Consider the following 57,351-nt stretch of genomic DNA (forward strand, 5'->3'; position numbering starts at 1 on the left):
AGAGGATTTGAATAACTTTCTCGACGAGCTGCTGAAGTTCGGAAATTACAGAGTTAATCTATCGATGGGAAAGTTAAAATAATGCTGTGTCGCATAAGAAGCTACTATCGGACCCAGTTGACCTTATAGGCAACATAATCGCATATTTGGCATACTAACGGACCCCATAACCGCTATTGGCATGAAAATCACCAAATATGTTCAGGCAGACAGCCTTCGTCCAAAAAAACGCAGAGCAGCGATTCTCCAATTACCGGAGAATCGCTGCTCTTTTAGTAGAAAATTAATTCAATAATCTGGCGGCTTTAAGTAATCTAGTTAGGATCACGGCTGCCTCTGCACGGCTAGTATCACTGCCAGGCGCAAAGCTATCTGCCGATTGGCCTTTCATGATTCCTTTTGCTGTTAAGAAATTCACAGCCTCTTTAGCCCAAGAAGAAATAGCAGATGAATCTGTAAATACATTTGTCGCAGGGTTAGCTCCCGATTCTCCTGCTCCAAGGTTTAACAGCTTCAGTGCCCTAGCTGCCATAACAGCCATTTGCTCCCGTGTAATAGGGGCGTTCGGACGGAAGGTTCCATCCTCATAGCCTTGAACCAGTCCTAAGGCTGCCGCAGCTTTGGTGTCTGCAGCATACCATGATAAATCAGACACATCACTGAAGGTCTTCGTTGTGTTCGCAGCGGCTAGGCCAAAAGAGCGAATTAGCATAGTCGCGAACTCAGCACGACTAACAGACTTCTGAGGTGCAAAGTTATCTGTGGATTGTCCGGTCAAGATCAGTCGACTGGCAAGCGTTTCGATCTCGTTCTTTGCCCAGTGTGAAGAAATATCTCCAAAAGTTACAGGGTGTTGTGCAACGACGAATATCCCGCTAGCACTGCTGCTCTTAACAGTAACCTTGGTCATCCCACCTACGAGCTCGAATAATGCAGGTACATAACGGAAAGAACCCGTCTGCTCATCGTAAATAAGGACTACTCCCGTCTTTGCAACCAGTGCTCCCTCCATCATAAATGTACGATCTACATACGTAGTGCCGAACCCATTAGCAGGTACAGTGTTTTTGCCATCTGTGACCTTTAAGGTGACACTTGCCGGAGTTCCTTGCACATTAAAACCTTGCTGCTTAGCCTTGGCAAGCAGTTGTTCCAATCCTTTTCCGCTTAGCGGATTTAGTTGGAACTCTAAAGTGCCTGCCGGCATTTGTGCAGCTTTCAGCACGCTCTCCACGAGTCCTAACGGGAAGCGATAGCTCATATCGCCACTGGCAATGAGAAGCACCGCATTCGGGCTAAGTGCTGCTGCATTGCGTAGAGCTTCTGCGCTAAAGCGAGCTATACCATCTCCGTTAGCTGAAATCTCGATAAGAGCTTGCCCAGCAGTCGCCTTAGCTTTTAGCTGCGCATCATGATTAGCAGCTGGTGTTGGCGTTGGTATAGCGACAGGTGCAACAGGATTTACTGACCCCGCCGGATCAGGAGTACTCGTTGGTTCAGTCGGATCCACAGGATCCGTCCCACCATTAGGTAACACCACCTCAACTGTATACACCCTCTTATCGTTGCCAACAGTTACCGTGAAGTCTGTGCTTCCCGCTTTAACTCCATGAATACTGTTGTTTGTAAAAGTAGCAATGTCACTGCTCATAAAATTAAGTGTAGCTTGTGTAGTAATATCCGCTCCTTCTTTGTCCAACACCTGAAGAACAGCTGACTTTCCTTGTTCTAGTACAACAGGTCCGCTCTGTCCATCTGCTAACTTGATGGAGAAAGGTTTAACAGCTGTGGCTATCCCTTGGTTCTGTTCAATGATGCTAAATTCAGGAGATGCATTGGACAGGAGGTTCATCCGTTCACCACGAATAATCAAGTTGTCGACGAGCAGGTTACCTTTCAAATTTTTCGTTACTTCTATACCGCTCGCACCTGCACCGTCTAATACATTATTCGTCAGAACAACTCCATCAATCGTCGTGAGGGCACTTCCCTCCAGATTACCGTGGGCAATCAGGCCAGAATAGGTGCTGTCGAGCGCCGTATTGTTACGGATGAGTACTTTTCCTTTTAGGTCGCTCTCACCAGCGTACAGCCATAACGCACCGAGGTTTACCCCGTAGCCCGAATCATAACTACCTGTGCGAAGCAATGTATTCCGCTCAACGATAGTCGTTCCTTGGAACGGCTCTGCGGAGAAGCGGGTAGATACAGCGATCCCGGCTCCGTTAGTTACAGTATCTTTTACCACGTTATCTTGAACTTTGTTATCTTTACCACCGAAGACCACAATGTTATCGGCCAACCATGGCAGTGAGACGTTATTAAAACGTGCCGTATTGTTATAGCTAAATGTCCGTTCCGCGCCATTCACTTCATTCAATTTGGCATCTGTGAACGACCACATCGCAATACCATCATCCCCTGGATAGCGGATGTCACTTTGTTCCATCATGCTGTTGCCAGTGCCTACAGCAAAGTTAATTCCATCCGCCATTAGATTGCGGATTCGAAGACCTGCCATATACAGACCATTCGTGCGAGCCTTCTCACCAATAGGTTGTGTTAACCACAAGCCTGCTTTGGTATGTTCAATCCATACGTTCTGAATGACCGAGCCTTGGCCAAAAGCACCATGGAAGGCGTTAGTGAACGCTTCATCGTCCCGTACATTAATGCCACCTTCAATCAATAGATCGTATACACCAACCTTACCACCGTGACCGTAAAATTTGGCGCCATTCAGAACCGTATACCACATGCCTGCTCCACGGATTTCGGCTGTATCCAGATCCAGCAGACCCTCTCCGACATTAAAGGTACCTACCGGGAACCAAACCCCTTTCCCTGTTGCCTTCGCTTCGGCAAGCGCTGCCTTAAAGGCTGCGGTATCATCTCCCTCATCATTGGCTACTGCTCCAAAATCCGTTACAGAAATAAAGCCGTCAGGGCGAGTCATCTCAGGGGCTACCTGCTCCATATCCACCAAGTCGATGACGTATGAAGTCGCTTGGTCTCCTGTTCCCTTCTCTAAACGAATGGTTACTCCGGCAGGAGCATCGCCAATCAGAGCATGAATTTCATCAAAGAAGCGATGTCCACTACCTTGACGAGGATCATTTGACCATGGGTAGCTACCATATTCCCAAGCATATTTTGAAGTCAAATTAAGCTGTTTCTTAACTCCATTTACATATAGAGTCAATGTTTCTTCAGCACCAGCACCATCCGAACTGTCCGGAATGGAATAGCGCAGAACAATAGAATTAGCTGCTTCTGCAAGCTTGAACTCTATATAGTCCCCAGTATTCTTCAAGGCGACGGCTTGTCGTCCAGAAGCCTCAGAAGCCATAGTGCGATATTTCCGCGAAGGACCGATTAGTGTTCCGTTAGTCACTGCATCCTCAGCTTCATAGCTAATATAAGGAACTGTTGCCCCACGGTAAACTTTGTTCACGCTATTTTTTACTGTCAGGCTATCAATACTTACTTTATTCCAATCGATATTGTCGTTGCTTAGAGAAACGCTGTTGATTCCTGCACGCAGCTGCAGCTTCACCTGTACAGTCTTCCAAGAGGAAGTCTTGACCACGTTAACTTTATCTGACTCCTTCAGGCCGTTCACCTCAAGCAACAGATCTGTTACATCACTGGAAGTATTCTTGTAACGAACAACGGCATCATATTCACCGGCTTGCTGGGCATTGACTGCAAACCGTATAACATGATCTCCTTGGAATGCTTCTTCTCCTGTATAAATAGCATCTGTAGGGATAGGCAGGAAGCTCCAAAGAGTGCTATCGGTTCCCACAGCAGAACCAAGTTGAACAGCTAATGCGTCGTGAGTAAGATATGCTGTTTTATCCCCACTTAGCAGGAGCTTGTAGCCTAATTTCTCTTCCAGCGTCCACTGGGAACGTTCTGTTTCCCCAGAAGCTAACAAGACGGCTTGGTCTGCTTCATTTAAAGAAAGATAATGTTTGGTCTGAACATTCATTATGCGTTTACGTCCATTTACATCTTGGACGATCCATTGGGAGTGAGCCGCCGTGTCGGAGGCTTCTGCATATACGAGTGTCCCTTCTTGTTCAGCCAATACTTTACCAGTCAGCCCTTTCGGCACGATCGTTATAATGTTGGTATCATTCTGAACTGGAGTTGTTGTATTGTTATTGCGCAGTTCTCCAGACGGAGTAGTAAACTCCTGCTGAGCCACTTCAAGTGTCCATTGAGCTAAGCCGTCACTCTCTAGTAGGAGCGCACGTTTAGCATATCCTGTCTTATTCGCAATGTTTATTAATTCATCGTCGTATTCTCCATAGAGACTACGAATGGTGTAGTGCGTATAATCGGAAGCCAAGCTTACTTCCCAAGAAGATGCTCCGTCTATAGCCGGTTCCGCGCTACTGCTCTCCAAGTATGAATAATCTCCATTCAATGTTAAATAATGGCCTGTTGCTCGATTGATAATCGTCTGTTTGCCGTCCTGTACAGATATATTCCAATGTGAGAATCCATTCTCTGCTGACGGCTGCCCGTACAGAACAACTCCGTGCTCATTCTCGTATAAATACTCCCCACTGCTTGCATTCTTAAATCTTACAGGGTAAGCAGGGATCGGTGGCGCAATCGCTTCAACGGCTTCAGCGGCAAAATGAGCACTGTTTCTATCCGCTGCATCGGGAGCCTTACTGATCTTTATAATCGGATTCCCATTCTCATCAGAAGCCCCATACATATAGTGGCCAGCCCATCCACTCTTGAAAGTAGTCAGACCTGAAGGCTGCATATCCACAATCCACTTAATGCTGCCCCATACATCATAGACGGTTTGCAGTGTCTGAACGGCAACATTAGGCTCAATCTCATCTACTGCACCACCTATATGCTCCAGGGAGAGGTAACGTCCAGTACCTTTATTTTTAATCTTCACAGATCCATTGCTGCCAGCTATTTCTTGCAGCTGCCAGACAAAGGTATCGTCATTCATATCAAGTGAACCATAAGTAGCCTGACCTACTGTTACATCCTCGTTCGCAGCAGCTAAAGCTACAGGATTTGGATCAGCGGTTGCAGATTCGGACTTATCCTGCGGCACCACTGCTTCAGTGTCCTGCGAATCATAGACAGCTTCGGTGACAGTCTTAGATTCTAGCAATTTCTCTAGTACATCTGGAGAAGTCAACAAAGGACCATCCTTAAGATATTGATCCTCACCATTTACAGCGTCTAGCTTGAAGCGGAACAAGTCCGGCTTTTTTTCAGTAACCGTAACAAATCGCCACTGTGGGCTGCCCCAGCCTGGATTGATCACACCATACTCGGCGTATTTAGTGAGATTTTGAAGTGAAATGAACTTCTCAGGGAATTTATTTGGTTCCTTGTCGAGAACACTGCTGATTACGTATGTGTTGTCGCCAATATTTTTACCTGTCCAGATAAATTCTCGCTCCACATTATTCCTGTCTGGAAGCTCAGTGACCTGGATATGGCCATCTGGCATATTCATTGTGTTAATATAGTGGCCTGTTTTCTTGTTCTTGAATAACTTACGGCCATTATATTTCTCAATCAGCCATTGATCGGAGCCATCCTTTTGCAGATTTCCATATTTCAAGAGACCATCAGCAGATTCATACCAATAAAAAGACTTCCAGCCATTTTGAATACGATAATATGGAATGGTGCCATCTGTTGGTGTGTTAGGGTCTAGAAGCTGCCACTGGGCGCTTAATGAAGTCGCATCCCCACTTGCTCCAGCACTGTCTCCACCCAAGGTAGATAGATAGATGCCTTTGCTCTCTACATTTTCTAGTGTCAGATAATCATCATAATCATCAGAATCTTTAAAATTCCATTGATCCGATGGTTGGCTTCCGCTGATCTGCTCAGCCTTGGCTGTGCCATCACTATACGAAAGGTAATGATTAGTTGCTGCATTACGGATACGTTTATTACCGTCATAATCCTCTATATACCATAGATAATCGGATGAATCAGCAGTATCTGGAGCAATTAATCCGTGCTTAAGTGCACCGTTTGCGGATTCATACAAGAAATCTGTAGCTACTTGTGCATCTGTATAAGTTGCCAAGCGTACCGGCTGCAACTCGGAAATAGGGACAACTGTCCACTGGGCATTATGACTGGTTGCTTCACCCGGCCAGCTGTTAGAGCGCACGTTGTTATCTTCCTCAAACTGAGGATTCAGCCATAAAGGCTTAATTCCGTCGGTTAATCCTTTATTACTTAAGGTAATAAAACCCGCTCCATCCGCGCCTGGTGCATCTTCTTTCACCCATTCACTTAGCATCACCTTGTCCGGATCGATTTCTTGCGAAAAGACTCCAGCCCAAGTCACTTCATTTTGCTTAATATAATGACCCGTCTCACGGTTTCGAATCATTAGTGTTCCGTCGTCCGTACCCGGCTCAAGAAACCACTGGGCAGCCTCATTCTTCAAAGGCTGTTTACCGTAAAGTACATTTCCTTTCTCCTCATACATCACCTGACCGGGACGCATCCGGCTTTCCAACCGTACAGGTACTGTTCCTGCGTTAGGATCGATAAAAGCCCACTGTGGACTCTCAAACGTAATATTGATATCCGAGCTTACTTGCGCATAACCAAGCTGATTCTCCTCGTGGATAACCAGCTTACTCTCAGGCACGCTCGCGCTTCGGATGATCATGTATCCGTTTCTATTGGAAGTATCGATCAACCATTGATCCGTAACACTTCCAGCTCCTTGGAGATCTGCCGCCTTAAGTGTATCCTCTTTGCCGTTATTACCAGCCATTGTAATGTAGTGGCCCGTCTTCATATTCTTAATTCGTGACAGACCATTTACCGTCTCCACTGTCCAATGCGATGATGTGTCCGCTGGATTGGTCATGCCATAACGCACGATACCATCAGACGTTTCATATAAGAAATTATTTTTCCACTTATTCTTGATGAGTACTGTCCCTGATGGAATTAGCCCTGCGCCTGTTCCTCCAACCCCTTCTGCTCCTACGGAACCGCTACCGATTCCCATCACAGGCAAGCTTGAGAAAATCAGCAGCATCGCGAGCAGACCCGCCATCGCGGACCTGAATCGTTTCATAAATGTGCCCCCTCTACCTAATATGGACTTCCCTTCCATCTTAAGTTGGTAACGCTTACAAAACGATGTGTGATTTTATCCAGAAAAAGGTGTATTTGTACGTATCTCCCGAAAGGTCTGAGCGCTACTGAAAATTGACAAATCTGCTGAACCCTAAGATAGTTAATTTAATTAGAAACGAGCATTCATTAAATGGAGGTACATATGAAATTCAAAATGGATTCACCAAAAATATCAGATCCAGACGCTCTACTCCCTGAGCAAATATACTCGCTGCAAACCAAAGATGAATTCAGTCGTTGCAGCATAAGCGATACAGTTATTGATAATCAAGAGGCGAATAAAGTCAGCTTTGATCAAGTGGTTTTTAAAAATGTTACGATTATCGAGTCGTCCTTAACTGGGATTGAACTGATGGATGTAATTTTTGAGCGATGCGATCTATCCAATGTGGATTTTACGAATGCAATTGTTCATCGAACCGAATTCAGGAACTGCAAACTCATCGGTACGGATTTCACAAGAGGCAGATTCCAGAATGTTCGCGTGGTAGATTGTATCGGGGATTTCGCAACCTTTCGAATGGCTAATCTGAAGCAGGTTGCTTTTGAGAATAGTTCATTGATGAGCTCTGATTACTACCAATCGAATTTCCAGAAAGTCAGCTTTAGCGAATGTAATATTGATCAAGCCACATTGTCAGGATCAAAGCTTAACGGGATCGATCTTAGTGACTGCGAGTTTAGTGGCTTGATCGTGGATATACAAGATTTGGAGGGATGTATCATTTCGCCTCAGCAAGCTATTTCCTTTGTTGGATTGATGGGTCTGGTTATAAAATAACGTGCTGTTCGACTTACTGGACTTCCAGCGCTAGCAGCTTCAGCTTACCCGAACATTTGCCGCAGCGGTAGCGCTTTGGGTCTACTTTTCGCTTACGCGGATACTCCATAGCACATGCTGTACAGATCAGCTTGTACCGGTAAGGTAGTGACTTCCGAGCTTTCGCACCCGGCAATGTCTGACAGTAGCGACTCCCGCCGACTTGTGCCAGCAGTCTTTTGAAATCAGTGTCACGATGCATATACCCTCGCTTCGCCAAATGCAGATGATAATGGCAGAGCTCGTGTTTTATAATCTTCTCCGTCTCTTCTCTGCCGAACATAGCAAGCTGATGGGGATTAATCTCTATATTATGGCTCTTGGTAAAATATCGACCGCCTGTTGAAGATAATCGGCTGTTAAAGCTTGCCTTGTGCCTAAAGGGTACGCCAAAGCTGTCCCGTGATACCTGCTCAATCCACAGCTGCAGCTCTTCGTTGCTCATCGTTTCCATAGCGTTCTATCACAAGTCCTTTCCACGGGAATTAAGATCTCTACTTGAATTGTAACTTGTGCATAGGCTAAACTGTCAAGAAGGAAGACAAGTACGGAGGGAGAATGACCAATGCCGAAAATGCGGTATGTAATTTTGCAGCAACATCAAGAATTGCAATTCGTGGAAATGCCCGAGGAATATGCGTACCAGCTAAGTGCGCTCAATTTACGTCTAAACAAAGAAATCGACAAGCTGACAGCCGATAATGTACCGGATCTGCCCTTAGCCATTGCTGAGTGTGATTCATTGGATCTGCTACGCGAAGATTACTCCCTGGAGTCCGGTCTGGATTATATCAATAGATTGGAACAGGCCTTTGCCTCTGTTCAGGAGCAAAAGAACTATCCACTCATCTCCCTGCTGACCGAGATTCGGGCGCTGCAGGCGCAATTAGAGCAGTGGTACGAAGAGGAAGCAGAAAGCATTCTGTAAATCGTCACCTTTAGGCTCATTTCTCCATATGCTAACTTACGTAAGCAGTTAGAGGAGTGATACCCTTGCCACAGTGGCTCTGCCATCAACTGATGAAAGCCTATTACAAAAAAGACCGCCGTCAGATCAAGCTGCTGAACGAGTGCTGGTTCTTTTATCGTAATTCTGCGGAATCACCGGATTCCATCCAGAGAAATTTATAGGATTCGTTCAATTCAAAAATCCATCCCGCTACTTACAGGGGATGGATTTTTGTATAGGATTCGTTGGAATCCGAATTAGAACATAGGGAATACATATCTGACCAAGAAGAAAAGTGCTCCGAAAAAAATAATAATATAAGCAGCATATTTAATAAAGGTAGATGCGACAACACTGGAATCCGATTTCCGTTGCACCTCTGTATGCTCCACTTCAACGCTTCTATCTTTATAGCCCGGTTCCATCATCAATCTCTCCTTTCGAATATAGGCTGGTAGATAGTCTCCATTAACCCGGGGCTTTCAGAGTTGAAACAAAATTCCAAATCGGACCAGTTATTTTCCGGCATCATGAAACTGCTTTATTTCTTTTATGATTCCAAGCACATCGCCTTGTGAATTCGAGCTCCCTGATGGTTAGGCTCCAAGTGCAACGCTTCTTCAAATCGTTCTTTCGCTTCTGCCATTTTCCCTAAGCCTAATAAACCTAAACCCATCATGAACAAGCAATGAATTTGATTGCGTCTATTCAGATCATCCTCAAATACGAGGAAATCAGGTAAGGATACGGCAAAATAATCAATCTTCACCTCATCAAAGAGATGTCTTTCTGCGAAATCGATCAGCTTATTAAAACGCCGGTTCGCTTCCTTCGGATGATTCAGCTGTACCCATGCTAAGCCCTGATAGAAGATCATTTCTGGCGGCTGATCGTTGTAGTACATCGCGCTGGCTGGTTCTTTCAAGCCTTGAGACGCAATCGCCCAGTGTCGTGCAGCTTCTTGCATATTGCCTAATCCCTTATAAGCCACACCAAGCTCGTAATACACATTATTCTCTTGCGCACCATCGAGCTTACCCTCACCTAAATTCTCTGGATAATGAAGCGCACGTGTTAATAATGAGATAGCCTCTTCATATTGGCCTACCTGATTCGCCTGCTTACTCAGTTCAACAAGCGCCAAAACATATTGCCCCGTAGCTTTCCCTTCGCCACCTTCCCATGGATGGAATTGGCGACGTAATAGAACTGACAAAGCCTCTTCATGCTTGCTAAGCAAATTCAGTAGGGTCACATATTCAAGGTATAGATCATCCCGCTTCTCCACCAGCTCCATATGCTGCTGCAGTCTTGCCATCCGCTCCTGAGCAGAAACACCCATCTTCTTATACAATTGGTCCAGCTCGTAAAATACTCTCGCATCATTCGTATTGCACTGGAAAGCATGTTCAAGTGACTGCAAGGAAGCCTCAGCATCATTACGCTTATTGTAATAAGCAAGCGCAAGGTTACGATGAACCGTCGGGAAACGATCATCAAGTGCGACGGATTGCTCCCAATGGCGAATGGCATCGTCGGTACGTTTTTTATCATAGAATAGATTTCCTAGATAATAATGAGCCTTACTATCTAGCGGATTGCAGGCAATCGCGCTTTCTAATACCTGCAGCTCAAACAAGCTGTTCGGGAAGCAATAATCAGAAGATGCTGCTTGAGCAAGCTGAAGCTGCGCTGTCGCATCTTCCTCACGGCCCATTTTCTCATGTACATAAGCCAATGTGTAATGCACCATCGGATAATTGGGTTCATTCGATGTCCTACGAATTTGCTCTAACACCTGTGCAGCTTCCGCGAACAATCCACTACCTGCATAATCGGAAGCTAGATTTAAATAGTTATGCACATCGTTTCGCATGAACCGTGCAAGCTTCATCTGAGCCTCAGCTGCTTCCTCTTGTCGCCCGAGCAATGTAAGCGCAAGCACTCTCTCATACGCTGCCCCGAAGTCCGCGATATCTAGTTTCAATGTCTCCTCTGCGAATGTAATCGCCTCAGAGTAACGTCCAAGCTTGCGTAATAGTGCTGTTTTTACATGTCTTGATTTATAGTTTCTTGTGTTACGTGCCAAAGCTCTAGTTGCGAGCTCCAACGCTTCTTCATACGCCCCACGTTCACAAGCAATTTGGCTCAATGCATAGTATCCACTGTCTTGAAATGCTGCAGACCATACCGCCTTGTAGAAGGCAGCAAATGCTTCTTCCTTGCGATCCTGCAGTCTGAGAACTACACCAAGCTGATAGTACGCTTCACTATCATATGGATTCGGATTGCGCCAAGTCAGCGATCGTATAGCCGTACGGAAATGATTTTCCGCTTGCTTGAACAATCCTCGACGAAGCAGCAGCGTCCCATAAGCCACATTAAGCCGAATATCGGATGCATCTCTTCTTAAGCCTTCTTCATAATAATGCTCTGGCTCGAACGTGGCATGACGGTATTGCTCCAAGTGAACTCCAGCCAAATACAACTGCTCTGTGCTTTTTAATTCTTCCGGTAGTGGAAGTGGCTTGGCTGCATCTGGAACCTGTTCAATGCTAGGCTTCGCTGGACGATAAGATATGAGGCTGTTTCCGTTCACATCAAACACCGTTAGGATTAAGTGATGCGGCTGATCCACTTTATCTAACGTAATGACAGATTTATAGGTTAATTCTGGAGAGAGCGTAACGGTATCCTTCACGTACGTTCTATGCTGACCTCTAAGTTCAATAACCGCTCCCTCGAATACCGAAGTTCCATAGGCCATCACAGTGGCAGTCTGTAAAGTCTCATCCACCTCAAGATTAACGGCGGCATCAATAGAAGCATTTTTCACAACACCGATGTTCTTATATGGCATGAAATATTGTGTGAATGACTTCTCTTCATACGGCTGGAGCCAAGTGAAATCCGGTTGATTATCCGTAAATACCCCTGTCATTAATTCAATATAGGGTCCGTCCTCATCGGTTAAATTACGGTCCCACGCTTGACCAAATTCGCCGTTCCCCCAAGTCCACTGCTTTTTACCCGGAGATACATGGTGATTCGCTACGTGAAGCAGACCCGCTTCAACCCCATGATCATAGCCACCCACGAAATTATAATCGGATTTGTACGCCATGTATGACGTAGGAACAGGAATATTTTTATAGCGCGAAATATCTACACCTTCGGAATAGTCCATCTTGTAATACGTTCCTGTTGCAATAGGGAATCTGGACACATCACGCTTACCATGGTCGAATACGGCTGTGACATCCGGTGGAAACACCGATTGCGTATGGTCATTGACTGCAACCGCAGGGTTTGCCCACCATAAGAAGGTTTGTGGCTCCGAAGTTCTGTTATATAGCTGTGCTGTAACTTCGAGATAGGCTTTTCCAGGATGCAGCGTGAAGCCCGTTGTGACCTTCGTTCCATACATCCGGTCAATTTCACTCACCCATACGGTTGCACTGCCATCTTCATTCTCCGTAATTACATGCTCCACAGGGCCAAACGTGTTCGGACGATGATGCTGCGGCCAGTTAAATTCAATTCCACCTGAAATCCATGGTCCTGTCAGACCAACAAGCGCAGGTTTAATCACGCGATTATAATAAACAAAATCATAATTGTTCGTCTTATCCAGAGCACGATAGATACGGCCGCCAATTTCAGGCATGATCTCGATGCGTACATATTCATTTTCGAGCATTACCATCTGATACGATTTCATTTCTTTCTCATCCATAATTTTATCAACCACAGGATGTGGATATACTCGCCCCGAGCTGCCTTGATAGACTCGCTTCTCGAGGAACATTGGATTTTTATCGGGTTCACCTGTTTCATAGGTAGGAATTTCAACCATTTCCTCCCATATGCGGACGCTGTTCGTTAAGATTGTAGAAGGCTCTTTCATACTCATTTCGTTCTCTCCTCCTTCGTGATATAGCTCTAATTTATCGTTGTATGCGCTTTTAAACAATTGACGATAATCTGTAACTGATGGACAATATTCTTATCCTAAAAATAATATTCTCCTTATGAATAGGTTGTTATTTCAAATAAATAAATTATGTTCTTAAAAAGGAGGGTTATCATGACAGATATCTCATTAAAGCCGGATGGCTTCGATGAGCAGAAACTTTTTGTGCTGCCCGATTTCATGATGAATGAATTACATGAGAATTCGTTAACAAATTCCTTCTATGTAAGTGACATTGGCTGCTTCCCAAGAGCGAAGTTTCATTATCGAGAGCGTCCACAAGGATGTGACTCCCATATCCTTATGTATTGCGTAGAGGGTGAAGGGTGGATGGAGCGTCATCACAATAAGCTGATCCAAATAAAAGAACGGCAATTAGCTGTCATTCCTGCCGGAACACCCCATCGATATGGTGCTTCAGATGTGAATCCCTGGACGATCTACTGGATGCATCTAAAAGGAACGCATGCCGCTGCGTTGATTCAAACTTATGCCATGGACGTAGAGCCGCTAACCTTTACACTGAACCTTCATACCCAATGGATCGAAGATTTCGAGCGATGTTATGCCCTGTTATCGGATAAGCCTTATGCCATGCGTAATCATATCTATGTGTCTCAGTGCATTCGTCATCTGATCAGCCACGTGGGATTGAGTACCATGAACTCTGAGCAAGATAAAAAGAACGAACGTTATCTTGAGCAAGCCATTCGCTACATGACGGATCGAATCAACAGTTCCATTTCACTCCCGGATGTAGCGAAGCATATGGGGTTATCGAAGCAGCATCTAATTTATCTATTTAATCAAGAAACCGGGGTTCCCCCGATTGAATTCTATCTGCGCCTCAAAATGCAGCGTGCCAGTCAACTGCTAGCATTAACCGATTTACATATTAAAGAAATCTCTAGTGCTATCGGGATGCAGGACCCCTACTACTTTTCTAGATTGTTCAAAAAAATAATGGGATGCTCGCCGACTCAATATCGAAGCACCCCAAAAGGTTAAAATAAAGAAAAGCCACACGACCGCTGCACCAGGTAAACCAGTATAGTGGAGTGTGGCTTATATTTTTATTGTAGAGGTTCTAATTAAAACTACGGTTGGAAACCCAGGAGCCTTGCAGTTTACGAAGCATAATAATTTGTCCGGTGTGGTATGAATCATGCAGGATAAGACTCATTACCTCTTCCCCTGGGGCATGACCCGAACCACCCCAATCATATGCGCCTTCTTCCAACGCCTCAATGATTTCTCTAAGAGCAGCGTGCACGTCCTTCAGGTCTGCAACGGCCTTCGCCCATGCTTCTTCCCCTTCCGTTGTTACAGTAAAGGTATCATCGTTGCTTTCAGCATCAGGTTGTTTGGGCAACCCTTTTAACTTTCGCAGCAAACGCACCTTATAATATGTTAGATGGTTAACCGTCTCCCAGATGGAATTGACTGTACTTCCCTCTGGCTTCCAAAGTGCCTGTTTACTGTCCACACCTTCCAGTGCATCACTTAACGGCGGGGCCCAATCCTCGATATCCATGCAATAATCCCAATTTTGCAGCAGAACCTCACTGATTTTATTTTGCATGTTCAACCTCCTAATACTAACTGAATTATGTAACTACTTAAACCATCATATAGTGGTTACATTAGAAATGTAGCATATTTCCAGCGTTCAATCAAGTAACTAGCTAATCATAATTTTAACTGTTACAATCGTTGTAATCGAGAGTTGTGCGGAAAGGATGAACAGGACGTGTTGTGGGAGGATTTCATTAATAGTTACTGGCGGGATTGGCGAACAGGAGATAAGAATAAGGATCGGGATGAACTCGAAGATCCGGAGTGGATTGCGAAATGGCTGAAGAAGCATGCTCTGCTAGAAACACAGCTGCCGAATACGATAGAACTGGAACAGCTAATGAAGCTTCGATCCCTACTATGGGACTGGGTACAGGCTATTGTACAAGGAAACTCGATGAATGGAGAAATGCTGAAGCAGCTCAATATCTATATGGACAAGGGTCCTGTTACGCGGCGAATGGTATGGAAAAGTGCCGAGCAAGCGGAGATTTCATTATTGCCACTACATAGCGGTTGGGAGCAGGTGATGGCGGAGATAGCGGCGTCTTTTGCGGAGGCTATGCTTGAAAAAGAACCCTCAAGATTCCGTATCTGCGAGAATCCCGATTGCCTCTGGGTCTATTACGACGATACACGCAACCGCTCTAAGCGGTACTGCGATGACAAGGCTTGTGGCAACCTCATGAAGGTGCGGCGGTTCCGGGCGCGGAAGAAGGCTGAAAAGGGTTCGGAGTGACTATCAAAGGAACTCTTGCGGATGACGAATTTCGATCAACATTTATCCCCCCCAAACTTTTCAACACTCCTAATACGTCTTGCTAGTAAGTGCGCTAATAACACACTTATTACAACGAAATGGAGCGTGAACAAACAATGAAAAAGAGCCCTTTTAACGTATTGAAGTTTGGTGTAGTCGGATTAACGGTTGTGGGAATAAGCGCTGGCATGTTACCAATGAATGGCACTGCTTTTGCTGATGCAGTGAACACGACTAAGCCTGCCATCAATGCCCCGATTTCAGCTGTACCGATTTCCACCATCAATACCACTGGAATCCAAATCAAAGAAGTAATTCTCACATCTTCAACGGAGCTTCTGAATACAAATATTAAAGTGCCACAGATCCTAGGTATGTTGGATACGAAGGCTCAGGAAGAGATCAACAGTGTCATTCTCTCTAATGCGCAGAAAGACCTTGCTCTTTGGGAAAAGGATGCAACTGAAGCAGCTGCAGACGCTAAAAAGGCTGGTTTTGAGTATCGCCCATATGAGCTAAATATTATTTATGACTTAAAGGAAAATAAAACGGATAACCCTTCTGGAATGATATCACTTGTCGTTACTTCTCAAGGTGAAACTGGTGGAACGGGTATGCCTCGTGTAGATACATATAATGTATTTAATACGAAACAAGCTCAGCGGATTGCCTTGTCAGATTTCTTTGGAAACGACTTTAAGGAAAAGTTGAATGCCGGTATCCTTGCGAAGATCAATGAGGAACCTGAGAACTACTTTATTGAGGATTTCAAAGGAATCGACGAAGAACAAGGTTTTTATATTGAAAATGGTGAGGTTGTCATCCTCTTCCCTAAATATAGTATTGCTCCAGGCGCCATGGGAACTCCTGAATTTCGTTTCAGTACCCATATTACGAACAACCCGAAGCTCGATTTAAGTACAATAGCTACATTTAAGAATGCTAATGGGGTTTCAATGGTGTCATTACGAGATGTGGCGAATCGTTTAGGATATGAAATCAAGTGGGATCAAACGTCGCGCTCAGCTGAGTTGAAGAAAGGTGCACAGTGGACCAATGTTACCTTAGGTAAAGATTCTTACTTTTTTGCCAAAATGGCACCTGTCACTTTAGGTACTGCTCCTATCCTAAAGAACGATACGATATACGTTCCGGTTAAAATGGTTACCGATATTTTACGTGTGGAAATTAAGAACGGCTAATTGGGCTAATGGCATTCCAGAATGATTTTTTGTTCTAGAATGCCTTTTTAAATTCATAGGCACTTGTGTACCGATTTCTGATCCATTCATGGTCACTCCTTTATTTACCAAGAGAAGTTAAGAACTTTTTTAAGTTAGTCATACGTCTTGCTGACATAAGACAACTCATGACGAAGGAATGAACTACCATGAAAGAAATCAAGGTTACACCACCGACTAACTCTTTAGAACCTGACAATTCCACGACTAGAAGGCGTTATATGCCGGGAATAGATGGACTTCGCGCACTCTCTGTGATTGCAGTTATCGCGTATCATCTCGACCTCAATTGGGCTCCAGGAGGACTTATAGGGGTCGGAATATTCTTCGTTCTGTCTGGATATCTGATCACGGATCAAATCATCCAAAGGTGGAAGCAAGACCGACGGTTCGACCTTAAAGATTTCTGGATCAGACGAGCGCGACGGCTATTGCCTGCTATGTTTGTCATGCTTTTTGTCACTGCTATGTGGCTTCTGGTGTTCGATCGTTCACGATTAGCAGCATTACAAGGGGACTTTATATCTTCAACGTTATACTTCAATAACTGGTGGCTTATTTTTCACGATGTATCTTATTTCGAGAGCTTTGGACCACCTTCTCCTATAGGTCATTTGTGGTCGCTCGCTATTGAGGAACAGTTCTACTTCATTTGGCCATTGGTTATTATTGTAGGGTTACGCCTTGCACCTCAGCGAGGTAAACTCATTGTGATGTGTCTAACAGGGGCATTCCTCTCGGCACTTGCTATGGCGCTAATCTATCAACCTGGAGTTGACCCAAGCCGAGTCTATTATGGTACTGATACCCGAGCTTTTGCTCTACTGATTGGAGCCGCTCTCGCTCTAGCATGGCCGAGTCAAAATTTGACCGATAAGATTTCACGCAGATCTCGCTATATCCTTGACTTCAGTGGTGCAATCGGATTAATCACCCTCATTCTTATGATTTGGCGGACGAATGAGTACGGACAATTTCTTTATTATGGCGGCTTGGTTCTAGTGTCGATCCTTTCTGCAATTGTAATAGCTGTACTCGCACATCCTGCGAGCCGACTAGCTAAAATCATGGGTTGCAAGCCCTTGCGTTGGATTGGCGTACGTTCCTATAGTATTTACATATGGCATTATCCAGTCATCATTCTAACTAATCCTACAGTAGATACAGGTGGGTTCGATGGTTTCCGTGTTCTTTTTCAGCTGGGAGTTAGCCTCCTATTAGCCTCACTATCGTGGAAATATATCGAAGAACCTATTCGTCAAGGTTTATTAGGAAGATGGTGTACGAAATTAAGTATTCGTCTGCAATTCAAGATTCGACCCTTATTCATCTTTATTGCAGTCCCGTTAATCATATTGTCCATATCCTGCAGTAGCAACTTGGATACCAAGATATCCGCAGATCCGAATACAGGCACTATTACTAATCCCGATAAGAATGAACATAATGTCACACTAGTGCCCCCTCAAAATGTACCAACACCTGTGCCTGTACCAGTACCAGTAGATCCACCGAAGAAGCCAGAACCTCAGACTCAGGTAGAAGAAGCAGGTAAAGGTGTTACTGCGATAGGTGATTCCGTAATCCTCGATGCTGCTCCTTATCTACAAGAACTTCTGCCAGGCATTGTTATCGATGGTAAGGTAGGCAGGCAGATGTCACAGGCACAAGAAGTGGTCGATAAACTTAGGACGAAGGGGAAACTTGGCACTCGAGTGATCATTAATCTAGGTACGAACGGAGCTTTTAACTCCAATCAATTGCGGAAATTACTTATTTCACTTGAAGATGTTCAGCAAGTCGTACTAGTAAACACACGTGTACCGAAAAAATGGCAAAATACTGTGAATACTTTGCTTAAGAAAGTGGCTTTAGAATTCCCCAACGCTATGGTTGTAGACTGGCATTCCTCAAGCGAAGGAAAGGACTCTTACTTCTATGAGGATGGCGTTCATCTAAAACGAGAAGGTGCCAAATCCTATGCAGCACTTGTAGCTAAAGCCATACAAAAGGAGAATCAATGAGAATAGTAATCTAACAAACTAAAGCTACGCAATATAAAAAGAGAAGGGTTTTACGAATATGCTTAAGAGGAATAAAGAGAAATTACTCACTCTTTGTATTACAGATAACAAGGAGAACATATACCGTCTAGCTTACAGCTATGTGAAGAACAAAGAGGATGCATTAGATGTTGTTCAGGATTCGATTTATAAAGCTCTCTCCTCTATAGGGTTGCTAAAAAAACCAGAATCCGTAAAGAGTTGGTTGTTTAGAATCGTAGTAACTACCTCACTAGATTTTCTGAGGAAACATAAAAGAGTTCAACCGGTAGATGATGAAGCACTCGACTTTTTTATCCCTGGTGCGGTAGACGTGTATCCAGATATTGATTTAGAAAGATCGCTGGATGATCTCCCCCTTAAGTATCGAAATGTCATCGTCCTTAGATATATCGAAGATTTAAAGATCGAAGAAGTTGCGGAAGTATTAAATGAAAACGTCAATACAGTAAAGACTAGACTATATCAAGCACTCCAGTTATTAAGAGTCAACATGCAGGAAGAATCCTCAAAGGAGATCAATTAGAATGGATAACCAAATCAAAAAAATTATAGAAGATTATAACAAACTCCCTATTCCTGAGGAATTAGATTTCGTTGTAAGTAAAGCATTAAAGAAAAGGAAGATAAGGAGAATACGTTACCAGTGGATATCTGGAGTTTGTGCGGCAGCCCTATTTTTCGTGATTGGGATTAATGTCAATGTTAACATTGCCAATGCCTTCTCCGCTATACCTGGTGTAGACAGTATTGTTAAAGTGCTAACTTTTAGAGAATACAAAGTGGATGAGCAGACCTATAATGCAGACATAAAGGTCCCCATCATTACTAACCTAGAGAATAAAGAGCTGGAATCGACCCTGAATGAAAAATATCTCGAAGAAAACAAAAAACTATATGATGAGTTTCAAACAGAGATGGAGTCTTTAAAGCAATCCGGAGAGGGTCATTTAGGGGTAGATACAGGCTTTGAGGTTAAAACGGACAATGCTGAGCTATTTGCTATTAGCAGATACGTGGTAAATACCGTAGGTTCATCGTCAACAACAATGCAGCACGATACGATAGACAAGAAGAATCAAATCCTGCTAAGTCTGCCTATGTTATTTAAGGATGATCGATATATCAGTATCATAAGTGAAAATATTAAAGAACAGATGCGCTCCCAAATGAAAGCAGATAAAGATATGTTCTACTGGATTTCAACAGATGAACCCAATGAAGACCTTTTTTATCAATTTGAAAATATAGCTAAAGATCAAGATTTCTATATCAACGATAAGTACCAGCTGGTTATTTCCTTTAACAAATATGATGTGGCTCCTGGCTACATGGGCGTTAGAGAATTCATCATTCCAACAGATGTTATTGCAGATGTTCTGGTCAGCCGTACGTACATTAAATAAATCATTATGAGACTCATAAGGGGTATGCGTTTTGTATCCCTTATGAGTCTTTTTTTGCGTGAAAAGTCATTAATCAATCCCTATGCCTCTAATGTCTTGCCATCCTATTTTTATTTCTTCTAATAATTCATCCCCTATCTTAACTTCTATACTTGAGATAGACTCTCCCCCAACGCTGTGGTAGAAATGAATCGCCGGATTGCCCACCAGCACCCAAGTCATGAACGAGCTATAATTTTTCTTCAATAAATTCTGTGCTACACTTCTTATGAGCTGCTTCCCTAGACCTTTTCTTTGGTGTTCCTTAAGCAAATAAAGTGCATAAAGCTCCGCATCGTAGAGATCCGGCTCTCTTCGCGCCCCTCCATTTGCAAAGCCAATGATCATCCCAGACTCATCTTCAGCAACATACATTACCTCGTCTTTATTGGGATTTTCAAAATTCTGAATCCAACGCTTCCTTCTAGCTTCTACTGTGAAATTATCAAGAAACTCGTCTGATATTAGTCCTTTATACGTGGTTTTCCAACTCGTAGCGTGGACGAAAGCGATCCCGTCTATATCACTAGCTGTTGCTTCTCTGATCTTCAATTCATTTCCCCCCTGTACTAATTCTAATCAAGTATCCCTGACTATCCCATTATATCCACCAGCCTATATTCTGGAAATAAGAAGAACCAGATAGCATCCTTTTGAGACGTCTTCCGGTTCTCTCCTTCTATCTCACTTATCCCTGCAACGCCTTCCGCACGCTTAATATATATTTCGCCTGATCTAATGGATTCACGCCCCGGCGGGTGCGCTCAGCGGATACGTCTGGAGGACATTCTTCATAGCCGGCAAAAAAAGAAGTGAACGTGCTACGCCCCTTCGTGTAGGAGCTTAAAGTAACCGGATAATCGAGCGACGTTGCCAGTGGCAGACGGCCTTCGATGATCATCCGCTCGCCTTGCAGCACAGGTGGCTCGAAGGTGCCGCGCATCTGAACCAGGTCGTTCATCACTCGGCCGCCATTCTCCTCAGGGACAACGATGCGAACCTGAAGAATCGGCTCCAGTAGTTTAGTGCCTACCCGCGCGAGTCCATCCATAATCCCCATAGGAGTCGCTACGGCAAAATCCAGCGGATGGGTATGCCATACGTGATGCTGTCCCTCGATTAAGGTCACTTTAAGATCGGTAACCTCCCAGCCGTACAAGCCCTGTTGCAAGGCTTCTGGTACACGGCGTGCGGTCTCGCTCTGATATTGCGGCAGCAGATCGGAACTCCGCACTACCGAATCATAAACTAAACCACTGCCAGGAGGTCCGGGCTCAATCTGAAACCGCAGAATCGCCCAGCACGGCTTCGGCATCGTATAAGCGATAAAGCCTTCCCCAGCAGAGGCTGGCGTTTCTTTATAGATAACAGAAGGCTGACCGAAGGTAACCTTCAGCGCATACCGCTCCTCCAGAACACTGTTCAGAATCTCCAGCTGAATAGGTCCCATTACTTTGATATGCAGCTCTCGCTCATCCTGCAGCCACTGCGCATCCAAGAGCGGATCTTCATCCGCCAGCTCCTGCAATGCTCCGATAACCTTATGGTCATCCATGTCGGTTCCCCAGAATACGCGCACCGTTAGCAGCGGTACAGCCAGCTTCGCTTCCTCCGGAATCGCCTCCGGATGGCCGAGTACATCTCCGATCCGTACCCCTGAAAGACCATAGATTACAGCGATATCCCCCGCTTCAAGCGATCCGACATCCTCAGTACGACCACCCTCGACCTTGCGGATCTGGGTCACTTTTCCCTGAATATCCTGCGTGTAGTTCATTACCGTATCGCGGTTACGGATCGTTCCTTCATAAAGGCGGACAAACGCCATTCGCCCCATGCTTTTATCACGCTGAATATTGTAGACAATGCCGGACACCGGCCCCTCAACATTGCCACCAGCTCGCGGAAAATACTCAACCATCGCGTCCAGCAATGCAGTAATGCCAAGCCCCTTGGCGGCAACACCATAAACCATTGGGAAAAAGCGTCCTGAAGCGGAAGCTGTCTTCATATATTTTTTCCAAGCTGCAAGATCAATCGAACTACCTGAGATATACGTCTCTAGCAGGTCTTCATCCCGCTCAGCCAATGCCTCTAATAATTCTGTCTGTGCAGCTGGATCAGTATCACTTCCCCATAAATCAATAGCTTCTATGTACTCCTGCTCTTTGCCTATCGGTTGCTGAACAGGAATGATATCACTAGATAAATAATTTCTCGCTTGGGCCAGCACAACCTCAGGGTCTGCACCTACACGATCCATTTTGTTCATAAAAATAAGCGTCGGTATTCCCAGCTTCCTCAGCGCGTTCCAGATCATCTCACTTTGAGCCTGCACACCTTCTACCGCCGACAAAATTAGCACCGCACAATCCATCACTCGCAAAGACCGTTCAACCTCTGACAGAAAATCGACGTGTCCTGGTGTATCAACGAGGTTGATCTGCACACCTTTCCATTGAAAAGAAGCTAATGCCGCCCGAACGGATATTCCTCGTTGCCGCTCCACATCCATAGAATCCGTCAATGCTGTCCCACTGTCTACACTGCCGAGCGCTCGAATGCGACCGCTTTCATACAAAATATTCTCTGTTGTTGTTGTCTTGCCGGCATCCACATGGGCAAATATCCCCACATTAATCCGTTCTGCTCCCTGCTGCTGAATCATCTATAGTACCCCTATCATGAGCTAGATTGATCTAAATTTATATTGTACACATCCTTATGTCTCATAGTAATACATCCCTCCTTGTTGTTCCACCCTCCTACTAAATTGGTTAAATTCAGCTATGCCGGGTATGTAATTACTAAGTAAGAAGTCTAACGCCAAGGAGGAAATTCATCATGTTAGATCAACGTTTGCTAAATAAAGTTGCAGTAGTCACAGGCGCAGGGTCCGGTATTGGAAAAGCTACAGCCATAAGGTTTGCTCAGCACGGAGCTAAGGTATATATGCTTGATCGCACCCCTGAGGAATCCTATGAAACTAAACGTGAAATTGAATCCATTGGAGGAACAGCTACAGTTATCGAATGCGATGTTTCCAATCCAGGTCTTGTCGAAGAAAGTATTCGTAAGGTTGCGGATGAGGCTCGGAAGATTGATATTATTTTTGCGAATGCTGGCATTAATGGTACATGGGCTCCAATAGAAACACTAGAAATCGAAGATTGGGACCAGACGCTAGATACCAACCTACGCAGTACCTTTGCCACAGTAAAATATGCTATCCCCCATATGAAAGAAAATGGCGGAAGCATCATTATCACTAGCTCTATTAACGGAAATCGAGTGTTCTCGAACATCGGCGCAGCTGCGTACTCCTCTTCCAAGGCTGGACAAGTCGCTTTTATGAAAATGGCTGCGCTAGAGCTGGCGCAATACGGTATCCGCGTAAATGCGGTCTGTCCTGGATCGATCGACACTCAAATTGGAGATAATACAGATAAGAGCGATGATCTTCAAGAAGTGAAGATTCCTGTAGAATTTCCGAAAGGCAATCATCCTCTGGAAGATGCGCCCGGTAAACCTGAACAAGTAGCCAATCTAGTATTATTTCTCGCCTCGGATGAGTCTTTCCATGTCACAGGAACTGAGATCTATGTAGATGGTGCTGAGTCACTCCTTCGCGGATAACGTTTTACTTGAATCTTTATAATATTTTAAATTGCCTGCAACATTTTGGTCTAATCTACCATCTAAGAGTATGGAGGTGACGCATAATGAAGAAATCATTATTCATAAGTAATGTCAAAACAATGACGATAGCCTGCGGTATTCTAACAGCAAGCCTGTCATTTGGAGCATCCGCTTTTGCTTTTTCGGATTTGAAAGGTGATCCTGCGGAAGCAAAAATTAACTCCCTGCATAAAGAGGGGATTATAAATGGAGTAGACAAAGATAAGTTCGCGCCTAAATCTAAAGTAAGCTTTGCCCAAGGGATTCAGTTCATCGTTGGTGGTCTGAATCTGTCTCCGAAGCCAGAGGCGGGTAACAGCTCATCCAAAGCTAGTGATTATTTTGATAAGGTGAACGACAAATCCTGGTATGCTTCAGCCTTCCTGACTGCCAAGCAAAATGGTCTTTCACTTGATCGAACAGTAGATCCTAACGGAACCATCACCCGTGCTCAGTTCGCTCACTTATTGACGCAAGCACTGCAAAGTAAAGGTAACTTCCCGGTTACACTGATGTATGTAGACATTAAGGATGGCGATAAACTTTCTACAGAGGTTATAAATAGTCTCCAGATCCTGCTGAATACACATATCGCCACACTCGATAAGAACGGTAATTTCCGGCCAAATGATGCCATTACCCGTTCGGAAGCAGCCGCGATGACCTACGATGCAGCTGCTTTTGCCAAACGCGTAATTGTGTCTAATGGCAGCCCTACTACTCCAACCTATGAGACTGAGGTTACACTAACCAAAGCGGGTGAAGGAGTAAACAAGGCTACATTGACCGTTAACAACTTACCGCATTCTGGATATGGACTAGTGATTGAGCGAATCGAATTTGGCAAAGACAAGACCGCTGTGATTTATTTTAATGTGACTGCTCCTGATCCAGGAAAAATGTACGCACAGGTGATCTCAAAAGCATCTGTTGTCACTTATCTGCCAGAGGGATATAAAGCGATCGCTAAATCGGTATCCGGATCTACATCTTATTCTTCTAGCGCTACGCAATAAAAGCTCCGGACTCGATTCTTATGGACCGAATCAAACGAAGGTGCCCCAAAAGCCGTGAAATGGCTAATGAGGCACCTTCGTTTTTTGAGGTCTTTCCTATGTTCTAAACTACACTAGGACTAATAAGAATTCCCTGCTTCTCAGGGCGTCCATTGATCATGAATAATGCCCACTAGTGCATGATCCTCTCCAATCTTCTCGAAAACTAGACGCAGGCTGCGCCAGTCCATCCCTTCGACAGAAGGATCGATGCCAGCAATATGATATTCAACGAAATCATATTGCTCCTTGGGATACACTTCGTTTAAGTTATTGATCGTTGTACCTTGCCCAAGCCCCTTGTTCACAGCAATTTCAGCCGTCTGAATGAAGTCTGCATCGTAGACAAACCGCTTGTAGTAATCTGCGAATGTCAGCTCAATTAAATCACCCGATCCAGCAAATGTTCGCCAGACTCTTTTGGTAGAGTCATTCATTAATCCTTCCACTTCATCCTTGCTAAATACAAGATCATTCTTCGTATCCACGTATGCGTATGGAGAAAAACGCAACCCTTTTTCTGAATGTACCCATGCGGCCAATTGCTTCATATCCTTATTCCTGAGAGATTTCATTACCGTAGTGGCTGCTTCCTCAACTAATGGCGGCAAGCCCTCTAGATTCTGTGGCTGCTCCGTGCTTGATGGCTCTGTCTCCTGTGGTGGTTCCGTCGTAGCGACTGGCTGTGCCGTTTGTGACTGCTCTGGCGTCTGGGTCTGTTGCGGCTCCATTCCCGCTTCTGGCGTTCCTCTGCATGCTGTAAGCCATAATAACATAGCTGCTATCAGCGCCAAGCCACCGATATTTCTTGCGAAGTACATAAAATCCCTCCTCGTCTTTGATCCCTCGCTCTTTAGACTGATTTGAACAAATGAAGGTTGCAAGCTTATACTAAAACTATCAATCATACAACTCTTATGAGAGGGAGGGGTTACTATTCATTTAACAGCAAAACTTAAAAGCCTTCCCCTGACTCCCGGCGTGTATCTCATGAAGGATGGCCTCGGCCATATTATATATGTGGGAAAGGCGAAACAGCTGAAACGGAGAGTAAAATCGTATTTTCAAAACTCGAAGTCTCATTCCCCAAAGGTAAAACAGCTCGTTCGCCATATTAAAGATTTGGATATTATCCTTACAGATACCGAATTCGAAGCTTTTATGCTGGAGTGCAAATTAATTAAAGAAATAAAGCCCATGTACAATAGAAAAATGAAAAATCCACAGGCTTATACGTATATCGTAATAGGAACGGATGATAAAATGCATTCGTTAGAGATTACCTATGATCCTGCTGATCAAAAAGGTAACCATATTTGGGGCCCCTACACGAGCAGAAGTACCGTGGAAAGAGCCGTGCAAGGCATCAAGGAAAGCTCAAAAATCCTTTGCAGCAATCCAAGCTTCAAAAATTCTTTATGCCTAAACCATTCGCTTGGCTTATGCATAGGGATGTGTGCTGGCGGCGATGCTGCTGTTCAATATAATACGATCATTGATAAAGTCATAGCCCTACTAAACGGAACGGATTCCAGCCTCCTTGTGGAGATGGAGCAACAGATGACTAAAGCTGCAGAGCAATTTGACTTCGAAACCGCCGCCAAATACAGGGATTATATCGGAGCCATCAGCTTCCTGAATCACAAAGAGAAGGTTATCGAATTCGCTGCAGAGAATCAGAATATCGCGATCCTTGAAGCCATGGATGAACAGACGCTTAAACTCATATTGCTCAAAGGAAATCGCATCCTGGCGCATACTAAGCTCGAATACGCTCAACCCGATATTACCTACCTGCAAGCCGTTATAACATCAGCGATTATGGACACTTTCTGCGGTGAACTTAACCAGGCCCCGGCAGCAATTACTCGCCATGAAATTGACGAAGCACAAATTATATACAGCTATTTAAAAAGCAGCTCCTGCAGCTACATCATCGTGCAAGAGGATTGGCTTGCAGCTAACAATCATTCCCGTCTAGACACTGCGGTGGACGAGCTGTTGCGTATCTTTTTAAATGCTGCTCCAGCCCATTCGTATAATTAATCTACCTTGTAACAGCGGTGAATGTTTGGACTTCCGCCCGCTCTTGTCTTCAGATTTCTTGATTTCAAACCACTATTCGTGGTAGAAATCTGAAGACAAATACGGACACTAACGCTCCTCCAGTTCCTAAACCCTCCTCCGTCACCTTCACCTTTTATCAGCTTTTCCATACCGTTTGCTTCGCCTGCTCCAACGTGACCTGAATATTTCCCTAGTAATAGCCATTATTTCAACTGTTACTCTAAACTTACCCAAAAAGAGCAGGTTCTTCACTCCTTAAACGACAAAACAGGTTTCTCCCCCCATGTACTGAGCCGAAGAAACCTGTTTTGAAGCTTGCCTATCTCTCAACTATATTTACACAATCCTTCATCCAGAAGATTAACAGCAAAAGTTAATTGCTCTTCAGATACAATAAGCGGAGGATGCCAGGTGATGCAGTTCCCTCCTGCCAATTTAAAAGAAAGACCCTTCTCCAAGCAATAATACAGTACTCGCTCAGCTAATTCCTCATTCTTCTCTCTAGTCTCTCTGGACTTCACAAGTTCAATAGAAATCAGTAGTCCAGTAATACGGACATCTCCTATGCAAAGATGTTTAGCCGACAGAGTCTCAAGCTTCCCTCTTAAAAATTCAGACCTGCTGATACATTGTTCCTGCAGATTTAAGTCATCGATATAATCGATGGTGGCACAGATCGCTGCACTTCCTAACGCCGGTTTCTCATGGGTATAGTGCCCCAAAGAAATATCCCCCGCACAATCATATTGCGTTCTGGTAAGCACTGCTGCTTGCGGGATCACCCCTCCACCTAACCCTTTTCCGAGCACGAGGATATCCGGTTCGATATCGAAATTCTGATGGACGTAGAACTTTCCGCTTCGCATCAGTGCTGTTGGAATCTCATCAAAAATCAGCAGAATCCCATATTCATCACATATTTTTCTTAATCTTGTGAAATAAGAGATAGGCGGGATATGCGTATCCGTCGCCCGAATAGGCTCAAGTAAGATCGCCCCGATCTCTCCCTCATGTTGAATCATATATTCCAGATAGTCGAGGCAGAAGGTAGCCACTGCTTCATGGGAATGACTTCCCAGCAGGTTACGGTATGCGTTAAAAGGAATGGCTTTCAGCATTCCTGGCATTTGCGGGCCCATGTCCTTTTTAAACACGTATTCTCCTCCGACAGCGATTGTGTCCAGCCCCGCGCCATGGAAGGACTCCCACATGGAGATGACCTTATGCTTCCCCGTCCATTTGCGAGCAATCTTAAGGGCCAGACCTACAGCTGCACTTCCGGAAGGCGTAAATAATACTTTATAGTCCTTTGAGGTCGTTTTGTTGATTAAAGCTTCTGCAGCTTTCACCGCAATATCTGCCGTAAATCTTCTTGGAATGAACGGTAGCTCGTCGAGCTGTTTTTTCACAGCTTCAGTTACGTAAGGATTCTTATAGCCAATCTGATGAATGCTATTTCCATGAAAATCAAGATATTTGCGTCCATTCACATCTGTGATATAACATCCCTCAGCATCTACGATACTGTTCAAGCACGGCGTTGACATGGATTGTCGCATATATGCACGCTCGTCCGCTTCGATCCTATCTATACTCACAGCGCTTAACTGGGTCATCCACTCTGTCCGCAAGGGGCTAAAGTTGATGTCACCTTCTCTTTTCAGCTCATGATTATCTCGCATAAGGTCTGATTCCTTGAGAAATCAGTACATTGACTCGCCCAATCAGCTGAGGCAGCTCACTCATCGATTGAATCGTAAAGTCTGCCCCGTTTTGAATAAAAGAGGTCTGTGTCGCTGAGATCACCGTTTCCTTCTCCACGTCTGAAAGTGCATTAAATTCCTCCTGGCTTAAGCCCATTTCAGAGCTTCCAATGATTACACCTACGGACCAGACGCCTGCATTAACACCTTCTTGAATGTCTGAAATCGTATCGCCTACCTTAACAACCTTCCATGCTGCCGATAGCTTTAAAGCTTCCATATTATGATAAATCATATACGGGTAAGGTCTTCCCATAGAATGCGTTCCATCTGGCGTGATTACATAATCCGGTTGATAGCCCTTCCCAGCGGCATTCGGAATTACAACATCCATCATGGACTCTGTATATCCAGTGGTTGAACCAATCTTTAGTCCTTGGCTTCTGAGCACTTGGACGGTCTCAATAACCTGCGGAATCGGATCAGTATATTCGGATAAGGATGCCATCAGGGCCGGTTCGAATTCAGCATACAGGTTCTCTACATCCTGTTCAGTAAAAGCTCTGCCAACCTTTTCTTCCCACAAGGCACCTACTCTTGGCATGGATAACATCGCGCGGATATGATCTATTTTCAGCATCCCCATAGGGGCTCTAGCTTCCTGCATCGTAACTTCAATCCCAGCCTCCCGAAAAATATCAAGGAAAACATTCACCGGTGCAAAGCAGCCAAAATCTACCGCTGTTCCTGCCCAGTCCAGAATTACGCCTTCGACTTGATTCATTGTGTCATTCCTCCCATGTATGCTTCGATAATATTACATAAGTTCTGAATATCTTCTTCGTAAATCTCACCAATATTCCCAATCCGGAAGGTGTCGTGCTCCGTTAATTTGCCTGGGTAGAGGACGTAGCCTTTTTCTTTCACATATTCATAGAAATCTTCAAAGCTGAATGTCTCGTTCGGAAAAAGAAAGGTGGTTATAATAGGAGACTGCTTATCGTCTGTGATATACGCCTCTATTCCTATTCTCGCAAGTCTTTCTCTCAGTACGCGGTTATTATTCTGGTATCTTGCTGCCCTTGCAGGAATGCCGCCTTCTTCGATCAGTTCTTCAATCGCTTTCGAAAATGCAGCGACTACATGGGTCGGAGACGTATAGCGCCATTTCCCATCCGCGTCCATCGCCATCCATTGATCGTATAGATCAAGTGATAGACTACGTGCATTCCCTTTACATGTGAGCAGCTTATCCAGCTTTGCAATGACAAACCCAAATCCCGGAACACCCTGAATACATTTATTTGCGCTGCTGATTAAATAGTCAATTTCAAGCCCAGGTACATCAATCTCTATTCCACCGAAGCTGCTCATCGCGTCGATAATTAATGTTTTATCGTAGGCTTTTGCCAGTTGTGAGATCATCTCAAGCGGGTTAAGAATCCCTGTCGTCGTCTCGCAATGCACCATCGCAATGTGCGTAATGGCTGGATCCTCTTTAAGAATCCCTCTAAGCTCTGCCTCTTGGGGGAATTCATTATATAGGGCACTATACACACGATAATGGAGTCCGATATATTGCGCCATTTGCACAATACGTTCTCCGTAGGCACCGTTTGTAATAATCAAAAGCTTATCATCCGCTGAAATCGCCGTAGTCAGCACAGATTCCACTGCAAACGTACCACTACCCTGCATGAGAACTGCCGTATATTCATCGTTCGTTGCTCTTGCCAAATCCAGAAGTCTGGATCTGATTTGTTGTGTAATGTTCTTATAGTCCTGGTCCCAAGTACAACGGTCAAAGAGCATTTGCTCTTTGACCGTGTTAGTAGTTGTCAATGGACCGGGTGTCAGCAATTTATAGTTGTTCATGGCCCTACACTCCTTGTTCTAATCTTATTTATTTTCTTTAAAGAATTGTTGATGTTGCTCCAGCAGTTCCACAGTCAACGGCTTAACAAATTTCATAGTGTGTGCAGGCTTATGGATATCACTAACCGTTTCATCTTTATATAGAGCCACTGGGTAATTTGTAATTAAGTCTTTTCTAGCATCTTTAATAATCGTTTCTGCCATTTTCATAGCCAGCTCTGTTGTTGCATCGTCTTTTTTCACCACGGCTACGGATTCTGTAAGCGAGAAGTTACCTTCCGTTGGATCTACATAGTCAATCGGTGCGCCTTCTTCTTTAGCTAATACTGCCTGATGACGAAGTCCAAAGCCTGCAGCCACTTCTCCTGCTTTTACCTTTTTAATCGGACCGGAACCGGAGCTTTCCAGATGTGGGCCTACATTAGCAACTAAATCATGCAGAACCGTTTTACCTTCTTCTTCCCCGTATTGCGAAATAATCGCCTGAACCAACAACCAGCCTGTCGAAGAGTCCATAATGTTCGGAACAGATACCAAGCCTTTAAATTCTGGTTTTGTTAAATCCTTAATGGCCGTTGGCATCGCCAAGCCCTTATCTTTAAGCACCGTTGTGTTTACAAAAATAGCACCGGTATTCGCCAAAATCGGCGTATAGTACGCTGGATAGGAATCTAGCGCGTTAGTCGTAAACGATAGATCTTTAAACATGCCATGTTTCTCTTGCGCACTTTCTACAAAATAAGAGCTCATCGTGATCAGGTTAGCCTCAATTTTGTCTCCCTCTGCCATCAGCTTTCCACCCAGCTCAGAAGTGCCCAAGGATTGAAAGAGATATTGCCCTTCGTACCCCGCACCTTTTAGCGCAGTCTCCATAGAGGCTACAGCTTCTTCATCCGCATTGGTCAAAATCACTACTTTACTCGCATCACCCGCTGCTTTATTTCCACAACCTGCTAATGTGAACACCAAACTCAAAGCCACGATAGACAACATAATTCCTTTGAATCCCTTAATTCTCTTAGACATAATTTCTCCCTCACTTTAACTGGTTTTTTTATATTTAAAATCGTTAACTAACGAGAGTTTGATTGCCGTTTCTGGAGATAGTCACCTAGGAGCTTAATGATAAGGTTGGTGCAAAAGATCAGGATGGATAGGACAAACACCTCATTAAATTTGGCGAAATGCTGCAGCTCTTTTATTTTGCTGGCAACTACCGAGGTTTGGGCAGTCACTAGAAAGATAATTCCGCTAATGGTCACCATCGCATTGATAAAATAATAGCTGACCATCTCGATCACCGTGGATGCAGAGTTTGGTAGAATGACCCGGCGGATCGTCTGCAGCCAATTATCACCTAATAACTCAGCAGTGGTTTCCCACGATGGATTCATTTTCGCCAGAGAGTTCTTTGCCATCAAATAAGGAGTCGTAAAGTAATGAACAAGGGTGCAGAGCACAAGAATCGTAAAGGTTCCTTTGAGACTGCTGTTATTGAACAGAAGTAGATACGACAGACCAAGGACCATACCCGGTACCGTGTTCGTCACCATCGATAGGATGTCAAAAGTCGCTTTCCCTTTTATAGGCGTTCGCACATTGATGATAGCCGCAGCATAAGCCACGATCGTACCTACGATTGCCGTCAGTCCTGCTACGAGCAAGGAATTTTTATATACATTGATTAAATCGCTTGATTGAAAAATATCCACAAAATGCTTGAATGTAAACGTAAGATCATAAGGATAGCCATTCATCAGTGGTGCAACGAACATGACTGCAAATACAGCCAGTAGCCCGATTAGAATCACGGATGAGATTAGTCCAAGAACCGAATCTCTGCCTTTATTCGGGATCATCTCGATTTCAGTCACCTTGTCATAATGGAAGTTGAATTTTTCAAGATACGTTAACAGCACAACCCCGAACGCCGCCGGTATTAACATCAGTACAGCAATAACTGCCCCATTGTTGAAATCCGGTATAGCCCCAAGCATGACCTGATACAGCTGAGTAGCAACCACGTTATACGTCCCCCCCACCGATGCAGGGATCCCAAAATCCGTGAAGCTTAGGATAAAAGAAAGAACAAACGCCCCTCCCAAAGTGCCCCACAATGGCCGAACGATCGTGTTCATGAAGCTTCGCAGCGTCCCATCCCCCATAAGCTTGGATACGACGATGAACTTTTTATCAATGTACTTGAACGAATTATGAATCAGCAGGAAAGCAGAAGGTAAGGTATAAATTACGTAGCCTATCAACAGCCCATTAAATCCATAAATCTCGAATAAATTCCGTCCGAAGATTTTAGTAATCAGTCCCTGGTTGCCAAAAGAGTACATTATCGCAAACCCGTAAGTAATCGTAGGCAGCAGCATAGGAATCAGAATTCCAGTTCTAATGATGCTTTTTAACGGGCGATAGATTCTTGTACAGTGGATAGAATAGGCTAGGATAAAAGCTAGAACCGTCGTGATGAGTGCCGTAACACCGGAGACCTTCATACTATTTCCGATGGACTCTCGAATCTCTTGATCTGCCAGAATGGTGAGATAATTGGATACCGAATAACCTTGGCCTGTTTCAAACGAGCGGATAAATAAAACTGCCAGTGGCAAGATCAGGAAAACGATAAATAACAATACGATTGGGATAAAAATGATCCGCATTTCCGGTTTAGCTTTAGGCATAATGTTCACCGAACAGGTTATAGATATTTTCCCGTTTCACTTGCAGTTGCCCCAGAATAAATTCTTTTACAAAATCATTGTTAGGTTGTTGAATGATCTCTTGAGGCGTTCCGAATTGGGCAATATGACCTTGATTAATGATGAGAATTTTATCCGACAGGGTTAACGCCTCTTCAGGGTCATGGGTGACGATAATCGTCGTAAGCTTATATTCTCTGGCGATGGATTTAATCCGAGCTTTAATAGATTCCTTGATGATTCCATCCAGTGCGCTTAGAGGTTCATCGAGCAGTAATAATTTGGGCTTCATTACGAGCGTTCTTGCCAAAGCCACCCTTTGCTTCTGCCCACCCGATAGAGCGCCAATCTTCTTCGTTAAATGCGGCTTTAATTCCAGAAACTCGATATACTCCTGAACCTCATGATCCGACGTTAATCCCTTTTTATTTTTCAGACCATAAACGATATTTTCGTAAGCATTAAGGTTGGGGAAGAGCGCATAATCCTGGAACACTATATTAAATCCGCGTTTCTTCATGGGTACATTGCTTAAATCTTGATCATTAAAAATGATTTGCCCCTGCTCCATCTTAGCCAATCCCAAGATGATGTTTAGCAAGGTGGTTTTGCCACTCCCGCTGGGGCCGAGTAAGGAGACAATTTCCCCTGCTTGGATGTCTAGACTAATATCCTCTAGAACAACCTTGTTATCGTAATGCTTGCTTATGTTTTGTAATTTAAGCAAAGCTTCCACCTCCTCAAGTACAACCTCAGTATAAAAAGGTTTTGTTTTTGAGGATAAACAGTTACGTAAAATGTATGTAAATTATAAATAAGTTGTGAGTATATTATAAGTATATCATGACTAACTTAGAAAGGAGTAGTTGCTACCCTATATTAATCCCTTTATACTTCAACTATCGAAAGCGATATAAACTTTGAATGGGTGATTACATGTTTCCACTGGAAAGACAAAAGAAAATCATAGAAATCTTAATGTTCAAAAAAGTTCAGAAGCTGCCGGAGCTAGCAGAAGAGCTTAATATTTCTATCGATACCCTTCGCAGAGATATCAACCTGCTGGACAAGCAAGGGAAGATCAAGAAGATTTATGGTGGAATTAAACTGGTGGAATCGGAGTTTGCCGAATCTCCAATGGATGCGCGGATGGTCGGTCACTTAGAGGAAAAGAAAATGATTGCCCAAAAGTGCAGCGAATATATCAACGATGGGGATTGCATCTATCTGGACAGCGGCTCTACCACCTATCAGATCGCCAAATATATCAAGAATAAAAAGAATCTCACGGTCATTACGAACTCCATTCCTGTGGTAAACGAGCTAATGAACAGTGCGGTTGAGCTTATTATCATTGGCGGAAAGGTCAGACTAAATGAGCAGTCTGTCATTGCATATGATTATCTATTTAATTTCAGTGAATTAAATATCCTTAAGGCTTTTATTTGCGCAAGCGGCATTACCCTTGAAAAAGGCATCTCCGACTATAACCTGGAGGAAGCCCAAACGCGCAAAAAAATTATCGATCTCTCCAAAGAAGTTTATGTTGCCGCTGACCATACTAAATTCGGGAAAGATGTGACCATCGGCATCGCCTCACTCGATAAAATTGGATACATTATTACCGACCGTAATATAGATCGAAGCTTCCAGCAGAAATTTAAAACCAAACGCACGAGCTTGATTATTGCGGAATAATATTACAAAAGAAACCTCTCTCGGATCTGAATGGTTGTGTGGAACTTCCATTTTACCTAAGGGAGGTTTTTTTCGTGTTTTTTTAAGGATCGCAGACACTTACCTTAACATCATAGACATCATTTCGTGAATCTCTTAAACTTAAAAATCAGAAGTACTATTACATTATGGAGTGTGAATATGCCCTTGAATCAGATGTCCGAATTACACCAGAGAAACAAATTAATTATTTACTTGTTTTGGGGCTGTTTGTTGTTCGGTTCAATTTCGCTTTACAGATTTCCACAAACAATCATGGCGATTATATCAGCAGCGGTCCCTCTTGGATTATTGTGTACGGTACTAATTTGGAAACGTGTGGCTACACCCTATATTATGTACATAACAGCTATTGGCTTTAATATCATTACATACTTCTACATCGATGCAGGGGCAAACATCATTAGTACGTTAATTCTATACTGGGGTCTAGGCATCGTATCCCTCTATCACAACTATCGCCCATTGTTCCTTAATGGTGTGATAGCTTGCATCTTACTCAACTATTTTCTAATGACCAAACCCGCTTTCGAATCCGTTGATGCCTTAAGTGTTAACGTTTTTCTCATCATGATGATACTGGTTCTGATCTATCAGAGTCAGATTGGTGCGAAAATGTTCAAAAATATGTCTAAGAGCAGCAACGAAGCTGAACGTGCCAGAGAGGAAATGGAGAGCATCCTTACAGGTGTTACTGAATCCGTAGGAGTTCTGAGTCAATCTAGTAATCTAATGCATAACAACGTACTGACAACAGATCGAATTTCAAAAGAAGTCGTAACCGCCTTCCAAGAGATAGCTAGTGGAGTAGAATCACAAGCACAGAGTGTTAGTGATATCTCAAATGCTATGCAGCAGTTAAACGAATCAGCTATGCACGCAAATGCTGCCTCCGTCTCCATGAGCAATAGAAGCCGTGAAACGGATCAAATTACGCAAGAGGGGCAAGATGAAATCATTCGCTTAACTGGAACTATGTCTGAAGTTACGGATATCGTAACGAGTACTGCTGGCTTGATGACACAAATGAATGAAGAAAATCAGAAGATTGAATCGATTGTTTCCAGCATCGTAGGAATTGCTGAGCAGACGAATCTTTTGTCGCTAAATGCTTCCATTGAAGCCGCTCATGCGGGGGAACACGGCAAAGGTTTCGCAGTCGTATCCAATGAAATCCGAAAATTGGCACAGAGCTCCCACAATGCATCCGCGGATATTGCCCGGATTCTCAGAAGCATTCAAAATAACATTGCCCAGGTTGGCGATATGGTTTCTAACGGGTTGCTAGTTGTAGAATCAGGAAAAAACTCCACTGATGATATCGCTCGATTATTCGAGGGCATTCGAAATAATACACACCAGGTGCTTGAACAAGCAGAAGACCTGAAGGATAGGAGCGATCATATCCGGCATGCATCCACCCTTGTACTGGGCGAAGTTAATTCAGTGGCTGCAATTACCGAAGAGAATACCGCAGCTATTGAACAAGTCCTCGCTGGCGCTGAGGTCCAGCAACAACATGTTTCTGAAACGGTGATTAGCATCAGCAATCTAAATGAGTTAGCTATTAAGTTAGACAGTTTAACGAGATCTTCATAGATACATCTGTTTGTTTCAATACCATTCAGTCAAAAGAAAAAGCCATCTACTCCTCACGAAGTAGATGGCTTTATTTGTTCATTTAGTTCACCTTAGCTAAGACTTCCTGCCTCAACACGCGGCGGACGCATGGTCAGGCTGACCCGGCCCTTCTTCAGGTCAACACCCATCACCCAGACGGTGACATTGTCTCCTACGGAGACAACGTCCATCGGGTGCTTCACAAAGCTGCCGCTGAGCTGGGATATATGCACCAGCCCATCGTTCTTGATCCCGATATCGACGAATGCGCCGAAATCGATCACGTTGCGGACGGTTCCCTGCATTTCCATGCCGGGAACCAGATCCTCGATCTTCAGCACGTCGGTGCGGAAGATCGGCAACGGCAGCTCCTCGCGCGGATCGCGGCCCGGACGCTGCAAGCTCTCCAGGATGTCGCGAAGCGTAGGCACGCCGACATCCAGCTTCACAGCCAGCTCCTCGGCATTTTGTGCCTCCAGCTGCGAAGCCACTTCTTTGCTGCCAAGCTTATTTACATCGAGGCTTAGCTCGCGGAACAAGCGATCCACCACCGGATATGACTCGGGGTGAATGGGTGTGCGATCCAAGGTGTTGTCTCCACCTGGAATCCGCAGGAAGCCGATACATTGCTCATAGGACTTCGCACCCAGACGAGGGACCTTTTGCAGCTGCTTCCGAGTCGTGAACTTACCGTTCTCTTCACGATATTTAACGATATTTTTAGCAATCGTACCGTTAACGCCAGCCACATAAGAGAGCAAGGCAGGAGATGCCGTATTTACATCCACGCCCACATGGTTAACCGCCGATTCTACGACAGCCTTAAGACTCTCTTCCAGATGCTTCTGGGAGACGTCATGCTGATACTGACCCACACCGATAGCTTTCGGATCGATCTTCACCAGCTCCGCCAGCGGGTCCTGCACACGGCGGGCGATAGAAGCTGCACTACGCTCTGCTACATCCAGATCCGGGAACTCCTCCTGCGCCAGCTTGGAAGCAGAATAGACACTTGCACCAGCCTCATTAACGATCAGGTAAGCCAGCTCTGGATCGCCAATTTCGGCGATCACTTCTGCCGTAAATTGCTCGGTCTCACGAGAGCCTGTCCCATTTCCGATCACGATGAGCTGAATGCCATATTTAGCGATTAGTTCTTTAAACTTAGCAGCAGCTTCAATTTTCTTGTTGTTCGGCGGCGTAGGATAGGTCACGGCTACTTCAAGCAGCTTACCAGTATCGTCTACGACGGCCAGCTTACAGCCGGTACGGTAGGCAGGGTCAACACCCAGCACACAGCGTCCCTTAACGGGCGGCTGCAGCAGCAAGCTGCGTAGATTACCAGAGAAGATTGAGATCGCTTGATTCTCGCCCCGCTCGGTCATCTCCCCACGAACCTCACGCTCCACAGAAGGAGCAATCAGACGCTTGTAGGCATCCTCAGTCACTGCCTCCAGCAGTTCCTTCACTGGGGATAGGCCTTTAATGATTTTCCGCGCAATGTAAGCATGAATTTTGTCAGTGACAACCTCAATGCCTACCTTCAGTATATTCTCCCGCTCACCGCGATTAATGGCGAGAATTCGGTGAGGTGGCATTTTGTGTACAGGTTCACGGTAGCTATAGTAGTTCTCGTATACGGATTCCTGCTCTGCATCCTTAGCTTCAGACACAAGGATGCCCTGACTTGCCGTATATTGCCGAACCCAAGAGCGGATCGCAGGATCATCTGCAATGTTCTCGGCGATGATATCCAGTGCACCTTGAAGCGCTTGATCTGCGGTCTCCACTCCTTTTTCAGCATCTATATATTTCGTTGCCTCAGTTTGTGGGTCACCTTGTCTTTGCTGCTCCATCATCCAGTTTGCAAGCGGCTCTAAGCCTTTTTCCTTCGCAACACTAGCACGAGTCTTACGCTTCTGACGGAAAGGACGATACAAGTCCTCCACTTCCTGCAGCTTGACCGCATTGGTGATTTGTTCATGAAGTTCCTTGGTCAGCTTGCCCTGCTCTTCAATATTGCGGATAACGTCTTTCTTACGTTCGCCCAAATTGCGAAGATAAGCCAGGCGCTCTTCAATATCACGCAGCGCATTCTCGTCCAGCTCACCCGTCATTTCTTTCCGGTATCTGGCGATGAACGGAATCGTATTCCCCTCATCCAGCAGTCCAACCGTTGTACGCACCTGCTTCAGGCTAATGTTCAATTCCTTGGCAATCGCTACAGTAATCAATTCCTGCTCCCGCTGTGCGGCCGCCTCTTCCGTAATGACTCCCGTATTGCTGTTATCTACCGTCATTAGTATCCCTCTTCCCGTACACAATCTGCTTATACAATTCTTGTTCTCATAACTAAAATAGTATCACAGATCGGCTCTGTTCCAAAGTCCAGCCTAGAGAGGAGGTAGATTGGGTGGTTTACGCGCGTTGTCCCATTCCCCTTTTTCCAGAACTAAGTGACAACATAAAACATAATGCTAGAACAAACGCCGCTGCCACATATGGAAAGTTAATACTTAGATCAAAAAGATACCCTGCAACGATAGGCCCTGCGATATTTCCAAGACTCGTATAAGCAGAGTTCATTCCTGCTACGAAGCCTTGCTGCGTTTCCCCCGCCATTTTGGATAACTGGGTGCCTACCGCTGGTCGAAGAATATCCATAGCCAAGAATACGACAAAGGTAATCGCACAAATCGCCCAGAAGCCACTTACAAACAGCGTCAACAGAATAAACATTGCAGCAGTTATAAGGCAAGTGGAGATTACCTTATTCTCGCCGAATTTATTCAGAATCCAGCCAAACGCGGATACCTGCACCACAGCACCGGCGATTGAGCCAAAGGTAATCACAAAAGCAATATCTTTAGGGGTAAAGCCAAATTTATGGTCCACGAACAATCCGAATACCGTTTCATAGTTAGCCAATCCAAAAGCCATAACAAATACAATAATTAACCCAAAAAAGTAAGGTTCACGATAAGAACGCATCAATTGCGTGAAGAAGCTCTCCTGATTATTTTTAGATAGCTTCGCTTCCATCCGTTTCTCTACAGACAGAGACTCAGGCAAGATCAAAACTGTGATTAGAGCTGCGATCCCAGCCGCACCAGCCGCACAGAAAAAGGGTACCCGCATGCCAAGCTCAGCAAGATAACCGCCAATCCCTGGACCGATAATAAATCCGGTAGTAATGGCTGCGTTAATAAGCCCCATGCCTTTCGCTCTCTCTTCAAAAGAGGTCGTGTCCGCTACATAAGCCATAACTGCTGGCATAATTAACGCAGCGCCTACACCACCGAGCAGTCTTGAAACGAACAAGAGCCAGGACACATTCGCCAGACCAAAGAGCAGCTCTGAAAAAGCAAACACGATCAGACCCGCAACGATCACTTTTTTTCGGCCAATTCTGTCGGATAACCTGCCCGCGAATGGCGATACTAATAATTGGGCAAGGGAGAATGAAGCCACTAACAGCCCAACGGTACTTCCTGTGATCCCAAGTTCATTCATGTAAGTAGGCATGATAGGGACTACAAGTCCGATCCCTGTAAAAGCAAGAAAAATATTAAGCATAACAAGTAGCATAGCGCCCCTGTTTCTAAGTAGTAATGACATTGTGTTAACCTCCGTAGTTTCTAAAGCCAAGTCTTCGAATAGTTTCCCTGTAGAGACCGACCATCCGGTCTAAATTATAGCAAAAAAATAGTCCTTCTAATTCGGTGCCTTTAAGAAGCTTCAGCCTTCTTGATTCCTGAATGTAAAGCTCCCTTCAAGCCCCATTATATCTTACCCCGTATATATCCCTTGTAATAACAATCGTACTGATTCCCGGTAATATTTTTTGATATCATCCGGAGTCTTTTCAGGAATAGAACATTCAGCAGCTCTTCCGATCCCTTCGAGCATACCATTTACAATAATCACATAATCCTCTAAGTCACCTTTAATAAAATACCCCGTGTCCATGCCTTCCTTCAGAAGATCACGACACGCATGCGAGGCAGCCTCATATAAATGAGCAAGCCGCTTAGTGATTTCCTCTGGATGAACTCTGCTTCTTGAGAATTCCTCAAGCGCCCGAATCAACGGATTCTGAAAATCATTTGCATAGTGCTCGGCTAAAGCATATAAACGCTCCTGAACACCAGCAATTTCATTCTTCTTATCTTCCCACGCCTGTAACCACTGCGCGGTATCCTCTTCTACCACATATAGAAAAAGTTCATCCTTGCTCGGAAAATGATGATATAAGCTGCCCTTACTAACATTCGAGGCTACGCAAACTTCATTCATGGTTACAGCTGCATAACCCTTCTGAACAAACAGCTGTGTGGCTTTAAGTACAATTCGTTTCTTTGTTTCTTCTCCGTCTGAACGTCCTCTGATTCTAAGCACCTCCTAAACCGACCGTACGGTCTAATACTATCAGATCATTTTGTAAAAGTGAACCCCTAATCCTTTTTTACCATGAGTTCGTGAAAATGCACATCAAAAGACGCCCGGATTCGTACCCGAGCGCCTATCTCATGGATTATCTATAACCCTGGGTGATTAAAAATCAATCAGTCCGAGGCTGATTTGCAGCGAATCATCCACCTTCTTCATAGTCTCATCATCAAGGTGGGTGATCTTGTCAGTTAAGCGTTGTTTGTCAATCGTCCTAACCTGCTCCAGCAGTATAACAGAATCTCTGTCAAAGCCATGAGCTGCTGCGTCAATTTCCACATGCGTAGGTAATTTAGCCTTCTGGATTTGGGCCGTGATTGCGGCCACAATTACCGTCGGGCTAAAGCGATTGCCAATATCATTCTGGATTACCAGTACTGGCCTTACTCCGCCTTGCTCAGAACCTACAACCGGCGAAAGATCAGCAAAAAAAACATCGCCACGTTTAACGATCAATGTCTACACCCCGCTTACTAAGCGGCCAAGAGTGCTGTCTGCATCTTCCTCCGCGAGGAACGCCTCGCATGCCATGGTCAAGTTGATCTTAGCCATTTCCATGTAGCCGCGCTGCATGGACTCCCGGATAGAACGTTTCCTCCGTTCGCTCAAATACAGCTTCATGGCCTGCCTAATCAATTCACTCCGGTTGGAATTCTCCAATTGAACAATTCCGTCCACTTCCTGCAAGAGATGATCGGGCAAGCTGATCATGATTCTTTTGGTGTTCTGCAAATTGGCCACCTTCTCTTCCACCCCCACAAACCTTCTGCCCTTGTGTTCCAGTGTTGCAATATACAAGGAATTTTATACAAGGAATATATGCCGCCAGTATATCAAGTATGCTGCATCCCATTATAAACTAGAAATGGCGGTTCGTATAGGCTTTTAGTCATATCTCCTAAAACGATACAATTCCTTCTATTTTCTCCCTTGAATAACATCACTGTCAAGAACTTTAAGATTGTAACAGAGCATTTACTAATTTAGGAAGTGTGCCTTCACGGATATAAACGCGCGGCACCCGATGAGCCAGCATGCAAATTACCTCGTAGTGAATCGTTCCAAGATGGAGAGCCAACTCGTCTGCCGTGACCATCACGTCAGCTTGACGGCCGATGAGTACAACTTCTTCGCCTGCTTTAATTTGTTCCGCTTCTTCAGCGAAAGATTTGAGTGATACCATACACTGATCCATGCAGATTGTTCCGACGACAGGAACGCGGCGTCCACGTATTAACACCTCCGCTTTGCCAGTTAGCATGCGGGAATATCCATCTGCGTACCCCACAGGTAACGTTGCGATAATCTCCTCGCTGTCTGTGAAGTACCGAGTGCCGTAGCTGACGCCCCAATGAGAAGGCAGGCTCTTCACATATACAACCTGCGTCTTCAGCGTCATTACCGGATGTAGTTCTACCAGCTGACGGTTTACCTCAGTTGAGGGATAAAATCCGTACAAGCTGATGCCTACCCGCACCATGTTGCTGGATAAATAAGGTGAATCAATGGCCGTAGCGCTATTGCCCGTATGTATGATCGGGATCTGAATGTTCTGCTCCCGCAGCGTTTCCGCCACGCTCATGAACCGTCGATGCTGTTCCAGTGTATAGCTTTTGTCTAGTTCGTCTGCCTTGGCAAAATGGGTAAACATACCCTCCAGCTCCGCCTGCGCAACAGACTGCACTTCAGAGATAAATGCGGGTGCGTCATCTGGTAAAAGACCCAGTCGCCCCATCCCGCTATCAATCTTGATATGCACCTTCAGCCGATGTTCCGGATCTACAGGAAGCTGTCTAACAGCCTCTAATACTTCCGGTGTGAACAGTGTTACAGTTACATGGTTCTCCCAGGCAACGGCTATTCCTTCAGGAGAAGTGTAGCCAAGCACCAGTATAGGAATCAGTATTCCCGCCTGACGCAGCTCCAATGCTTCATCCAAAAAAGCCACACTAACATAATCTGCTCCGAGTCTTTCCAGTTCCCGTGTCACTTCCACTGCTCCATGGCCGTACGCATTTCCTTTGACGCATCCCATAAACTTTGTCTCTGCCGGCAAGTAGCGGCGAAAGGCTTCGTAATTGGCACGCAATTCATCCAGATTAATTTCGGCTACTGTCGGTCGATAGCTTGCTTGCACTTCAAAGTCACCTTCTTACGTTGTAGTAAAACGTCATAGCTGTAATGATCATTGTCTTAGTACTCATGGTAATGCTACGGAAGGTGGCTGTCAATGTGAGCTCAGTTATCTTTTCGCTTCAGTTCAAAGCGGCTGGAGCGCTGGCAAATATAGAAAGGCGGATACTACGTTGTAGAGGAAAGAATCCCACAAAACGCAGTATCCGCCTACTTTATATTATTTACCCGATTGTGCCTCCATAGAAGCGGCAATTTGCATCATTTCGTTAACAGGAAGATTAGCACTTGTAATTCGATATTCTATACCCTCAGACATCCAAGTCAAAGTCTGCTGCTCATCACCACTCAGAAGTCCTGCGGTAAAACCAAGATCTATCAGCGTTCCAGGAGCCAATGCTACTGCACGGTCCAATGGACGGGCTTCCATAATGGTGTATTGATAAACCCCATCATACCGGATGAGAACAGCATGATCCTTGTTCCCCTCCATTTTATGGGAGTCCTTCAACTCAACACCTGCCGGAACGTACCCCGGTTCGATAATACCAAAGTCACCCAGCTCAGCAGCGACAGGTTGCCCCTCTTGCTCCTGACCCTCAGGAACTACAACCGGATTTCCATTTTCGTCAACCTGAGCTACTGTACTTTCTGAAGCAGCACCTGTAGTCATATTCTTTTGCATATCAAAGGAATCCTTAGTGAAATCTGTATCGAATTTAAAGGTGTCAAACTTCACGTCTACAACTACCTTGGCTTCAGAATCAGAGACTTGAACCTGTTTAGGCTCATAAGTCTTTTTATCCAGCCAAATCTTCTGCCGCACAAGGGCATTGCTCTGATAATTCGCAGCTACCTCAAACACATAGTTATCTCCATCTTCCACAAATTGACGATTGTTATCTGAGACGATGCCCCGAACTAGTGTCTGATACAAATAAACCTGACCTTGATTGTCCGGCCAATCACTCTGGAAGCGGAAGCTCTTATTCATACTTGGTGTAAGTACGAACACTCCCTCATCATTACGAAGCACGATCTGCGTAATATCCTTCTGTACATTCGCCAAGCTGATCCGGTAATAAGAAGGGTTCTTGTACCATACCTCTACCTTATACTCCTGCGGCTGCTCGCCGGTGAATAGGGTCATAATGCCTGAAGCTTGGTACGTTCCCTGCTTACTCTCCAACTTGTCGGCCACATTGTTCAAATCCTTGACCACGGAAGCGGCATCCTTCTTCCCGCACCCCGTCATCACCAGGGCCACGCTCATAATGATCGCGAGTACCCATATTGTCCGGCGCATGACATCATCCCCTTAACCTGTTTTGAATGCATTGATTAGTACATGTCTATGAGGGACTTGGCCGCAATATGCAGACGGGCATGACAAGCTGGGAGTTAGATTTATTTTTTAGGAACATACAAACAAAAAAAGCCCACGCATAGCGCTGGCTTTATGTTTTATACAGAAATGTAATAACATTATGTAGGTCTTATCTTTTGAATAGAGAGAAAATTATAAGATCAGTTTCTTGTTTCAACTCTCATTATCACTATGTATTGCTTTATTGTACTGATTGATTAATTCATCCAACCTCATCGACTGTCTGATCACATTTGGATGTAACAATCCACCGTATTCCCTTTCCATTAAATAAAGTTTGGCTCTAGCACCCTCTATTCTCTTTTGGATAATTTCTGGATTATTCATTACACTACCTCCTCAAATTAATATACTAGAGGTATATGTCAAATTCTATATTTTACAAATAAGTGCAGTACTATAAAGAAATGATTCTAATAAATACTAGAAGGAAGGTAATAATTACGTTACTATGCACTGCTAACAACAAAGCCATTTTTCTTTTCGTTGATTCGCTGCACCTTACTAATTAGGTTTCGGTATTCTTTTTGCGTTTCTAAAGATACCGTATGACGAAGCTCTTCGAACATTCCAACACATTTTATAATACATGATTCGCTATTGATTTTTACTGAATATTCTAAACTTTCCATTATATACTTTATACTAATCTCATATTTATTTCTTCTTATATAATAAAACGCTATCTCAGCCATCAAGTTGGTATATCTATCTTCGAAGATTTGTTGATTATAGGATCTAATCTCTAGCTGATGACGATCTCTACAATCTGATATTTTTCCCTCAAACTGCAGAAGAATATCATCCACGTTAAATTGGTAATAATTAGCTGCTTGAAGGATTTTGAACAGACCTGAGAGGATCTCTTCCTCTCTTTGTTCAAGATATGCCACATATTCCGGCAGCACCGTTATATCCCCTTTTAAAATTCGCAGCAAGTTAATATTAGCCCGTGCCCACTCCATACATTGATTCATAAGCTGCAAAGCTTCTTCCGTGTCTTCCCGAATCCAGTTCATATCCATATACATGTTAACATAATGTAAAGCCCTATCATAATCTCCTAGCTCTCTATAAACTACTGAACGTAACATGTAAGAGTATTGAATATATGAGAATAGTGGTATTTCAGGTTCCCTTTGAAGCCTGCTTTTTCTGGCACGGTCGTATTTAGCATGATATTGAATTGTTGCTTTATTCCCCATTTCCTTAGCCATTGCCATTACCTTGTCCCAATGTCGTAAACCACTATATGTATTCGCCAAATCTTTCAGCGCATCAAGCTGGTCCACCTCATCAAGCCGGTTAACAAATCCTTCAAATTGCACAGCTGCTCGCAAATTAGCATCCCGATCTTCACCCAAAGCGATCGTGAATAGCCTGTATTGGCAAAGGGCCAGCCGCTCTGAATGTTGATACTTCTCACTCTCAGCCACACTCTGATATAACATCGCTGCTGCTTTGTGCTTCCCTAGCGTAAAAAAATCTTCTGCAGTATCAAATAACGAAGGCGTATAAGATAAGCTATCCATCATAATCCCAACTACCCGTGCAATACATTCCAGCTTATCCAGCTCTGCACAGCGATATAGAAATGGCCGAAGACGTCTCCAATTCGGATTGGAGTGAACAAAACACTCATCCACATACAAATCATAGTAGCAGCCTTCTTCTAATCCCATACCTTCTGTAATCCGATCTAATTGTTGCATGGCTATTGGGCGATTCCCATTGATGATATTACTGATCGTGCCTGAATTTACCTTAGACACCTCTGCGAACTGATTGATCGTTATCCCCTGCTTCTTGAGATAGTCTGCCAGTTCTGCACGAATGGTCATCTGCTTCATGATCAAAGCCACCTTCCGCCAACATAATTCATAGATAAGCAAATAGCATTTTAATAAATATATGTCTAATTATTCCAGTGGTCAAATACTTTTTTTCTATTCCTTTTCATTATGCAATTATTCGGTGATCAATGTATAGACTTTAGATTAGTAAAAGATAAAAACCACCAGAATACAAGGTGTAATAGACCTTTTCTGATGGTTTTTCTTATGATATTGCTATCGATAGTTATTCAATACATGCATTTAAATTCAACTAAGAGCTAGGTTTAATCATCATATCCAGCTTTTTAATATAAGGGTCTAGCATTTCAATTAACTTCTCTTGGTTTTGAATCTCTTCTTTCGAAAGCCGATCCATATGAACACTGCCATCTGCATCAAATACCTTAGCATCATAGCTTTGTAAGTCTATGATTAATCGTTCGATCTCCTCAAACTCTTTTTTAGTAAGCCTCTGTTCAGCTTTTTCAAGCAAGCCATTCCAGAAAGCATCACGATCTACGGATTGCACTGATTTTTTTGATGTTTTCGCTTCATTTATTTGTTCGAAATATGGTTCAAGCTTAGCCTGTAACTCTTTATATGCCTTCTGGTCCTTCACACCTAACTGTTCTAGGTGAAAGACGCCTTCAGCATCGGCCATTTGCAGATTATAAGATCCCAATTCCTCTAGTAAGGACATCAGCTTTGTGAATTCCTCTTCGTCAAAGCTTTGCTTCGCGTTTTGCAGTTTGGCTTCAAGCCTGTCATATTGTTGCTGGGTTACTCCTATCGTAGCAGCAGTTGCTGGGGATCCATACATGTTGTCTGCCAAATAATGATATCCGGCATAAGCTCCAGTAGGAATTAATAGTGCAGCCGCCATAATACTTGCCACGAGCCATTTCTTCATACGTCTTCCCCCTTGTTTGGCCACGGCCCTATTTAATATTTGCTCCTTCAGTTCCGGTGGGGCACTTATATTTCTCGCCTCTTCCTGCAGAACTGTCCGTAACTCTTCATTGAAGTTCATGCAGGTCCTCCACCTTTCCCTTAAAAAGAGTATGATTGTCTGGCTTCTGACGAAGCTTCTGCAGTGCAGCGTGAATACGGGATTTCACGGTTCCGAGCGGAATACCCAGTATCGCAGCACTTTCTTCCTGTGAATATTCGTTTAAATAATGCAGAATAATCACCTGCTTCAGCTTAAATGGAAGACGATCTACACTTGCTAGCAGGCGGCGGTTAGATAACCTGTCCACAACATCACTCGTGAAATCATGCTCCAGCATTAGATCTGTTTGTTCTACTTTTTTTACCATTCGGAGATGCGTCCATCTCTTTCTTCGATAGGCATGAATTTGCCGCATGACCACTCCCATAAGCCAAGGCTTAAAGGGGCGGTTTACGTCAAATTGTTCAAGAGAACGGTGCACCTGAATGTAAATCTCCTGAACGATATCATCCACATCGGAGGTTTCGCGAACGAGGAAATGAACGGTCTGATACACATCCCGGATCGTTGCTTCATATAGCTCACATACGCTTCACAACTGCCGGCTAGCGTAAGCGCAATGAGCTGAGAATATTCATTTGGATGTTTCATCCCTCTCAATCCCTCCTTCGGTCTTACACTATATATTGGTAAATCAAAGAGATATCGTTCGATTTATTTTAACGAATTAAAAAAAGTATGTACTTATTAAATGCGGGAATCTATAGGGAGAGCTTCGATTCAAAAAGCCCGCACAATGCGGGCTTCCAGTATCGTTGCATTCCAATCAGCAGCATAAGCCACCTGCCATTTACTTAATCTAATCGATCAGTGGATAGACTCTGCTACTTTGATCAAATCATCCTTATCCAAGTTAGCGGATGTTACACCGTATAACACACCATTGGCTTCCCAGTCTACAGCTTTGCCATTGTACAATACAGCGTCAACTCCATTTATTTTCACTTTTTCTATTGTACCGTCCGTCGACATCTCATAAGCCGTCTCTTCATCAGCGTGCCGCTGCTGCATAGTAATCCTCTCATCTGAGGCTTTATTAATAAAATATAGGTCGATATATTTACTGTTAGTTACTTCACCGTTATCGTCCTTATAAAACTCAGCGTGATCAAAGGTATAACCATCCGGCAAGTACTCCGGCAATCCCACATCAAAAATGGTATATTCATTTAGCTTGCTAGAATCCTTCACGATCAATATTTCCGGTTTCTCTTGATCCCTCTCAGATTGCGTAACCAACCTACCATCTTCAAACCCTATGATTTTTTCCCCGTCAGCATTGTAAACATCACCAGCCTTTTGAGCTGCATCGGGGGTCAAAAGTACATTTCCGTTGCTATCAAAAATCTTACCTTTCAATTCTTCCGGAATCACATTGTAATCCGCAGAGTATTCTACTTCATGGGCTACAATATGTCCTAAATTTATCGTTTGCAATACTTTAGATAACAGCTCCTGTGCGAAGGATGGTTGCACAAAAGTTACACTTAATGTACCTACTACAAGCAAAGTCGCTAGTACAACAGCAGGACGTCTTAATCTATGCTTTGTACGCAATCCTTTCCCCTCCTCTTGGCTGGCATACGTTCTCCGTGCCTTATTTAGAATGGCTGTCTTGTCTGAACCCTCGCTGAAATCTTTATGGGCCAAAGCTCTGCCAAGCTCCAGTAGCTCCTTATACTCCCCGACACCGTTTATGTCTTTCGCAGTGTCATTTATACTTTCATCTAAATCCGCAGAGAACTTCTGCTGTATTTCTTTACTATTCATAGTTGCTCCACGCTCCCTATTTCAGTCTTCAGCTTCTTCATAGTCCGGTAGAGAATCACACCAATGTTGCTCTCTGTGATCCCCGTAACCTGTGCGATCTCAATGTTCTTCAGGTTTGCCCCAAATTTAAGAGCCACAATATTTCTTTCCCTCGAGTTCAGCGTGTTCAGCGCTTTAATTAGCTTGCCATTGCGTTCTCCCTGGAGGATCATGCTTTCCGGATCTTTCCTGCTAGAAACCAGTTCCTTGACGGCATCCAGCGAGAAGAAGCTGCGCCGCTTCAGACTTCTGTAATGGTCATTGACCACATTCCTAGCGATGGCAAACAACCATACCTCCAAAGGAGCTTTTTCCTGGGAATAAGTCGAAAGCTTAGCTAATGTTTTCTCAAAGACCAAGCTTGTCAGATCCTCGGCCGTATGGAGTGAGCTAACCCGATAAGCCATATAGTTAAATATTCTTTTATAGAAGGTTTCAAAAATCGTTGTGAATAAAGCATCTATATCCGTTTTTTGTTGGATTTTCTCTTTAACAAAGGGGTGGAGCAATGCGCGCTCTTGCATCAATCAAACTCTCCTTTCCAGCAAAATTTTACTTAGCTAAGTAAATTCGACTGTTAATACGCAATAATTCCAATTCCATTACAAGATACTAAAAAGAAGAGAGAACCCCTTAACTTGACAAGCTTATTATAGCTTCTATATATTTTAGGAACTAAAGTAAATTGGAGCGTGGCTATGAGCACAGAGCAAGATAAACAATATGCTATCCATAAGGTTATGGAATCTATGGCAAATGTGCAGCAGAAATCCCAGTTCTTCATTGATATGATCACCAAGCAGGAGACCCTGACTCACAATCAGATCCTACTGCTGTTCCAGCTCAGGCTTATAGGTAGCTTGAACATTACTGACATCTCCGAACGATTCATTATTACACCAGGAGCCGCTTCCTCGATGTGCGATAAGTTGGAAGATGCCGGTCTTATCGAACGTGTGCGGACGAAGGAGGATCGCAGAGTCGTCAACATTGTCCTTACAGAACAAGGGCATCAGCGGATTCTCCATATCTTTGAAGCCTTTCCTACCTCGGATTTGGATAAAATTTCAGGAACCTTAGAACAAATAAATGTGCTAATGGATAAAATGATGAACTAAAAGCTTTTGGGTTATATATGCTGCCTGTCAGGAAACTGACGGCAGTTTTTTTATGTCCAAAATACTATATTGACTATATATTATAATAATTATATATTTTAATCATTAAAATATATTTCGAAAGGCGGCCCCTGTAAATGTCCAATGCTAATGATCTTTTTGAACGCCAGGAAATGATCGGTCCACCGCTGAAAGTAAGAGGTTCACTGACCCTCAAAGAAGATGTTCGTGCGGATACCATCGATGTTGTCGGCCATTTAAGTGCACAGAAGAATGTTACTACCGCTAAGTTAAAAGTATCTGGTGATTGTTCGATTGGAGGTCATTGTAGAGCCGAACAGGTTATCAATCTAGGAGGTCTACGAGTTCAACACATCCAGGCAGACAGACTGCAATCGTCTGGATACTTTTCTGCAGCACAAGATGCTGCACTCGAAACCTTTTATGCCGAAGGTGCTGTGAAGATTCATAGGTTAACTGCTGAATCATCCATTGAGCTACGTTTAGGAAACAGAAGCACAATCGATGTCATAAAATCTAGCGGGACCATTACTGTTAAGCCATCTTTGAAGCTAATGAATGCGCTAATCCCCTACTTCCGGAAGCTTACCTGCAAAACGATTGAAGGGACTAGCATCATGTTATATCGAACGACAGCAGATCTCGTCTGCGGTGAAGATATTATCATCGGACCGGGTTGTTCTATTGGGGAGATCCGCTATACCAAAAGTCTAACGGTAGACCCTAAATCACAAGTTACTCGGACCGTATTTTTAAATAAATAGCAAACGTAACAACCTTGTCTCTGCTTTGTTTACAGAAAGTGACCTACTACGCGCTGATTTAATCTATACTTAAGAGGACTGGACTTAATCCTCGGAGGTAATTATGAATAAAATCATCGTAATCGGAGCTATCACGCTCTTTTTAGCCGGATGCGGAGCATCGGCATCTATAGATATGGATACAACAATGGCAATTAACCAAACACAAACTACTGAAGCACCACTGAAACTAATCGTTGATGGAGAAACCGTTCTTCCTTCTCTCCCACCTTTTTTCTCAGGTGATAAGGTCTATGTACCTGCAAAAGTACTCATGGAGTACTACTCATCTGAACAACAATGGGATAATGCTACGAAAACCTTAACCATCTCTGATGGAAGCAGTAAATATGTTTTGAAGCCAGGTAATGAGTATATGCAAGGTGACGGTTATCAAAATGAGCTGGGGGGACCTGCAATTCTACGAAATGGTATTTTTTATATTCCGGCAGACTCTCTAAACTCTCTCTCTGGTGCCACTGCGCAGCTGAATGCCTCGCAAAATGAAGTTTCCATAACATCAGGGGATGTTAGTACTACCGTAAGAACACCCAGCGAACCTCTCGCGATTGCTACAGAAAATGACCAAGTTAAGCTGTATACTGCCCTCAAAAATGGCGGTACCTACGAAGGATTTGTTGTAGAGGTGAACGGTAACAAGCATACGTTTAATTGGGAAGCACCAAGATTGTTAGGTTACACTCCTGAGATTCATTATGCCGATATAGATCAGGATGGGCGGGAAGAAGTTGTTGTCATACTGTGGCTAGGAACAGGTACGGGCATGTCTATGCAGGAGCTTCACGTCATAAAGCCTGACCAGTGGAAAGAAATGAATATACCATCCGCGGATAAAGCTGTCTCAGCATTTGTTACCTCAAAAATCTCCAATGAAAAAGGCGATGCCTTAATTCAAATTCAGGTAAAAGGTTCCACTCCATCTATAGTTACTATGCGTTATCCGGATCGTGGCGAGGATGGCAAGCTTGGCGAAAAAGCCGGGATTGGTGCTGTGACTTACTACATGGTAGAAGAAGGCAAGCTGAAAGCTGAAACCAATGTTTATATTGGATTTTTAGAGAGTATTGGCACATTAACCTTTTCCTACAAATCAGGGAATGATGGAATGGAACCTGAATCCATTCGTTTTGAGCCTCATGAGGAGTATGCCTCTTATGTAGTGGGTAAGCAGCTATGATTGATGCCCATGTACATTTAGAGCAATATGAGCCTGAGATTTCGGAACAAATGATGAGTGAGATTGCTAACTTGGGGATCGAAGCCCTGATTGCTGTCTCCATGAACTTAGACTCTTGCGTTCGCACTCAAAAGCTTGCCGCTACCTATCCCGGAGTGGTACGCCCAGCTTATGGTTTTCATCCAGAGCAACCCATACCGCAGAAAGCTGAGTTATCCACTTTGCTGGAATGGATTGAGCGTCAAGCCCGGGAGGATTTCATCGCTGTAGGTGAAATTGGACTGCCTTATTATTCGCGTGCTGAAGCACTGGAGCGCGGCGAAGCTTTTGATATGGAGCCTTACATTCAGCTTCTTGACCAGTTGCTTGAGCTTGCCGCCCGTATAGATAAACCAGTGGTCCTGCACGCTGTCTATGAGGATTCGCTGATTGCCTGTGATCTACTAGAAAAGCATGATATAAAGCATGCCCACTTCCACTGGTTTAAGGGACCCGATGAAGCCATTGCCCGTATGATTAAGAATGGATACTATATCTCTTTCACCCCTGACATCCTTTATGAGACGGAGATCCAAGAGCTTGCCCGCCGCTATCCCCCAGAGCTTGTCATGGCGGAGACCGATGGTCCTTGGCCATTTGAAGGACCTTTTGCGGGTAGAGTCACGCATCCATCTATGATTCGAGATGTTGCTGCTGCTTGGGGAGCGCTACATGGCTACACTTCCAGCCAAGCAGAAGAGATACTGACTGCGAATACTAAGCGATTTTATAGCTTGTAAAATAAACAAAAGGATGGTTCCTAGCGAATGCCAGGTCATCCTTTTGAATAATCACAGCTTTACCCCAATTTGGGAGTTCACAACCTCTCCACACCCATTAACGTTCCGCCTGTGAATTCCATTTTATAAATATCCGGCTTTGTGGTTTGTAGTAGAAAATCCAGATCATATTTAGCGTCGAAATAATTCATCATAAGCGTCATGACTGCACCGTGAGTGCCAATCGCAACCTTTTGCCCACTGTGTTGCTTCAGTATATCTTGCAGTACGCTAACTGATCGCTTCTGACACTTATAAATGGACTCTCCACCAACAGGAACAAAATTTGGATCAGCAAACATTGTTTCCAGTAATGGATATAGCTCCTGGTCAGGCATGATCATATTTCCATCCGAAAAATGGATTTCCCGAAGATCTTCAACACTTTGAATCTCTGCCCCCTGCTCCTGCGCAAATCCAGAAATCGTATGTATCGCCCGAAGATATGGACTTGAATAGAAGACTTGAATGCCTTCGAGACGTAACTTCTCCGTTATCTTGTGGGCATCCGCCTCCCCCTTCGCTGTTAATCCACGTGTTCTCTCAGTTCCTCCGGGCAGCTTGGGTGACTCTCCATGCCTTACCATATAAATAAAAGTTGCCATTCTTCCCCCTCCTCTACCTTTACATTTCTCGTGTTCTATCCGAACTCCTTCATAAAAAAAGCCCTTACGGGCAAGAATCGATCCTAGCGAGCTAGGAAATCTCTTAATTGCACTCTATGCAACTATTAAGCGTAAAAAGAGGTCTGCTAAGCAAATAAGTGTAGTTTCTGCAACTAAAAACCATCATTTCTACCCCAAAAGAGAAAAAATCAAATTATAGCTGCACATAATACAACTAAAGTTCGCTTTGAACGATGGAACAGCATTTAATTGCAGATTCTGCAACTAAATGCTAGGTAAGCCCGCTAGGTAGTCTGTGCTACTCAAGCTTTCTAGTCTGGCTAGTTTGCCTGACCTTCACTATCTGCAGCCTCAAGTTTCCATCACTTTAACCTTCCCCGGTTGTTCCGTTGAGCTATCACTTTTCTCTTTCTGCACAGGCCACAGCACGCGGCCAAATACTATCCCAAGCACACCTATCAAAGCGATTACGATACCAAAGTTTAAAAAGATTCGACTAGGCCCAGCAGCCTGAACCAGCATTCCACCGAGGAGTGGAGCGCCAATCATAACTCCGCTAAGAATGGTACTTTGAATACCGAACACACGCCCTGTCATGTGTGGGGGAGTTTCTTTTTGTAAACAATAATTGAAGGTAATCATAAACATTCCGTTTCCGAGACCCAGTACGAATCCTAGCAGCAGTACAGGAAGGCTAGTAACGCCTGGCTGAAGCAGGCCAAGCCCTCCGACCGATACACCAATAAGTGCATAACCCGTACCTAGCTTCCAACCGTAGCCTGTTCCCCGGTTCATTTTGTTCATGACCATGATCATCAATATTGCACCTACGCCAGTTGCCGCGACAAGCCAGCCCAGCATAGATTCCTCAGCAGGTGCGATAATTCTGAATAGACTTGTAAACTGAAAATCGATCATCTGAATAGCTAACGCACCAACTAAACCAAATAGCATGCTGTTTAGCAGCAGTCTGCTGCGCAGCATAAAGCTCCAGCCTTCCTTCCACATCGTGCGGAGAGAAACATGCTCCTCTGGATCCCCCTTGCTCTCTGAGCTGACTTGTCCTGCTTCACTATTTTTAACAGTAAGTAGGAGCAAGTAAGAACAGCCTCTGAGACAAGCATTGATCAAAATACACCACTGCGGCGTCAACACAGACAATGCAAAACCACCCAGCAATGGCCCAGCGATTTTGGAACCCTGATTTACGATTCCATTAAGTGAAGTGGCTTGAAGCAGCTGATCCTCTCTAACCATACTGCGGGTCATCGACTGCTGAGCAGGTACATTTAACGTAGAGATGGCGGCACGCAACATCAGTAACGGAAGCAGCCAAACCATACTGGGAGCGAAAAGCACCAGTACGGTTAACAATGCCGTAAGTAGGTCACACATCCGCATTAGCTTTAGCTTATTCAGTCGATCAGCCGCTACCCCTGCCACGGAGCCGAGCAGAATCCCAGGTAACGCTATGGAGACCGGAATCAAAGCCAGCATTAGTGGACTAGCGTGCCAACGGTACCCTACGAGCACTTGAATCGCCAGTGCATCGAACCAATCCCCAAAGGTCGCCGTCGCATATGCGCTGTATACACGCATATACACCTTGTTTTTAAGCAGACTCGTGCCTGCTTGTAATGAAGCATTCATCGGACATTCCTCCAAGTTACGATTAAGAACATAAGAAGCATGATCTTAATGTAACGGAGAATTGTCAGAGAATTATCAGAGAATTATCAGAGAATTATCAGAGAGCTGTTACATGGTTCATAAGCACGGTTTCCAAGGATTGCTCTAAGCGATGGAATCCCCGCTCTTCCTTCTCTCGTTCAAATAAATCTGCATATTTGTGCTGCAAAGCTGGTTTAGATGGAAACTTGTTACAATAGTGAACAATTCGATATAACGCATATATCCGCATCGGTACAAACCCTGACATCTCAAGCACTTGAAGCGCATCATCCAATAGTTGCTCTGCTTCACGCCAAGACTTGCGCCGTAGAAACCACAAGCCCCTCGCAACTTTATAACTGCCAATCTCACGTAAGTAAGGCATCTCCAGCAAAAGCGCTTCAATGTCTTTTGCCATCCGTTCTATTTCTTGATCATCTGTTCCAATCCACAAGTGTACAAGCATTTCAGAGATTGCCGTTACAGGAATAAAATTCTCATACCCGGGCTCTTTAATCACCTCATGCGTTAGCTTTAATCGTTCTAGTGCTTTTTCCGGTTGCTCAGCCAACGTGTACAAATCCAGAATATTAAGAACTTCCATTTCTCGATGCTGAGGCGGCAGAAGAATCTTTTTCTCAAGAACTAGTTCACAGAACTCTAGTTTTTTCTTAGGATCACCTAAAAAAATATAACAGATCAACAAAGAATAAAACCGTTCCTCCAGACCAACCTCCGTTGTGTTCAACAGCCAATCCAGATCGCCCTGCACAAAATGAATATAAATCGAATAAAACGGGTCCAGCGCATATCCCAACACATCCTGTTGGCGTGCGAGAGTTAACATGGAGCGGCCTTGGCCGTATTGGTGGTATTTCACGAATACTTCCCGCATCGTCTTTTGCATCTCTAAGTCATATGTAGTTGGATTGGTCATCGTTATAGAGGGCTCCTGCATAGTCAGACTATAACCAAATCCCCTAACCGTCTTAATATCTAGGCCTTGTAGCTTGCCTAACTTCTTACGAAGCCTATAAATATGATCGTCCACCGTTCGTTCTACCGGATATTCCAGTGGCCAGACCTTATCCAGCAGTTGTTCTCGACTGAACGTACGCCCTCTATTGATGTATAAGAACTGAAAAAGCGTAAACTCTTTTGGGAATAATTCTATCGTTATCCCATCTGCGGTCACTTTATATTCACTTTCATTTAATTCCAACTGCATGATAGAACCTCACTTTCCCCCGAATCCGCTCATTGGTTACATTATAGCAGTCCGTTCGAGGTGTACTCCAGATCAAAAAAGAACATACAAAAAGAGCAACCCACAGATTTCTCTGCATGATTGCTCTCTCCTCTTCTTCCCCAGCCACTTAGCCAGCCATATTATTGAAGGAATCCTGTTCACTAAACACAGAGATATGATCTACTGTGCCGGTCGAGCCTGGAATTATAAATTCCAGTTGGTATTGATCATTAGCCTGATAAGTGTAAATTTTATCCTCACCATTCACCTTAGTGTCATCCGGCTTGCCAAGCGTTCCCTCGATTTGTTTCAGTGTCAGCTTTTGCAGCGCATCATCACTGGAACGAACATCGAAAATTAAGCTCCCTTTGTTAAATCCAAATACAACATGTTTTTCAGCGTAAGTTGCATAGATGCCTTTTCCAGCAGAATCTTTCGATGGCTGCAGCTTTATCCGTAACACACGGTTTCTTACCTCCTCACCCAGGACCTACAGTTATTGCTGGTGAGTATGGCGCAGACATTGGTGAGGTTTTATGGTTTCATTATTGCAATTCCAACAGTTATTTTGGCTGGACCTGCATTTACTAAGCTTGCCAAAAAACTCGTACCTGCATCATTTACGAAGACAGGTAATATTGCCTCTTTAGGCGAACAAAAAGAATTTAAATTGGAAGACACACCTGGATTTGGTATCAGTGTATTCACTGCAATGCTTCCTGTTATTTTAATGTCTATTGCTACGATTATTACATTGCTTCAAAAAACGATCGGATTTGAAGA

50 protein-coding genes and 4 pseudogenes (1 of these 54 cut by a window edge) are annotated in these 57,351 nt (G+C 44.2%); 21 read left to right on the plus strand and 33 right to left on the minus strand.

What is annotated here, in order from left to right; all coding sequences use genetic code 11:
- A protein-coding gene (locus PAENI_RS10645; protein ID WP_149645207.1) for an Lrp/AsnC family transcriptional regulator crosses the window boundary here: on the plus strand, positions 1-82 show its end. It extends 350 nt beyond the left edge of the window; only the last 82 of its 432 coding nucleotides appear in the window; the start codon falls outside the window, past its left edge; it ends in the stop codon at positions 80-82.
- Between the two features lie 201 nt (positions 83-283).
- On the opposite strand, the gene PAENI_RS10650 is transcribed toward PAENI_RS10645, so the two are convergent.
- Positions 284-7,105, minus strand: coding sequence for an S-layer homology domain-containing protein (locus tag PAENI_RS10650; protein WP_188114521.1), 6,822 nt, complete (start codon positions 7,103-7,105; stop codon positions 284-286).
- A gap of 204 nt (positions 7,106-7,309) precedes the next feature.
- Here PAENI_RS10650 and PAENI_RS10655 point away from each other — a divergent pair, with 204 nt between their 5' ends.
- On the plus strand, positions 7,310-7,948 hold the full coding sequence (locus PAENI_RS10655; RefSeq protein ID WP_149645209.1) for a pentapeptide repeat-containing protein: 639 nt from the start codon (positions 7,310-7,312) through the stop codon (positions 7,946-7,948).
- Between the two features lie 13 nt (positions 7,949-7,961).
- On the opposite strand, the gene PAENI_RS10660 is transcribed toward PAENI_RS10655, so the two are convergent.
- Positions 7,962-8,432, minus strand: a complete 471-nt coding sequence (locus PAENI_RS10660; protein WP_081382729.1) for a SprT family protein — start codon at positions 8,430-8,432, stop codon at positions 7,962-7,964.
- Between the two features lie 120 nt (positions 8,433-8,552).
- On the opposite strand from PAENI_RS10660, the gene PAENI_RS10665 reads away from it, so the two are divergent.
- Complete coding sequence (locus PAENI_RS10665; RefSeq protein WP_042124766.1) at positions 8,553-8,915, plus strand: hypothetical protein; 363 nt, start codon at positions 8,553-8,555, stop codon at positions 8,913-8,915.
- 65 nt (positions 8,916-8,980) lie between these two features.
- The gene (gene cmpA, locus PAENI_RS10670; RefSeq protein ID WP_094874036.1) at positions 8,981-9,118 is read left to right on the plus strand and encodes a cortex morphogenetic protein CmpA; all 138 of its coding nucleotides are present in this window, start codon (positions 8,981-8,983) and stop codon (positions 9,116-9,118) included.
- A 75-nt stretch (positions 9,119-9,193) separates the two neighbouring features.
- Here the strand turns inward: cmpA and PAENI_RS31810 are convergent, their stop codons facing one another.
- Both PAENI_RS31810 and PAENI_RS10675 read right to left on the minus strand, forming a co-directional pair.
- The gene (locus tag PAENI_RS31810) at positions 9,194-9,361 is read right to left on the minus strand and encodes a hypothetical protein (protein WP_223178934.1); all 168 of its coding nucleotides are present in this window, start codon (positions 9,359-9,361) and stop codon (positions 9,194-9,196) included.
- Positions 9,362-9,486: 125 nt separating this feature from the next.
- Positions 9,487-12,849, minus strand: a complete 3,363-nt coding sequence (locus PAENI_RS10675; protein ID WP_149645210.1) for a tetratricopeptide repeat protein — start codon at positions 12,847-12,849, stop codon at positions 9,487-9,489.
- A 174-nt stretch (positions 12,850-13,023) separates the two neighbouring features.
- Between PAENI_RS10675 and PAENI_RS10680 the strand changes: the two genes are divergently transcribed.
- Positions 13,024-13,917 (plus strand): AraC family transcriptional regulator, encoded by an 894-nt coding sequence (locus tag PAENI_RS10680; protein WP_149645211.1) that lies wholly within the window; start codon positions 13,024-13,026, stop codon positions 13,915-13,917.
- Between the two features lie 79 nt (positions 13,918-13,996).
- Here the strand turns inward: PAENI_RS10680 and PAENI_RS10685 are convergent, their stop codons facing one another.
- Entirely contained in the window at positions 13,997-14,491 is a 495-nt protein-coding gene (locus PAENI_RS10685; protein WP_188114522.1) for a DinB family protein, read from the minus strand.
- Positions 14,492-14,659: 168 nt separating this feature from the next.
- Here PAENI_RS10685 and PAENI_RS10690 point away from each other — a divergent pair, with 168 nt between their 5' ends.
- The 5 genes from PAENI_RS10690 (at position 14,660) to rsiV (ending at position 19,954) form a co-directional block, all read left to right on the plus strand.
- Complete coding sequence (locus PAENI_RS10690) at positions 14,660-15,223, plus strand: CGNR zinc finger domain-containing protein (RefSeq protein ID WP_149645213.1); 564 nt, start codon at positions 14,660-14,662, stop codon at positions 15,221-15,223.
- Between the two features lie 137 nt (positions 15,224-15,360).
- On the plus strand, positions 15,361-16,446 hold the full coding sequence (locus tag PAENI_RS10695; RefSeq protein WP_188114523.1) for a stalk domain-containing protein: 1,086 nt from the start codon (positions 15,361-15,363) through the stop codon (positions 16,444-16,446).
- Positions 16,447-16,634: 188 nt separating this feature from the next.
- Positions 16,635-18,509 carry an acyltransferase family protein gene (locus PAENI_RS10700; protein WP_149645215.1) on the plus strand — a complete coding sequence of 625 codons (1,875 nt, stop codon included), beginning with the start codon at positions 16,635-16,637 and terminating at the stop codon, positions 18,507-18,509.
- A 58-nt stretch (positions 18,510-18,567) separates the two neighbouring features.
- Positions 18,568-19,074, plus strand: coding sequence for an RNA polymerase sigma factor SigV (gene sigV, locus PAENI_RS10705; RefSeq protein ID WP_076298375.1), 507 nt, complete (start codon positions 18,568-18,570; stop codon positions 19,072-19,074).
- Position 19,075: 1 nt separating this feature from the next.
- Positions 19,076-19,954, plus strand: coding sequence for an anti-sigma-V factor RsiV (rsiV, locus tag PAENI_RS10710; protein WP_076298376.1), 879 nt, complete (start codon positions 19,076-19,078; stop codon positions 19,952-19,954).
- Between the two features lie 69 nt (positions 19,955-20,023).
- On the opposite strand, the gene PAENI_RS10715 is transcribed toward rsiV, so the two are convergent.
- Positions 20,024-20,545 carry a GNAT family N-acetyltransferase gene (locus PAENI_RS10715; RefSeq protein WP_149645216.1) on the minus strand — a complete coding sequence of 174 codons (522 nt, stop codon included), beginning with the start codon at positions 20,543-20,545 and terminating at the stop codon, positions 20,024-20,026.
- 136 nt (positions 20,546-20,681) lie between these two features.
- Complete coding sequence (locus tag PAENI_RS10720) at positions 20,682-22,661, minus strand: GTP-binding protein (protein ID WP_149645217.1); 1,980 nt, start codon at positions 22,659-22,661, stop codon at positions 20,682-20,684.
- 176 nt (positions 22,662-22,837) lie between these two features.
- Here PAENI_RS10720 and PAENI_RS10725 point away from each other — a divergent pair, with 176 nt between their 5' ends.
- Positions 22,838-23,629, plus strand: a complete 792-nt coding sequence (locus PAENI_RS10725) for an SDR family oxidoreductase (RefSeq protein WP_149645218.1) — start codon at positions 22,838-22,840, stop codon at positions 23,627-23,629.
- 86 nt (positions 23,630-23,715) lie between these two features.
- The gene (locus PAENI_RS10730; protein WP_149645219.1) at positions 23,716-24,687 is read left to right on the plus strand and encodes an S-layer homology domain-containing protein; all 972 of its coding nucleotides are present in this window, start codon (positions 23,716-23,718) and stop codon (positions 24,685-24,687) included.
- A 140-nt stretch (positions 24,688-24,827) separates the two neighbouring features.
- Here PAENI_RS10730 and PAENI_RS10735 read toward each other — a convergent pair whose 3' ends face one another.
- On the minus strand, positions 24,828-25,547 hold the full coding sequence (locus PAENI_RS10735) for a hypothetical protein (RefSeq protein ID WP_149645220.1): 720 nt from the start codon (positions 25,545-25,547) through the stop codon (positions 24,828-24,830).
- 169 nt (positions 25,548-25,716) lie between these two features.
- On the opposite strand from PAENI_RS10735, the pseudogene PAENI_RS32585 reads away from it, so the two are divergent.
- Positions 25,717-25,920, plus strand: a pseudogene (locus tag PAENI_RS32585) (GIY-YIG nuclease family protein); the annotation flags it as partial.
- A gap of 18 nt (positions 25,921-25,938) precedes the next feature.
- Complete coding sequence (locus PAENI_RS10740; protein ID WP_262495574.1) at positions 25,939-26,772, plus strand: UvrB/UvrC motif-containing protein; 834 nt, start codon at positions 25,939-25,941, stop codon at positions 26,770-26,772.
- Here PAENI_RS10740 and PAENI_RS32210 read toward each other — a convergent pair.
- The 7 genes from PAENI_RS32210 to PAENI_RS10770 all read right to left on the minus strand — a co-directional run bounded on the left by PAENI_RS32210 (position 26,769) and on the right by PAENI_RS10770 (position 33,809).
- Complete coding sequence (locus PAENI_RS32210; RefSeq protein ID WP_223178932.1) at positions 26,769-26,942, minus strand: hypothetical protein; 174 nt, start codon at positions 26,940-26,942, stop codon at positions 26,769-26,771. The two genes, PAENI_RS10740 and PAENI_RS32210, sit on opposite strands and share 4 nt — an antisense overlap.
- Before the next feature lie 177 nt (positions 26,943-27,119).
- Positions 27,120-28,475, minus strand: a complete 1,356-nt coding sequence (gene pbfA, locus PAENI_RS10745) for a (R)-1-hydroxy-2-aminoethylphosphonate ammonia-lyase (RefSeq protein WP_149645222.1) — start codon at positions 28,473-28,475, stop codon at positions 27,120-27,122.
- Positions 28,465-29,280 carry a phosphonoacetaldehyde hydrolase gene (gene phnX, locus PAENI_RS10750; RefSeq protein WP_149645223.1) on the minus strand — a complete coding sequence of 272 codons (816 nt, stop codon included), beginning with the start codon at positions 29,278-29,280 and terminating at the stop codon, positions 28,465-28,467. Before phnX ends, pbfA begins: the two co-directional genes overlap by 11 nt.
- Positions 29,277-30,371 (minus strand): 2-aminoethylphosphonate--pyruvate transaminase, encoded by a 1,095-nt coding sequence (phnW, locus tag PAENI_RS10755; protein WP_149645224.1) that lies wholly within the window; start codon positions 30,369-30,371, stop codon positions 29,277-29,279. The genes phnX and phnW overlap by 4 nt, the downstream gene beginning before the upstream one ends.
- A 24-nt stretch (positions 30,372-30,395) precedes the next feature.
- On the minus strand, positions 30,396-31,397 hold the full coding sequence (locus tag PAENI_RS10760) for an extracellular solute-binding protein (protein ID WP_188114524.1): 1,002 nt from the start codon (positions 31,395-31,397) through the stop codon (positions 30,396-30,398).
- Positions 31,398-31,444: 47 nt separating this feature from the next.
- Complete coding sequence (locus tag PAENI_RS10765) at positions 31,445-33,064, minus strand: ABC transporter permease subunit (protein WP_149645225.1); 1,620 nt, start codon at positions 33,062-33,064, stop codon at positions 31,445-31,447.
- Positions 33,057-33,809, minus strand: a complete 753-nt coding sequence (locus PAENI_RS10770; protein ID WP_149645226.1) for an ABC transporter ATP-binding protein — start codon at positions 33,807-33,809, stop codon at positions 33,057-33,059. The genes PAENI_RS10765 and PAENI_RS10770 overlap by 8 nt, the downstream gene beginning before the upstream one ends.
- A 209-nt stretch (positions 33,810-34,018) precedes the next feature.
- Here PAENI_RS10770 and PAENI_RS10775 point away from each other — a divergent pair, with 209 nt between their 5' ends.
- Both PAENI_RS10775 and PAENI_RS10780 read left to right on the plus strand, forming a co-directional pair.
- Positions 34,019-34,780, plus strand: coding sequence for a DeoR/GlpR family DNA-binding transcription regulator (locus tag PAENI_RS10775; protein ID WP_149645227.1), 762 nt, complete (start codon positions 34,019-34,021; stop codon positions 34,778-34,780).
- Between the two features lie 294 nt (positions 34,781-35,074).
- Positions 35,075-36,418 (plus strand): methyl-accepting chemotaxis protein, encoded by a 1,344-nt coding sequence (locus PAENI_RS10780; protein WP_223178933.1) that lies wholly within the window; start codon positions 35,075-35,077, stop codon positions 36,416-36,418.
- Positions 36,419-36,510: 92 nt separating this feature from the next.
- Here the strand turns inward: PAENI_RS10780 and PAENI_RS10785 are convergent, their stop codons facing one another.
- The 13 genes and pseudogenes from PAENI_RS10785 to PAENI_RS10845 form a co-directional block, all read right to left on the minus strand.
- Complete coding sequence (locus PAENI_RS10785; protein WP_149645229.1) at positions 36,511-38,739, minus strand: Tex family protein; 2,229 nt, start codon at positions 38,737-38,739, stop codon at positions 36,511-36,513.
- Positions 38,740-38,857: 118 nt separating this feature from the next.
- Positions 38,858-40,057, minus strand: coding sequence for an MFS transporter (locus PAENI_RS10790; protein WP_076284029.1), 1,200 nt, complete (start codon positions 40,055-40,057; stop codon positions 38,858-38,860).
- A 171-nt stretch (positions 40,058-40,228) separates the two neighbouring features.
- Positions 40,229-40,837, minus strand: a complete 609-nt coding sequence (locus PAENI_RS10795; protein ID WP_149645230.1) for a TetR/AcrR family transcriptional regulator — start codon at positions 40,835-40,837, stop codon at positions 40,229-40,231.
- A 156-nt stretch (positions 40,838-40,993) separates the two neighbouring features.
- A complete protein-coding gene (locus PAENI_RS10800; protein WP_042124727.1) occupies positions 40,994-41,344 on the minus strand; it encodes a type II toxin-antitoxin system PemK/MazF family toxin in 351 nt (116 codons plus the stop codon).
- 3 nt (positions 41,345-41,347) lie between these two features.
- On the minus strand, positions 41,348-41,629 hold the full coding sequence (locus tag PAENI_RS10805; RefSeq protein ID WP_025698676.1) for a CopG family ribbon-helix-helix protein: 282 nt from the start codon (positions 41,627-41,629) through the stop codon (positions 41,348-41,350).
- A gap of 214 nt (positions 41,630-41,843) precedes the next feature.
- Positions 41,844-43,025, minus strand: coding sequence for an alanine racemase (alr, locus tag PAENI_RS10810; protein ID WP_149645231.1), 1,182 nt, complete (start codon positions 43,023-43,025; stop codon positions 41,844-41,846).
- A 216-nt stretch (positions 43,026-43,241) separates the two neighbouring features.
- Positions 43,242-44,327 carry a LolA family protein gene (locus PAENI_RS10815; protein ID WP_094872533.1) on the minus strand — a complete coding sequence of 362 codons (1,086 nt, stop codon included), beginning with the start codon at positions 44,325-44,327 and terminating at the stop codon, positions 43,242-43,244.
- Positions 44,328-44,561: 234 nt separating this feature from the next.
- Positions 44,562-44,735: an aspartyl-phosphate phosphatase Spo0E family protein gene (locus PAENI_RS10820; RefSeq protein WP_076284026.1), complete on the minus strand. Its 174-nt coding sequence runs from the start codon at positions 44,733-44,735 to the stop codon at positions 44,562-44,564.
- Positions 44,736-44,857: 122 nt separating this feature from the next.
- Positions 44,858-46,258, minus strand: a complete 1,401-nt coding sequence (locus tag PAENI_RS10825) for a helix-turn-helix domain-containing protein (RefSeq protein ID WP_149645232.1) — start codon at positions 46,256-46,258, stop codon at positions 44,858-44,860.
- A 256-nt stretch (positions 46,259-46,514) separates the two neighbouring features.
- Complete coding sequence (locus PAENI_RS10830) at positions 46,515-47,273, minus strand: DUF3600 domain-containing protein (protein WP_076284024.1); 759 nt, start codon at positions 47,271-47,273, stop codon at positions 46,515-46,517.
- Positions 47,260-47,846: pseudogene (locus PAENI_RS10835) on the minus strand (sigma-70 family RNA polymerase sigma factor). The gene PAENI_RS10830 and the pseudogene PAENI_RS10835 overlap by 14 nt, the downstream one beginning before the upstream one ends.
- Before the next feature lie 216 nt (positions 47,847-48,062).
- On the minus strand, positions 48,063-49,025 hold the full coding sequence (locus PAENI_RS10840; RefSeq protein WP_149645233.1) for a DUF4367 domain-containing protein: 963 nt from the start codon (positions 49,023-49,025) through the stop codon (positions 48,063-48,065).
- Positions 49,022-49,588 carry a sigma-70 family RNA polymerase sigma factor gene (locus PAENI_RS10845; RefSeq protein WP_149645252.1) on the minus strand — a complete coding sequence of 189 codons (567 nt, stop codon included), beginning with the start codon at positions 49,586-49,588 and terminating at the stop codon, positions 49,022-49,024. The genes PAENI_RS10840 and PAENI_RS10845 overlap by 4 nt, the downstream gene beginning before the upstream one ends.
- A 174-nt stretch (positions 49,589-49,762) precedes the next feature.
- Between PAENI_RS10845 and PAENI_RS10850 the strand changes: the two genes are divergently transcribed.
- From PAENI_RS10850 to PAENI_RS10865, 4 genes are all read left to right on the plus strand, one after another.
- Positions 49,763-50,182 (plus strand): MarR family winged helix-turn-helix transcriptional regulator, encoded by a 420-nt coding sequence (locus PAENI_RS10850; RefSeq protein WP_076284020.1) that lies wholly within the window; start codon positions 49,763-49,765, stop codon positions 50,180-50,182.
- Positions 50,183-50,319: 137 nt separating this feature from the next.
- Complete coding sequence (locus tag PAENI_RS10855) at positions 50,320-50,967, plus strand: hypothetical protein (protein ID WP_149645234.1); 648 nt, start codon at positions 50,320-50,322, stop codon at positions 50,965-50,967.
- A 103-nt stretch (positions 50,968-51,070) separates the two neighbouring features.
- Positions 51,071-52,204 carry a copper amine oxidase N-terminal domain-containing protein gene (locus PAENI_RS10860; RefSeq protein WP_149645235.1) on the plus strand — a complete coding sequence of 378 codons (1,134 nt, stop codon included), beginning with the start codon at positions 51,071-51,073 and terminating at the stop codon, positions 52,202-52,204.
- On the plus strand, positions 52,201-52,983 hold the full coding sequence (locus PAENI_RS10865; protein ID WP_149645236.1) for a TatD family hydrolase: 783 nt from the start codon (positions 52,201-52,203) through the stop codon (positions 52,981-52,983). Before PAENI_RS10860 ends, PAENI_RS10865 begins: the two co-directional genes overlap by 4 nt.
- 77 nt (positions 52,984-53,060) lie before the next feature.
- Here PAENI_RS10865 and PAENI_RS10870 read toward each other — a convergent pair whose 3' ends face one another.
- From PAENI_RS10870 to PAENI_RS10885, 5 genes and pseudogenes are all read right to left on the minus strand, one after another.
- Complete coding sequence (locus PAENI_RS10870) at positions 53,061-53,627, minus strand: histidine phosphatase family protein (protein ID WP_149645237.1); 567 nt, start codon at positions 53,625-53,627, stop codon at positions 53,061-53,063.
- A 372-nt stretch (positions 53,628-53,999) separates the two neighbouring features.
- Positions 54,000-55,298: an MFS transporter gene (locus PAENI_RS10875; RefSeq protein WP_149645238.1), complete on the minus strand. Its 1,299-nt coding sequence runs from the start codon at positions 55,296-55,298 to the stop codon at positions 54,000-54,002.
- 97 nt (positions 55,299-55,395) lie between these two features.
- On the minus strand, positions 55,396-56,547 hold the full coding sequence (locus PAENI_RS10880; protein WP_149645239.1) for a winged helix-turn-helix domain-containing protein: 1,152 nt from the start codon (positions 56,545-56,547) through the stop codon (positions 55,396-55,398).
- Positions 56,528-56,665: a hypothetical protein gene (locus PAENI_RS31815; RefSeq protein ID WP_188114525.1), complete on the minus strand. Its 138-nt coding sequence runs from the start codon at positions 56,663-56,665 to the stop codon at positions 56,528-56,530. The genes PAENI_RS10880 and PAENI_RS31815 overlap by 20 nt, the downstream gene beginning before the upstream one ends.
- Positions 56,666-56,695: 30 nt before the next feature.
- Positions 56,696-57,001: pseudogene (locus PAENI_RS10885) on the minus strand (YjgB family protein); the annotation flags it as partial.
- A 5-nt stretch (positions 57,002-57,006) separates the two neighbouring features.
- Here PAENI_RS10885 and PAENI_RS10890 point away from each other — a divergent pair.
- Positions 57,007-57,351 (plus strand): annotated as a pseudogene (locus PAENI_RS10890) (GntT/GntP/DsdX family permease); the annotation flags it as partial.

Origin of the sequence: Paenibacillus sp. B2(2019) (assembly GCF_008370385.1) — a bacterium.
Classification (GTDB): Bacteria; Bacillota; Bacilli; order Paenibacillales; family Paenibacillaceae; genus Paenibacillus_AQ.

Coding starts and splice junctions, on each gene's coding strand:
- PAENI_RS10760 (WP_188114524.1), bottom strand. CDS start 31,397: ATGTCTAAGAGAATTAAGGGATTCAAAGGAATTATGTTGTCTATCGTG.
- PAENI_RS10865 (WP_149645236.1), top strand. CDS start 52,201: ATGATTGATGCCCATGTACATTTAGAGCAATATGAGCCTGAGATTTCG.
- PAENI_RS10830 (WP_076284024.1), bottom strand. CDS start 47,273: ATGAACTTCAATGAAGAGTTACGGACAGTTCTGCAGGAAGAGGCGAGA.
- PAENI_RS10660 (WP_081382729.1), bottom strand. CDS start 8,432: ATGAGCAACGAAGAGCTGCAGCTGTGGATTGAGCAGGTATCACGGGAC.
- PAENI_RS10875 (WP_149645238.1), bottom strand. CDS start 55,298: ATGAATGCTTCATTACAAGCAGGCACGAGTCTGCTTAAAAACAAGGTG.
- PAENI_RS10815 (WP_094872533.1), bottom strand. CDS start 44,327: ATGCGCCGGACAATATGGGTACTCGCGATCATTATGAGCGTGGCCCTG.
- PAENI_RS10650 (WP_188114521.1), bottom strand. CDS start 7,105: ATGAAACGATTCAGGTCCGCGATGGCGGGTCTGCTCGCGATGCTGCTG.
- PAENI_RS31810 (WP_223178934.1), bottom strand. CDS start 9,361: ATGGAACCGGGCTATAAAGATAGAAGCGTTGAAGTGGAGCATACAGAG.
- PAENI_RS10700 (WP_149645215.1), top strand. CDS start 16,635: ATGAAAGAAATCAAGGTTACACCACCGACTAACTCTTTAGAACCTGAC.
- PAENI_RS10825 (WP_149645232.1), bottom strand. CDS start 46,258: ATGAAGCAGATGACCATTCGTGCAGAACTGGCAGACTATCTCAAGAAG.
- PAENI_RS10820 (WP_076284026.1), bottom strand. CDS start 44,735: ATGAATAATCCAGAAATTATCCAAAAGAGAATAGAGGGTGCTAGAGCC.
- phnW (WP_149645224.1), bottom strand. CDS start 30,371: ATGAACAACTATAAATTGCTGACACCCGGTCCATTGACAACTACTAAC.
- PAENI_RS10655 (WP_149645209.1), top strand. CDS start 7,310: ATGAAATTCAAAATGGATTCACCAAAAATATCAGATCCAGACGCTCTA.
- PAENI_RS10685 (WP_188114522.1), bottom strand. CDS start 14,491: ATGCAAAATAAAATCAGTGAGGTTCTGCTGCAAAATTGGGATTATTGC.
- PAENI_RS10740 (WP_262495574.1), top strand. CDS start 25,939: ATGAAAAATCCACAGGCTTATACGTATATCGTAATAGGAACGGATGAT.
- PAENI_RS10680 (WP_149645211.1), top strand. CDS start 13,024: ATGACAGATATCTCATTAAAGCCGGATGGCTTCGATGAGCAGAAACTT.
- phnX (WP_149645223.1), bottom strand. CDS start 29,280: ATGAATCAAGTCGAAGGCGTAATTCTGGACTGGGCAGGAACAGCGGTA.
- PAENI_RS10695 (WP_188114523.1), top strand. CDS start 15,361: ATGAAAAAGAGCCCTTTTAACGTATTGAAGTTTGGTGTAGTCGGATTA.
- PAENI_RS10870 (WP_149645237.1), bottom strand. CDS start 53,627: ATGGCAACTTTTATTTATATGGTAAGGCATGGAGAGTCACCCAAGCTG.
- PAENI_RS10725 (WP_149645218.1), top strand. CDS start 22,838: ATGTTAGATCAACGTTTGCTAAATAAAGTTGCAGTAGTCACAGGCGCA.
- PAENI_RS10790 (WP_076284029.1), bottom strand. CDS start 40,057: ATGTCATTACTACTTAGAAACAGGGGCGCTATGCTACTTGTTATGCTT.
- PAENI_RS10880 (WP_149645239.1), bottom strand. CDS start 56,547: ATGCAGTTGGAATTAAATGAAAGTGAATATAAAGTGACCGCAGATGGG.
- sigV (WP_076298375.1), top strand. CDS start 18,568: ATGCTTAAGAGGAATAAAGAGAAATTACTCACTCTTTGTATTACAGAT.
- rsiV (WP_076298376.1), top strand. CDS start 19,076: ATGGATAACCAAATCAAAAAAATTATAGAAGATTATAACAAACTCCCT.
- PAENI_RS10860 (WP_149645235.1), top strand. CDS start 51,071: ATGAATAAAATCATCGTAATCGGAGCTATCACGCTCTTTTTAGCCGGA.
- PAENI_RS10845 (WP_149645252.1), bottom strand. CDS start 49,588: ATGCAAGAGCGCGCATTGCTCCACCCCTTTGTTAAAGAGAAAATCCAA.
- PAENI_RS10730 (WP_149645219.1), top strand. CDS start 23,716: ATGAAGAAATCATTATTCATAAGTAATGTCAAAACAATGACGATAGCC.
- PAENI_RS32210 (WP_223178932.1), bottom strand. CDS start 26,942: ATGGAAAAGCTGATAAAAGGTGAAGGTGACGGAGGAGGGTTTAGGAAC.
- PAENI_RS10675 (WP_149645210.1), bottom strand. CDS start 12,849: ATGAGTATGAAAGAGCCTTCTACAATCTTAACGAACAGCGTCCGCATA.
- PAENI_RS10840 (WP_149645233.1), bottom strand. CDS start 49,025: ATGAATAGTAAAGAAATACAGCAGAAGTTCTCTGCGGATTTAGATGAA.
- PAENI_RS10855 (WP_149645234.1), top strand. CDS start 50,320: ATGTCCAATGCTAATGATCTTTTTGAACGCCAGGAAATGATCGGTCCA.
- PAENI_RS10720 (WP_149645217.1), bottom strand. CDS start 22,661: ATGATTCAGCAGCAGGGAGCAGAACGGATTAATGTGGGGATATTTGCC.
- pbfA (WP_149645222.1), bottom strand. CDS start 28,475: ATGCGAGATAATCATGAGCTGAAAAGAGAAGGTGACATCAACTTTAGC.
- PAENI_RS10765 (WP_149645225.1), bottom strand. CDS start 33,064: ATGCCTAAAGCTAAACCGGAAATGCGGATCATTTTTATCCCAATCGTA.
- PAENI_RS10780 (WP_223178933.1), top strand. CDS start 35,075: ATGGCGATTATATCAGCAGCGGTCCCTCTTGGATTATTGTGTACGGTA.
- PAENI_RS31815 (WP_188114525.1), bottom strand. CDS start 56,665: ATGCAGAGAAATCTGTGGGTTGCTCTTTTTGTATGTTCTTTTTTGATC.
- PAENI_RS10775 (WP_149645227.1), top strand. CDS start 34,019: ATGTTTCCACTGGAAAGACAAAAGAAAATCATAGAAATCTTAATGTTC.
- PAENI_RS10665 (WP_042124766.1), top strand. CDS start 8,553: ATGCCGAAAATGCGGTATGTAATTTTGCAGCAACATCAAGAATTGCAA.
- PAENI_RS10785 (WP_149645229.1), bottom strand. CDS start 38,739: ATGACGGTAGATAACAGCAATACGGGAGTCATTACGGAAGAGGCGGCC.
- PAENI_RS10735 (WP_149645220.1), bottom strand. CDS start 25,547: ATGTACTTCGCAAGAAATATCGGTGGCTTGGCGCTGATAGCAGCTATG.
- PAENI_RS10850 (WP_076284020.1), top strand. CDS start 49,763: ATGAGCACAGAGCAAGATAAACAATATGCTATCCATAAGGTTATGGAA.